The organism is Alkalicoccobacillus gibsonii, assembly GCF_016798245.1.
Classification (GTDB): Bacteria; Bacillota; Bacilli; order Bacillales; family Bacillaceae_D; genus Alkalicoccobacillus; species Alkalicoccobacillus gibsonii.
The window spans coordinates 1-56,633 of sequence record NZ_JAEUZA010000008.1 but is presented as its reverse complement, the minus strand read 5'-3'; the positions used below and the strand labels follow the sequence as shown (position 1 = coordinate 56,633).

The following is a 56,633-nucleotide window of genomic DNA, read 5'->3' as shown; positions in this document are numbered from 1 at the left end:
CATCTAGAGGGTGCGTCTGCATATCCCTATCAAGCTGATTAAGCATGTCTTGAGATAGGAGCTTCTTATCCATAATTAATACCGCTAACAGTCTCGCTACATACTCTCCAGATGACCAAAGTTCCATTGCCAATTCATGATCTTTCTTAATGTCCTTTGCCATCTTGCGTAGGTCGCCAAGCTTCGTCTGATGATTAATCTGAGATAGAATGGTTTCTGCATTTGATGATCGTTTCATTTCAGTGCTGTTTTTGTTATCCATCTAATACAACTCCTTATTTCTATAACTAATCATTCCTTATGACTCTTCATTCTTATTATAACAAGATACATGTTGAATCATAGCTGAATCGAAAAGCAATATCAGAAAAAGCACCGGCACAAGTCCGATGCTTTAGGTTAACAGAGAGAACATTTTTCTCTTCGCGTACTCTAGAAAAACAAGATATAACAAACTATAAACACTTAAAATAATCATAAAATGTACAACTATTTCACCATACGAAAAGACACCTTCTGCACCTGCTGCCATTAGTGCGATATAGATTAGCGCTAGTATCGTGCCGAGTAACAGTGGGATTACAAAGAATGTTGTTACCTCTTTGAAAACCAACTTTTTTACTTCCTCGCTAGTGATTCCAATTCGACGAAGCCGATTAACTCTTTCTACTTCTTTATCTACATTTGAAAACAGCTGAATGTACATCAGAGTAAACGCCCCTATAAAAAACAAGATACTAAAGAAAATCGTAACGAAGAACATCATCCCATTTGAGCTTTGAGTTGCTTCGTAGTCTTTCACTCGTGAGGTCATCTGTGTAAAATCCTCTAGATTGTACTGGTCATGAAGCTCATGTGTGGAGATTCTTGAATCATGATCTTCAAACATTTTATCCAGATGAGTGAGTGCGTCCCCCGACTGTTTCCATTCAGCTATATTGATCAAATTAGCTGTTGCTTCTAACCCTTCTAATTTTATCTTTATCCTCTCAAATTCAGATTGATTCAGAATAAACACTTCACTTAATACGGTGAGTCCATTAAAAACTCTTTCATTGATTATACGTTTAGAAGCGTACTCGTTATGAAGTGGAATGTGCAAGCCTTCATCATATGGAGTATTAATCTCTTCTAAAAGAGAAGTTTCGTTTAACAAATAAAAAAACTGATTGTCCTGTAAGGTAAATTGGTTTGAAGTGATTTGATTAAAGTCTGTAAGTGACATAAACGTGTATCGTTCGATTCCGAAATAAGTCTCTTGAGTATAAGAGAAAAGAGGGATAGAATACTTTTCTTGCACAGTTGCTCCATGTTCGTGCAATATTGACTGGACTTCAGGGAAGGGTATAGTGCTCGTTGTTTCCGTCTGAATGTAGCCAATATCAAAAGGGTTATTTTCAATCACTTTCTTTTCTGTCAGTGAATACTCTGTTGCTACAATTGTACTATACAAAAGAGTAACCATAATCATAACCGTTGTGAGGAAGATGATAAATGTGAGTTGTTTATATTTATAACTTAAATTTGTTAGAAACAGTAGATGGCGATGATAGAACTGTTTGCATTCTTTTAAAAACATTATGATCAGGTTTGTAAATTGATATAAGACTAAATACAAGCCTAAAAAAGTCATCATTGGCCAAAGAAAAAAAGTTCCTTCTGTAATCGTACCGATCGACATAAAGTACAGACCAACAAATGAACTTAGGATGAAGATGGTCCCAATGAGACCTATTCCTACACTTCTCTTTGATCGATTCTCTGATGCCTTGTCTTCTTTCAAATTCTCAACAGTATTCCTATTAACCGTTACATAAAGTGAATGTCCTACTATAATGCTGAAAATGAAAAGAAATGAAATGACCGAAAAGGTTATCATCGTTGCATTTACATGATAGTACATGTCTTCTGTGTTCAGGACTTTTGTTAATAATGAGAAGAATAGTTTTGACGAACCCATCCCTACTACTATTCCAGTGACTAGTGCAATAATGGCTATTGCACCATTTTCAAATACAATTAATCTAAAGATATCCCGTTTGCTCATTCCTATTGTCATGAACAAGCCAAATTCACGATTCCTCTTTTTCATAAACAGTTGATGTGAATAGATCATTAAAAACAGGATGAAAACCATAAGTGTAGCAGCGGGTATGGTTAATTCATGTTGAATCAATCCCAATTGTCTCATTTCTCCGACATAATCATTAAAAAAAATGGCCGTAAACATAAAAAGAAATATAACTGCAAAGCTATGACATACAAGATTGTATATGTACCGCTTGTAGTGATATCTAGTCATTTTCCAAATGATCTGATTAAATGTCATGTTACACCCGCCCTAATTGAGCAAGGTTTTCCATAATGACATTCAAAAATGCTTCTTTACTTCCACCATTTTTAGAAATAAAAGAATGTATGGTGCCATCATTAATAAAGTAGACTTTTTCACAATAGCTCGCTGCAAAAACATCGTGAGTCACCAATAAAATCGTCGTATGTAGCTTTGTCACGATGTGGTCAAAGTACTCCATAATAACGGCTGAAGACTTAGAATCTAAATTCCCTGTTGGTTCATCAGCAAATAGGATCTGCGGATTATTAACTAAAGCACGACTCACGGCCGTTCTTTGTTGCTGACCTCCTGAAATATGGTAGGGATATTTATTTAAAATAGCTTTGATATCAAATAAACTAGCAAGCTCATCTACTCTTGCTTCCATGTATAGGTTGCTTTTCTTCTCAAGTATCATTGGAAGCATGATATTTTCTTTCACTGTTAAACTCTCTAGCAAATTAAAATCTTGAAAGACAAAACCTAGTTGCTTCCTGCGAAATTCAGCTGAAGCATCCGCCTTTAGATTGCTAATTGCTTGTTCTCCAATGATAACCTCGCCCGAAGTTGGCTGATCCATCCCACTTAAGATGTTTAGCAAGGTTGTTTTACCACTTCCAGATGGTCCCATGATAGCTATAGACTCGCCTTTTTGTACTGTAAGAGTAATACCGTTTAATACCTTTATCTCCTCTTCGTCATGCTCATTCTTGTAAGCTTTGAAGATCTGTTTAGCTTCTAAGGTATTCATCTCAAACTCTCCTCTTTTCCCTTTTCTGGAATAGGTCCCTTTAATAACTAATCATACTTTATAATTGAATATTTATTAACAAACAAAATAAAAAAAAATTGGCAAAAGTCCAATGCTTTCGGTTAAACAATTGGTAGGAAAGAAGGTAAAAGTAAGTCATCTTATATAGTAGATTTTAAAAGTCACTTTTAATGAAGTTCGAGGAAATCAAAATACACAACAAAAACCCTCTCTGCTCCAAGGAGCAAAGAGGGTAAACATTGATATAGCAAGTATATTAACGTTTTGAGAACTGAGGTGCGCGACGTGCTGCTTTAAGACCGTATTTTTTACGTTCTTTCATACGTGCGTCACGAGTTAAGAATCCTGCTGATTTAAGAGCTGGACGGTTGTCAGGATCAACTTTAAGAAGTGCACGAGAGATACCGTGACGAATTGCACCAGCTTGACCAGTGAATCCACCGCCGTCTACGTTTACGTGTACATCATATTGTCCTACTACGTCGATCTCGTTAAGTGGTTGCTTAACGATAAGCTTTAGTGTTTCAAGACCAAAATACTCATCTAGAGAACGTCCGTTTACTACGATATTTCCATCACCGGGAACAAGGCGTACACGAGCAGTAGAGTGCTTGCGGCGACCTGTACCATAATATTGTACTTGAGCCAATGTAATACCCTCCTATCGATTAACCGCGAAGTGTGTAAACTTCTGGTTTTTGAGCTTGATGTTTGTGTTCGTTACCTGCGTATACGTGAAGCTTCATACCTTGAGCACGGCCAAGAGTATTTTTCGGAAGCATTCCTTTAACAGCTAGTTCGATCATACGCTCTGGCTTGTTGTTACGCATGTCGTTAGCAGTTGTCTGCTTAAGACCACCTGGGTGGTTTGTGTGGCGGTAGTAGATCTTACCGTTTAGTTTGTTACCTGTTAGTTCAATCTTTGAAGCATTGATTACGATCACGAAATCACCTGTATCGATGTGAGGTGTGAAAGTTGGTTTGTTTTTACCACGTAGAATTGATGCTACTTCAGAAGCCAAACGACCAAGTGTTTGTCCTTCTGCATCAACGATATACCATTTGCGCTCGACTTGACCTGGCTTTGCCATATATGTTGTACGCATGGATTGTCCCTCCTAAGAACGTATTTTTCTTTATTCGTTGTTCATTGAATGTATATTGGTTACTTACCATTCCGTAACCCGGGGCTAGTGGGTCTTAAGAATTACCATTTAACATCATATAATATCTAGCAAGCAAAGTCAATACCATCTTGTAAAAACTCTGCCGGGTGTTTCATGAATTCTGACCCTGTTGAAACAAAGGCTCCGCATACGTTACAGACCATAAATAAAGCCCGTCCGCTGGTGCGGTTTTCCCTGCTGCGCTTCGATCCTCTGCTGCAATGATTCCTTCCATATCAGCCGGACTCCTCTTCCCTGTCCCAACCTCCAGTAACGTCCCTACAGCAATTCGTACCATGTTGTATAGGAAACCATTACCTTCGAGAATAAATTCGAGCTCACGTCCATCCTGGATGATCTCGCATCTTGTCACAGTCCGAACCTTGTCCTGAACGGATGTGTTTGCAGCACAAAATGAACTAAAGTCATAGGTGCCTACGATCAACTGGGCAGCTTCTCGCATCGCTTCAAGATTAAGTGATACAGGTACATACGTAGCACGATTTCTCATAAAAACGTCTTCCTGCGTCACTACCTTGTAACGGTACTGTTTCCCGGTTGTGCTGAATCGTGCATGAAAGGACTGCGTGACGTGCTGACTTGCTGCAATTCGAATATCTGCGGGAAGCAATGGATTCAGAGCCTTTGGCCACCTGTCCTCTGGAATACTCATGGGACTGTCAAAATGAATGACTTGACCCACCGCATGGACGCCTGCATCCGTTCGTCCAGAAGCAACGACCTTAACAGGGGTTCCACGATGAAGCTTTGTAAGAGCACGCTCAAGCTCTTCCTGAACCGTTCGTCCATTTGGTTGCACCTGGTATCCAGCAAAAGAGGTTCCTATATACTCAACCTTACACGCAATTCGTTGCATACGTCCTGCTCCTTACTTCATTAAAATAATTCCAACTGCTGCAAAAAAAGTGAAGCCGAGCGTCCACGTATCTAGCCTTTTCCATGTTAACTCCCTGAGTGATGTTCTCTTCCCTCCAAGCTGATAGCCTCGTGCTTCCATCGCATGAGCCATCGTATCTGCGCGCTTAAACGACTGGATGATAAGTGGCAGAAGTAATGGCTGTAACGCTTTTAGCCTTGATAGAATGGGTCCTGATTTAATGTCAGCTCCCCTTGCCGCTTGTGCTCTTGTCAGCTTATCGGTTTCCTCTGTCAGAATCGGAATATAACGCAAGGCTATTGACATCATCAGCACCATTTCGTGAACAGGGATCTTTAGTCTTGTCAGAGGCGAAAGTAACCATTCTAACCCATCTGTTAGGTCTGTAACCTTTGTAGTTAGGGTCAGAAAAGAGGCAAACATTAACAGCGTCAGTATCCTTAGAGCAACGAAGGCTCCTTTTGCTGCCCCTCCTGAATAGATCCCAATGGCTCCTACCGAAAACCATTCTGTCCCAACACGAGTAAAAATCAAATGAAATAAGAAAAAGAAGCTAATAAGAACGAGAATCGGTTTTATGCTTTTTACATAGTAGTAGAATGGAATACGTGTAAAATAAGCTAGGACTAGGCTAACCCCTGCCATAAAAAGCAAGGTTGGAAACGTTCCTGCTAAAAATAATACGATTGCCAGTGTGAATACACTAATAATCTTTGAGCGTGGATCAAGACGATGAATAAAGGATTCAGTTGGTACATATTGACCAATGATAGAATAAGCCATTAGTCCACACGCCCCCTGTACTCAGCAATATAATCGACAACCTCGCCCCTCGTTTTTAGAAAAGGAACGTCTTGTTTATTCGTAGCCAGTTTAAATTGCTGCATAAACCGAATGGTCTCTGGTAGTTCAAGGCCAATTGACTCTATTGCTGAGGCATGCCCGAACACCTCTTCTGGCTTGCCACTCAAGTAAACCGATCCCTTATTCATCACAACCATATAATCTGCAAAGCGTAGCGCATCCTCCATATGGTGTGTAACCAGTATAGAGGTTAGCTTATGCTTCATGTGGTAGGTATAAAGCATATCTAGGATCCGCTGCCTGCCTTCCGGATCGAGTCCAGCTGCCGGTTCATCTAAAATTAAAACCTTAGGATGCTGTGCGAGGATGGATGCAATTGCAACCCGACGCATTTGACCGCCTGATAGATTCAATGGAGAATGTGTAAGCAACTCAGTAGAAAGACCAACCTGAGGCAGAACCTCTTTTGCCCTGCTTTCTGCCTCTTCTTTTGATACACCAAAGTTCATTGGACCGAATATTAATTCTTTCTCAACTGTCTCTTCAAACAGTTGATGCTCCGGATATTGAAAAAGAAAACCAGTTGCTTCTCTTAATTTGCGGAGAGACCGTTTATCTTTTTTAGATGTTAATCTGTGTTCCCCTACTTGAACTTCGCCTTCTGTTGGATAAAGCAGTCCATTCACATGCTGCACGAGTGTAGATTTACCTGAACCAGTTGGACCCACTATTACAGTAAAACTACCTGAAGGAATCTCTACATTCACCTGACTTAACGCTAGATGCTGAAAAGGGGTTTTGGGCATGTACAAATGATCTACACCTGAAAATTGTATCTGCATAAGTGATCAATCAACTCCTTTTCAGAGTGACAATCTTGCTCGAATGTGATTCCAGCCTTACTAAGCTCTTGTTGCAATTCAACAATAAATGGTCGCTTTAGGCCTGTTGTTTCTAGTAATCGTTCATCATCAAACACCGCATGTGGAACGTTGTCAGCAACAATGCTTCCTTGATGCATGACGATAAACCGATCCGCTTCCAGGACTTCTTCCATATCATGAGTGATCATTAAAATCGTGATGCCTTGGCTCGAGATCTCTTTTAATGCCACCATGACTTCATGTCGTCCTTTAGGGTCAAGCATACTTGTCGCTTCATCTAAAATAATGATGTCTGGTTTGAGGACGAGGATTCCCGCCAGACCGACACGCTGCTTCTGTCCCCCTGAAAGTTGATGAGGCGCCTTATGAAGTAAGTCCTCTAAGCGGAGCAATCGCACATAATGATTCATACGCTGAATCATCTTTTCACGATGGACCGAGTGATTCTCTAAACCAAATGCGAGATCATCCCAAACGGTTGCCCCAATAAATTGGTGATCAGGATTCTGAAACACGTACCCGATCCTTCGTCGCTGAGCTTGTTTATCTGTAGGAGTGAGAGCTTCTCCACCAAGTAAGATGGACCCGCCTGATGATTGGAGTTGTCCATTTAAGATTCGTGCCAAAGTTGATTTTCCAGAACCATTTCGACCAGCAAGTGCCACAAACTCGCCTTCTTCAATCGTGACATTCACACCAGATAGCACATGTTGACTAGCCCCCGGATATTGAAAGTGCAGATCTTGGATATCTAGTAGAACAGCCATCCACCCAGCTCCCTTTTTTGAATACAAAAAAGGGCAATAGAGTCAGAGCAATAATGCTCACAGTCTCTTCTGCCCTTAGTCGCCTCATATAAACGTTACAGGTTATACAAGCTCGATGTATACCATTGGTGCACCGTCTCCACGACGCGGTCCAATTTTAAGAATACGAGTGTATCCACCTTGACGTTCCTCGTAGCGTGGTGCGATATCAGCGAATAACTTTTGGATTGCATCCTGATTCGTTTCTTTATCAGCTACCTCACGACGAACAAATGCAGCTGCCTGACGACGAGCATGCAAGTCTCCACGCTTACCAAGAGTAATCATTTTCTCAACGATTGAACGAAGCTCCTTCGCTTTTGCTTCCGTTGTTTCGATGCGCTCGTTGATAATTAGATCTGTAGCAAGATCACGGAACAATGCTTTACGACCAGCACTATCACGTCCAAGTTTTGCGTATGCCATGTGTATTTCCCTCCCTTAGCCTGCTCGTTGGAGCAGAGTCCTTAACATGAAAAAATCACCTAACAACAGCATATAATCGCCATTGTATCGGTTGCTTATTAAAGATAGAAGCCGTAAAAGAAACGGCCGGGGCTGGCTTATTCTTCGTTACGAAGACCTAAACCTAGCTCACCCAACTTTTCTTGCACTTCTTCTAATGATTTACGACCAAGGTTACGTACCTTCATCATGTCTTCTTCTGTTTTGTGTGTCAGCTCTTGAACCGTGTTAATGCCAGCACGTTTTAAACAGTTATAAGAACGAACAGATAGGTCAAGTTCTTCGATCGTCATCTCAAGTACTTTTTCCTTCTGATCTTCTTCTTTTTCAACCATGATTTCAGCATTTTGCGCTTGATCTGTTAATCCTACAAAAATATTGAGATGTTCATTCAGGATTTTAGCACCAAGAGAAACAGCTTCCTCGGGACGAGTGCTTCCATCTGTCCAAACATCAAGGGTTAGTTTATCATAGTTAGTTACTTGACCTACACGTGTATTTTCAACTTGATAGTTTACACGTGCAACAGGTGTGTAAATAGAGTCGATTGGAAGAACACCAATTGGCTGATCGTCATTCTTGTTTCCTTCAGCCAATACGTACCCACGACCTCGTTTAGCTAATAGACGCATGTGCAGATTTGCACCTTTTGTCAATGTAGCAATATGAAGATCAGGGTTTAGTACTTCAACATCACTATCGTGAGTTAAGTCACCAGCAGTGACAACTCCTTCACCTTGAATATCAATCTCTAATGTCTTCTCTTCTTCAGAGTAGATCTTAAGAGCGAGCTTCTTCAGGTTCAAAATGATTGTTGTAACGTCTTCCACAACGCCTTCAATCGTTGAGAATTCGTGTAACACACCATCAATCTGAACAGCTGTAACCGCTGCTCCTGGTAGAGAAGATAATAGAATGCGGCGCAAAGAGTTACCTAGTGTTGTACCATATCCTCTTTCAAGGGGCTCTACTACAAACTTACCGTATTTTGCGTCTTCACTAACTTCAACCGTTTCAATATTTGGCTTTTCAATTTCGATCATTAAACAAACCCTCCTTCAAAACGTCGAACTCCGGTAGACCGCAAGGATTGCCTAAATGGTTTCCCATAGGCAAATCCAAACTTTCACCTTCAGGTCAATCGGATTGTGATCGTCTCATCCATTATTGACACTTACAGGAAATCTATACAAACGAGTGATTCTGTTACACTCTGCGACGTTTTGGTGGACGGCAGCCGTTGTGTGGAACTGGAGTAACATCTTTGATCATGTTAACTTCAAGTCCAATTGCCTGTAAAGAACGAATTGCTGCTTCACGTCCAGCTCCAGGACCTTTAACAGAAACCTCAATTGTTTTCATTCCATGTTCCATTGCCGTTTTAGCAGCAGCTTCTGCAGCCATTTGAGCAGCGAATGGAGTAGATTTACGAGATCCCTTGAATCCAAGAGCTCCTGAACTAGCCCATGAAATCGCGTTACCTTGCGTATCTGTGATAGTCACAATTGTGTTATTGAATGTAGAGCGGATATGAGCCACACCAGATTCAATATTTTTCTTCTGCCGGCGCTTTGGACGAGTATTCGTTTTCTTAGCCATAGTTATCCTCGACCTCCTTTACTTATTTCTTCTTGTTCGCTACAGTCCGACGTGGACCTTTGCGTGTACGAGCGTTGTTTTTAGAGTTTTGCCCACGTACTGGCAAACTACGACGGTGGCGAATGCCTCGATATGAACCAATTTCAATTAAACGTTTAATGTTTAGTGAAACTTCACGACGAAGATCCCCTTCAACTTGATGAGCTTCTAGAGCTTCACGGATTTTACCAAGCTCTTCTTCCGTTAGATCACGAACTCGAGTATCTTCTGATACGCCAGCTTGTGCTAGAACTTGAGAAGCTTTTGCTTTACCGATTCCGAAAACGTAAGTAAGAGAGATTACTACTCGCTTATCACGCGGAATATCAATACCTGCAACACGTGCCATACGTTCTGCACCTCCTTATAAATTAACCTTGTTTTTGCTTGTGTTTCGGATTTTCGCAAATAACCATTACGACACCTTTGCGTTTAATGACTTTGCATTTTTCGCAAATTGGTTTAACCGATGGACTGACCTTCATAACAGATAACCCCCTCCTGTAAGGAAGCGCACAGCTGTAACATCCGTTACGCCAGTGCTTGTTTGATGTTATTTATACCTATAAGTGATTCGTCCACGTGTCAGATCATATGGAGACAGCTCGATCGTGACCTTATCTCCTGGAAGAATACGAATGAAGTGCATCCGAATCTTACCTGATACGTGAGCGAGGATTTTGTGACCATTCTCAAGTTCTACACGAAACATTGCATTAGGAAGTGGTTCAATAACCGTTCCTTCTACTTCAATAACATCCTCTTTAGCCATGTACTAAGGTTCCTCCCTTCAGTAAATCGTTCTATATCAACTAGCACGTAATTCCTCAAATTGCACGTTTCATCAAAAGAGGTTTTGCTCCTTGAAACAAAAAACCCCTAACATTCCTATAATAACATTAAAGCCTATTAAAATCGACTATTCACTGATAAAATCAAGCTTTTGTCAAAATTTCATAGCCTGTTTCTGTTATTGCAATCGTGTGCTCGTAATGAGCGCACTTTTTGCCATCTACCGTAACAACCGTCCAATTATCTTCAAGTGTTCGAACATATCTCGAACCCGCGTTGATCATCGGTTCAATTGCTAGTACCATACCCTTCTTAAGGCGAGTGCCCTTTCCAGGCGGTCCGTAGTTTGGAATTTGTGGATCTTCATGTAAGTTTTGCCCGACTCCGTGTCCGACATACTCTCTTACAATCTGAAATCCAAGAGGTTCGGCATAATTCTGAATAGCATGCGAGATATCTGAGATTCTAGCACCAGGCTTCGCTTGCTCTAAGCCTTTATACAGTGCAGCCTCTGTAACCTCACAAAGCTTGCTGTCTTCAGCACTAACAGAGCCAACGGCATATGTCCATGCTGAGTCACCATGATATCCATTATAGTAGGCACCAATATCCAGACTGATTATATCGCCATCTTTTAAGACCCGCTCACCGGGAATACCATGTACCAGTTCCTCATTTACTGAAGCACATACACTGCCTTTAAATCCGTTATAGTCCAAAAATGAAGGAGTTGCTCCGTGAGAGCGAATGAATCTCTCAGCAATTTGATCGAGTTCACCTGTAGTGACTCCTGGCTTAATATGTGGCTTGAGCTCTTGATGAGTCAGTGCCACAATTCGACCAGCTTCGCGCATAATTTCTAATTCCCGTTCGGTTTTTAGAATAATCATGCATGGAGTCCCTTTATCAGGGAATCAATCTCTTCAAATACATGGTCAATCTCTTGATCGCCTTGTATCGTTTGAAGATACTCTTTCTCAGTATAGAAGTCAATAAGCGGCTGTGTTTGCGCAATATTTACCTCTAGACGCTTTTTAACGGTTTCTGGTTTGTCGTCTTCCCGTTGGATCAGATCACTACCATCCACATCATCTTTTCCTTCAACCTTTGGTGGGTTAAAAAGAACATGATAGGTGCGGCCAGATGTAGACACTCTACGTCCTGTTAAACGATCCATAAGCAATTGCTCAGGAACGTGAACATATAGTACGTAATCTAACGTACGTCCTTGTTCAGCAAGAATGTTTTCAAGTGCCTCTGCTTGAGCGACTGTTCTTGGGAAACCGTCTAGTAGAAACCCTTTTTTGCAATCATCCTGAGATAATCGCTCGCGTACTATACCGATTGTGACCTCATCTGGTACTAGGTTACCTGCATCCATATAGGACTTAGCTTCCATCCCCAGTTCAGTCTGATCTTTAATCGCAGCTCGGAACATATCTCCCGTCGAAATATGAGGAATCTCATACTTCTTAGAGATCTTTTCTGCCTGAGTCCCTTTACCGGCACCCGGCAGTCCCATTAACATTAGATTCATTACGAGTCCCCTCTCATCCGTTCTCCCGACAACAAGCGAACGGGGTTTAACCCCCGATGCATGTTTACTTAATGAAGCCTCTATATGAGCGTTTGATTAACTGCCCTTCTATTTGTTTCATTGTATCTAGTGCTACACCTACAACAATTAGTAAACCTGTACCGCCAATTTGAATTGCTTCAGGCAGATTCATTATTTGAATGAAAATAACAGGGATAATTGCAACCGCAGCAAGGAACAATGAACCAACAAAAGTCAAACGATATAAGATGCGTGTTAAGTAACTTTGTGTGGTTTTTCCAGGACGAATTCCAGGGATATATCCACCTTGCTTCTTAAGATTTTCTGCCATCTTTTCCGGATTAACCTGAATGAATGTATAGAAGTACGTAAAAGCAATAATTAACACAACGAAAATAATCGCACCATACGGGTTACTAGGAGTAAAGATATCAACTACCGTTCTTGCGATGCCATTATCTGCTCCAAAGAAACCAGCAATGGTTCCAGGGAAGTAGAAAAGAGCTGAAGCAAAGATAACTGGAATAACCCCAGACGCATTTACCTTTAATGGTAAGTGAGTCGATTGGCCACCTGTAGTTGCACGATTATTCACTTGACGTTTTGCATATTGAACAGGAACCTTACGGAGAGCCTGTTGAATATAAATAACTCCTACGATAATCAAAAGAACAGCGATTGCCAGAACAAGAAGTGTGATAATGCTTAGGAATAACCCATCGCCCGCACCCTCGATCTGAGATGTATATAACTGGTTAAGACCATTTGGAATCCCTGCTGCAATACCTGCAAATATAATAATAGAGATTCCATTTCCAACACCATTTGCGGTGATTTGCTCACCCAGCCACATAAGAAAGGCTGTACCTGCTGTTAGAACCACAGCAATAAAGACGTAAGTCATAATGCCCGGGTTCTGGATCAGACCAGGAGCAAGTGAGTTGAATCCGATTGACATCCCTAGTGCTTGAACAAAACCTATAACGATCGTTCCATAACGAGTTACCTGTGCCAGCTTACGGCGGCCCGCTTCACCTTGTTTTGCCCACTCAGTGAATTTAGGTACCACGTCCATTTGTAACAATTGTACAACGATGGATGCTGTAATATATGGCATAATGCCCATTGCAAAGATCGAGAAGTTTCCTAACGCCCCTCCCCCGAAGGTATTCAAAAAGCCAAAGGCATTCGCTTCATCAAAGAAAGTTAATACTTCGCTATTTGAACCTGGGATTGGAATGAAGCTTCCGATACGAAAAATGATGAGCATAAGAAGGGTGAAAATAACCTTACGGCGCAGATCACCCACTCGGAAAATGTTGGAGATCGTCCGGAACATTAAACCACCTCGGTTTTTCCGCCAGCTGCCTCAATCGCTTCAACTGCTGATGCTGAAAACTTGTTTGCTTTCACAGTTAGCTTTTTATCTAGCGTACCATTACCTAGTACTTTAATTCCGTCTTTAACATTCTTAACTGTTTTAGACTCGATAAGAAGTTCAGGTGTAACTTCTGTACCAGCGTCAAAACGATTAAGTACATCAAGACTGATTACAGAGTACTCTTTACGAGTACGGTTAGTAAATCCGCGTTTCGGTAAACGACGGTAAAGTGGATTTTGTCCACCCTCAAATCCTGGACGAACTCCGCCACCAGAACGTGCGTTTTGACCTTTATGGCCTTTACCAGATGTTTTACCATTTCCAGAACCAATTCCTCGGCCCACGCGATTACGAACTTTACGAGAACCTTCTGCAGGCTTCAACTCATGAAGTTTCAATGTCGACACCTCCTCTTTCAAAAATTGCTAATTAAGCTTCGATTTCTTTAACAGTTACCAAGTGACTTACTTTATTAACCATACCACGGATCGCAACGTTATCACGTTGAACAACCGTTTGGTGCATTTTACGTAAGCCTAGCGTGTTAACGGTAACGCGCTGATCTTCAGGGCGACCAATCAAACTACGCGTGAGGGTAATTTCTAATTGCTTAGCCATTTAAATGTCCCTCCTTATCCTAAGAGTTCTTCTACGGATTTGCCACGAAGTTTTGCAACTTCTTCAGCACGTTTTAGGTTTGATAGCCCTTGGATTGTAGCACGTACCATGTTAATTGGGTTGTTAGATCCCAATGATTTAGATAGGATATCGCCTACACCAGCAAGTTCAAGTACCGCACGTACAGGACCACCAGCGATAACTCCAGTACCTTCAGAAGCTGGTTTAAGAAGTACTTTACCTGCTCCGAAATGTCCTAGAATTTGGTGAGGAAGTGTTGTACCTACAACTGGAACCTCGATAAGGTTCTTTTTTGCGTCCTCAACAGCTTTACGGATTGCTTCAGGAACCTCCTGAGCTTTACCCATACCAAAACCAACGTGTCCGTTTTTATCGCCAACTACAACAAGTGCAGCAAAGCGAAAACGACGTCCGCCTTTTACAACTTTCGCTACACGGTTAACAGTAACGACTTTTTCTTCAAGCTCTAACGTATTAGGGTCAATACGACGCATTTATTTTCCCTCCTTATCTGTTTCTTAGAATTTCAGACCAGCTTCACGCGCTGCGTCTGCAAGTGTTTGTACACGTCCGTGATAGATATATCCGCCACGGTCAAAGACGATCGTTTCGTGTCCTTTTTCCACTGCACGTTTTGCTACTAGAGAACCAACTTTTTCAGCTGCTTCTTTGTTCGCACCGTTCTCAAGGCCAAGTTCTTTATCTAGAGAAGAAGCTTGAGCCACTGTCACACCATTTACATCGTCAATTAGTTGAGCGTAAATGTGCTTAGAAGAACGGAAAACGTTAAGACGTGGACGTTCAGGCGTACCAGTGATGGCGCGACGAACGTGAGCGTGTCTTTTCTTACGTGCCTGATTCTTGTTCGGCTTCGTAATCATTAAACGTCATTCCTTTCGCTAGCTAATTAATTATTTACCAGTTTTTCCTTCTTTACGGCGAACATTTTCACCTTCATAGCGAATTCCTTTACCTTTGTAAGGCTCAGGCAGACGAACAGCACGGATGTTAGAAGCGAGTGCTCCAACAGCTTGCTTATCGATCCCTTTTACAACTACTTTTGTGTTAGAAGGAACTTCAACTTCGATACCTTCAGCTGGTACGATCTCAACTGGGTGAGAGTATCCAACGTTAAGAACAAGTTTGTTTCCTGATTTAGAAGCACGGTAACCTACACCTACAAGCTCAAGTCCACGCTCGAAGCCTTTAGTAACACCTTCAACCATGTTATTGATCAAGCTACGTGTAGTTCCGTGAAGAGCACGGTGCTCTTTTTGATCAGACGGACGTTCAACCGTGATCTCTTTTTCTTCAACGTTAATTTTCATGTCCGGGTGCAAATCGCGGCTCAGTTCACCTTTAGGACCTTTTACTTTAATAAAAGTACCTTCTAGTGTAACTGTAACATCACCAGGAACTTCAATTGGTTTTCTACCAACTCGGGACATACATTACACCTCCATTCGATTCAAACACACTCTTACCAAACGTAAGCCAGTACTTCTCCACCGACTTGCTGTTGACGAGCATCTTTGTCTGTCATAATGCCTTTTGATGTTGATACAAGCGCAATTCCAAGTCCGCCAAGTACGCGAGGAAGTTCCTCAGCTTTAGCATAAACACGAAGTCCTGGCTTGCTGATACGTTTAAGGCCTGTGATTACACGCTCGTTAGTCGAACCGTATTTAAGGAAAATACGAATCACACCTTGTTTGCTGTCTTCGATATATTCAAAATCGCGAATGAAACCTTCACGCTTCAAGATATCGGCAATTTCTTTTTTGATTGTTGAAGCAGGCAGCTCAAGCTTCTCATGACGAACTAGGTTCGCGTTACGAATACGAGTAAGCATATCTGCGATAGGATCTGTCATAACCATGTTTAATTACCTCCTTCCCGTTCTAGGTATTACCAGCTTGCTTTTTTAACGCCAGGAATTTGACCTTTATAAGCGAGTTCTTTAAAGCAAATACGGCAAAGTTTAAATTTCTGAATAACTGAATGCGGACGTCCACATCTTTCACAACGTGTATATTCCTGCACTTTGAATTTTGGCTTACGCTTTTGTTTTGCGATCATTGATTTTTTCGCCAATGTGTTCCCTCCTAATCAAGAAGACTTAATTACTTTTGAAACGGCATACCCATTTGAGTTAGCAACTCACGTGCTTCCTCATCTGTTTGAGCTGTCGTTACGATGACGATATCCATTCCGCGCACTTTATCTACTTTATCGTAGTTAATTTCAGGGAAAATTAGTTGTTCTTTAACTCCAAGTGTGTAGTTACCGCGACCGTCAAATGCTTTCTTTGAGATCCCACGGAAGTCACGTACACGTGGAAGAGAAACACTAACTAATTTATCAAGGAAATCATACATGCGTTGGCCGCGAAGTGTAACTTTAGCGCCGATTGGCATACCTTCACGTAGTTTAAAACCAGCGATAGATTTCTTAGCTTTTGTGATAACTGGCTTTTGACCAGCGATCTCAGTTAGTTCTTCAACTGCTTTATCAAGTGCTTTTGCATTTGAAACAGCTTCACCAACACCCATGTTGATGACAATTTTATCAAGCTTCGGAACCGCCATAGTTGAGCTGTATTTGAACTTCTCAACTAGAGATGGAGCGATTTCCTGAGAGTACTTTTCTTTTAAACGACTCATTTAAAGGTCCTCCTTTCAGACGTGTTGATTACTTGTCTAGCGCTTCGCCAGAACGTTTTGCAACCCGTACTTTTTTACCGTTCTCTTCTTTATATCCGATACGTGTGCGCTCTCCTGATTTAGGATCAACGTGCATCACGTTAGATGAGTGAATTGATGCTTCTTGGTTAAGGATGCCGCCTTGTGGATTATCCTGAGATGGCTTCGCGTGTTTCTTAACAAGGTTTACACCTTCAACAAGCACACGGCTCTTCTTAGGAAAAGCTTCAAGAACAACTCCTTGCTTACCTTTGTCTTTACCAGCGATCACGATTACAGTGTCACCTTTTTTGACATGCATGTTTGACATATTTGCACCTCCCTGGGTCTTACATTCAATCGTTACTTATAGAACTTCTGGAGCAAGAGATACGATCTTCATGAATTGGTTGTCACGAAGTTCACGAGCAACTGGTCCAAAGATACGAGTTCCACGTGGGCTCTTATCATCACGTACGATTACAGCTGCGTTCTCATCAAACTTGATGTATGAACCATCAGCACGACGAGCACCTGTTTTAGAACGTACGATTACAGCTTTAACAACTTCACCTTTTTTGACAACGCCACCTGGTGTTGCTTGTTTTACCGAGCAAACAATAACGTCACCGATGTTAGCTGTTTTGCGACCTGATCCACCTAGTACTTTAATGCATAGTACTTCACGAGCACCAGAGTTATCTGCAACCTTTAAACGGGATTCTTGTTGAATCATATGAGTTTACCTCCCTTCAAATCAAGAGCTTTTATTAAATAATAACCGCTTCTTCCACGATTTCTACTAGACGAAAACGTTTGTCCTTTGAAAGCGGACGAGTTTCCATGATTCTAACGATATCACCAGTTTTCGCAGTGTTCTCTTCATCATGGGCTTTCATTTTCTTTGAGTACTTAACACGTTTTCCGTACAAACGGTCTTTCTTGTATGTTTCTACAAGTACCGTAATGGTTTTATCCATTTTGTCGGAAACAACGCGACCTTGATATACTTTACGCTGGTTGCGTTCCATTTAGCAAACCTCCTCTTTAGCCGTTATTAATTCCAAGCTCACGCTCACGCAAAACGGTCTTTGTACGAGCAATGCCTTTACGTACCTCACGGATACGAGAAGGATTGTCTAATTGACCAGTTGCTAGTTGAAAGCGAAGGTTAAATAACTCCTCTTTCAATGTTTGAGTCTGTTTTTCAATCTCAGCAGTGGTTAAATTACGGATATCATTAGCTTTCATTTGCGTCACCACCCAGTTCTTCACGTTTTACAAACTTAGTTTTGAGCGGTAATTTGTGAGAGGCAAGACGAAGAGCTTCACGAGCAACTTCTTCAGATACTCCAGAAATTTCAAACATAACCTTACCCGGTTTCACAACGGCAACCCATCCTTCAGGTGCCCCTTTACCAGAACCCATTCGTACTTCTAAAGGCTTAGCAGTGTATGGTTTAGAAGGGAAGATCTTGATCCAAACCTTACCACCACGTTTCATGTAACGAGTCATTGCGATACGAGCAGCTTCGATTTGACGGTTAGTCACCCAAGAAGCTTCCGTAGCTTGTAGTCCGAACTCACCGAAATGAACTTCAGTACCACCTTTTGCACGTCCACGCATTTTTCCGCGATGTTCGCGACGATATTTAACACGTTTAGGTAATAACATGATTAGTTGCCTCCTTCCTCTTTTTTAGTTCCTTTCGTTGGAAGGACTTCACCACGGTAAATCCAGATTTTCACACCGATTTTACCATAAGTAGTATCTGCTTCAGCTGTACCGTAGTCGATGTCAGCACGAAGAGTATGAAGTGGAACTGTTCCTTCGTTGTAATGCTCAGCACGCGCGATATCTGCTCCACCAAGACGGCCAGATACTTGCGTTTTAATTCCTTTTGCTCCAGAACGCATAGTACGTTGGATTGATTGTTTCATTGCACGACGGAAAGAGATACGGTTCTCAAGTTGACGAGCAATATTTTCAGCAACAAGCTTAGCATCAAGATCAGCTTGCTTGATTTCAAAGATGTTAATGTGAACTCTTTTACCAGTTAGGTCGTTTAGCGCTTTACGAAGAGCTTCAACCTCTGATCCACCTTTACCGATTACCATTCCTGGCTTTGCAGTAGAGATTGTGATGTTCACACGATTAGCAGCACGCTCGATTTCTACTTTAGAAACGGATGCTTCTTTTAAACGAGTTTCGATATAGTCACGGATTTTAATATCTTCGTGAAGTAGGTTTGCATAGTCTTTATCTGCGTACCATTTAGACTCCCAGTCACGAATAACACCAACCCGAAGACCTATCGGATTAATTTTTTGACCCATGCGTTATCCCTCCTTCTTCTCAGTTACAACAATCGTAATATGGCTACTACGTTTGTTAATTTTGCTTGCACGTCCCATCGCACGTGGGCGGAAACGTTTAAGAGTTACACCTTCATCAACAAAGGCTTCACTAATAACAAGATTATTAGGCTCCATCTCGTAATTGTGTTCTGCATTAGCAATAGCTGAATTCAATAGCTTTTCTACTACCGGCGAGGCAGCTTTTGGAGTATGACGTAAAATAGCCACTGCTTCTCCAACATCTTTGCCACGAATCAAGTCTATAACCAAACGCACTTTACGAGGAGCAATACGAATTTGTTTTGCTACAGCTTTAGCTTGCATGGTCTTAAACCTCCTCTCTTCAATCCTTAACGTCTAGTTTTTCTATCGTCAGCAGCGTGACCTTTGTAAGTACGGCTTGGTGCGAATTCGCCAAGCTTGTGTCCTACCATATCCTCGGATACGTATACCGGTACGTGCTTACGACCATCATAAATTGCAAATGTGTGACCGACGAAATCAGGAAAGATCGTTGAACGGCGAGACCATGTCTTGATTACTTTCTTATCGTTAGTCTCATTAAGAGCTTCAACTTTTTTCATCAAGTGATCATCAACAAAAGGTCCCTTTTTTAAACTACGGCTCATGAGATTTCCTCCTTCCGTGATTGGCAACCGGCTCCCTGGTTTGAGAACCGAAGCCATATCGCGTTATTTTTTGCGACGACGTACAATGTACTTGTCAGATGGGTTGTTCTTCTTACGAGTTTTGTATCCAAGAGTTGGTTTACCCCATGGAGACATTGGAGATTTACGTCCGATTGGAGATCTACCTTCACCACCACCGTGTGGGTGATCGTTCGGGTTCATTACAGATCCACGAACCGTAGGACGTTTACCTAACCATCTAGAACGACCGGCTTTACCGATGTTCACAAGTTCATGCTCAAGGTTACCAACTTGACCGATCGTAGCACGGCAAGTAGATAGGATGTAACGAGTTTCACCTGAGTTCAGACGAACAAGTACATATTGACCCTCTTTACCAAGAAGTTGAGCTTCTGCACCAGCAGAACGAACAAGCTGACCACCTTTACCAGGACGAAGCTCGATGTTGTGAATGATAGTACCTACTGGAATATTGCTAAGAGGTAGTGTGTTACCTACTTTGATATCCGCTTCAGCACCTGATTCAACAACAGTTCCGACCTTAAGGCCTTTTGGAGCTAAGATGTAGCGTTTTTCACCATCTGCATAGTGAAGAAGCGCAATGTTAGCAGAACGGTTTGGATCATATTCGATCGTAGCAACGCGTCCTGGAATTCCATCTTTGTTACGTTTGAAATCGATGATACGGTATTGACGTTTGTGTCCGCCACCTTGATGACGTACAGTCAATTTACCTTGGTTGTTACGGCCGCCTTTTTTGTGTAAAGGAGCTAGTAACGACTTTTCCGGCTTATCCGTCGTTAGTTCAGCGAAATCAGAAACTGACATTCCACGACGACCGGCACTGGTTGGTTTATACTTTTTAATAGCCATCTTTAATTCCCTCCTTCTTTGTTAATGTTACCCTTCAAAGAAGTCTAGTTCTTTACTTTCAGGCGTTAATGTAACAATAGCTTTTTTACGGCGAGCCGTGTAGCCAGTGTAACGTCCGAAACGTTTTGACTTCCCTTTGGAGTTAATTGTATTTACGTTAGAAACCTTAACTTCGAAGATTTCCTCTACAGCTGATTTGATTTGAGTTTTGTTCGCACGAACATCAACTTCAAAAGTGTATTTCTTTTCTTCCATCAAATCAGTTGAACGTTCAGTAATGATAGGGCGCTTTAAGATATCACGAGCGTTTGACATTATGCAAGCACCTCCTCTACCTTTTCAACAGCCGCTTTTGTTAGAACTAGCTTGTCGTGCTTAAGCACATCAAGTACGTTAACAGCGTCAGCAGTTAAGACTGTTACATTTTGAAGATTGCGGCTTGAAAGTTCTACGTTCTCGTTGTAGTCAGAAACAACAACAAGAGCTTTTTTCGCAATTGAAAGTCCAGACAGGACAGCTGCCATGTCTTTTGTTTTGATTGCGTCAAATTTAAGATCTTCAAGTACAACAACATCAGAAGCTTGAACTTTGCTTGATAAAGCAGATTTGATCGCTAAGCGACGAACCTTCTTAGGAAGTTTGAAGCTGTAGCTGCGTGGTGTAGGTCCGAAAACAACTCCACCGCCAACCCATTGTGGTGAACGGATAGAACCTTGACGAGCACGTCCTGTACCCTTTTGACGCCATGGTTTACGACCGCCTCCGCGAACTTCGGAACGTCCTTTTGTTTTGTGAGTTCCTTGACGTAGAGATGCTTGTTGCATAACTACTGCGTCGTGTAACACACTCTCATTTGGTTCAATTCCAAAAACGGAATCAGCAAGCTCGATATCGCCAACTTCTGAACCAGTTTGATTAAATACTGTAACTTTCGGCATGATGTGGCCTCCTTTCTTCTATAAATCGATTAGTTAGCTTTAACTCCGGACTGAATTGCTACATAACCTTTTCTTGCTCCAGGAACATTTCCTTTTACTAGTAAAAGATTACGTTCAGCGTCTACTTTTACGATTTCCAAGTTCTGAATCGTAATTGTTTCTCCACCCATACGTCCAGGAAGAAGTTTTCCTTTGAATACACGGTTTGGAGCAACAGGACCCATTGAACCAGGACGACGGTGGTAACGTGAACCATGGGACATCGGTCCGCGAGATTGGTTATGGCGCTTAATTGCACCTTGGAAACCTTTCCCTTTAGATGTTCCAGTTACGTCTACTACATCGCCTTCTGCAAAAGTTGTTACGCTAAGCTCTTGTCCGACTTCATAGTCATCTAGAGTAACGTTACGGATTTCCTTGATGTAGCGCTTAGGAGTCGTTTGAGCTTTTGCTGCATGCGCTTCAGACGGTTTTGTAGTGTTGTTTTTCTTTTGGTCAGCAAATCCAAGTTGAATTGCTTCGTAACCATCAGATTCAACTGTTTTCTTTTGCAGAACCACGTTTGGTTCAGCTTCAATTACTGTTACTGGGATGACTTCGCCATTCTCAGCAAATACCTGAGTCATACCGATTTTTCTACCTAAGATTCCTTTGGTCATCCGTTACACCTCCTATATTAATAAATCATTTTATTGGTTTGCCATTTTATCGAGAGCGGCCAAGCCGCTTGAAAGCAAGTTAACTATTATAGTTTGATTTCGATGTCTACGCCTGACGGTAAGTCTAAACGCATTAACGCATCCACAGTTTGTGGTGTTGGATCAACGATATCAATTAAACGCTTATGTGTACGCATCTCGAATTGCTCACGAGAATCTTTGTACTTATGCACAGCACGAAGAACCGTGTACACTGATCTCTCAGTTGGAAGCGGAATCGGTCCTGATACACTTGCACCCGAACGTTTAGCCGTTTCTACGATTTTCTCTGCTGATTGGTCCAAAACACGGTGATCATAAGCTTTTAAACGAATACGAATCTTTTGCTTTGCCATTATAGCCCCTCCTTTTTCGTCCATTTTTATAAACAGACATACTCCGCGAAAATTTCATACACTCTGCCATGGCAATGGGGCCGGGTGTATCAGCAACCTTCCGCATCATCGATGTCAATGCACTTACACTTTCTTCTCTTCTTCATCCGAACAAGATAAATATAGTTTGGGCACACTTCTACTATTATAAAGACTAAGACCTGTAATTGCAAGGCTTTTTAAAAAGAATTTTGTTGATAGAGCAGGGTTTTTCTGAATCTGCATGATAAAGGATAAAGAATGAGTGATAGGAGTATGCGGTTCAGGCAATCGCTACCGGGAAGGGGGGCACGCTTTCCTAGGGAGGGCGATGAACTAGTCCTGGCTTTGCCAGTTCTATTTCATCCCTGCCCTTTGCTCCCTTAGGAGTCGGCCTCCCCTTCCCGTCCGCTTTGTAAGTGCGTTCGTATTTAATTTGGATTAGAAAATCATATCGTGCAAACCTATCGTTCTTATATAACCTCGTTTTATCAGATCCTACGTATTATAGTAGAGATTCGTTTAGATGTAAATTCGCGTTTCTTCTACTGTAATGATGGTCGAACTAGATTCTTTCCAAACGTATTTTAGAGAAAAGAAAAAGCACCCCTTAGAGGGATGCTTTTATTCTTTAGTGAAATTACTTCTGGATAGAAGCTACAACACCAGATCCAACTGTACGTCCACCTTCACGAATTGAGAAACGAGTTCCTTCTTCGATCGCGATTGGAGAGATAAGCTCAACAGTCATTTCTGTGTTATCACCAGGCATTACCATTTCAACACCTTCTGGAAGGTGTACAACACCCGTTACGTCAGTTGTACGGAAGTAGAACTGAGGACGGTAGTTTGTGAAGAATGGAGTGTGACGTCCACCCTCATCTTTAGAAAGTACATAAACTTCAGAAGTGAAGTTTGTGTGTGGAGTGATTGTACCTGGCTTAGCAAGTACTTGACCACGTTGGATATCATCACGAGATACACCACGTAGTAGTGCTCCAATGTTGTCACCAGCTTCAGCATAGTCAAGAAGCTTACGGAACATCTCAACACCAGTTACAGTTGTTTTCTTAGCTTCTTCAGCAATACCGATGATTTCTACTTCGTCACCAACGTTAAGTTGACCACGCTCTACACGACCAGTAGCAACAGTACCACGACCAGTGATAGAGAATACGTCCTCAACAGGCATCATGAATGGCTTATCAGTGTCACGTGGAGGAGTAGGAATGTACTCATCTACTGCGTTCATAAGCTCGATGATTTTTTCTTCGTAGTCTGCGTCACCTTGAAGGGCTTTAAGTGCAGAACCTTGGATAACTGGAACGTCATCACCAGGGAAGTCATACTCAGAAAGAAGATCACGTACTTCCATTTCTACAAGCTCAAGAAGCTCTTCGTCGTCTACCATGTCACATTTGTTTAAGAATACAACAAGTGCAGGTACACCTACGTTACGAGAAAGAAGGATGTGCTCACGAGTTTGTGGCATTGGACCGTCAGCAGCAGATACTACTAGGATTCCTCCGTCCATTTGTGCAGCACCAGTGATCATGTTTTTAACATAGTCAGCGTGTCCTGGGCAATCTACGTGTGCGTAGTGACGGCTGTCAGTTTCGTATTCAACGTGAGCTGTAGAAATTGTGATTCCACGCTCGCGCTCTTCTGGAGCTCCATCAATAGCGTCATACGCCATTGCTTGACCTTTACCAGAACGCTTAGCAAGTACAGTTGTAATTGCAGCAGTTAATGTCGTTTTACCATGGTCAACGTGTCCAATAGTACCAATATTGGCATGTGTTTTGGAACGATCGAATTTTTCTTTACCCATGATTCATTTCCTCCCTTTAATTGAACAATTCATTTATTTTTTAACAAGAAAGATGGTTCGCCCGGTAAGGGTTGTACATCATCCTTAGCTTACAACAAAAATCTTTCGGAAACAATCGCGAACGATTACTCTCCAGTTTGTTTCTTGATAATTTCAGCTGCGACACTCTTCGGTACTTCTTCATAATGATCAAAGAACATAGAGTACGTACCGCGTCCTTGTGTGCGTGAACGAAGAGATGTTGCATACCCGAACATTTCTGCAAGAGGTACAAACGCTTTAACGGTTTGTGCGTTACCGCGTGCTTCCATTCCTTCAACACGTCCACGACGAGCTGTAACATCACCCATAATGTCACCCATGTACTCTTCAGGTACAACAATCTCTACCTTCATAAGTGGCTCAAGAAGAACCGGGTTACACTTGGTTTTGGCATTTTTCAGAGCCATTGATGCAGCAATCTTAAAGGCCATTTCGTTGGAATCGACATCATGGTAAGAACCATCAAAAAGACGAGCTTTAATGTCGATTACAGGGAAGCCAGCAATCATACCGTTATCAAGTGCTTCTTCAATACCTGCTTGAACCGCTGGTACGTATTCACGAGGAACAACCCCACCAACAATTCCATTCTCAAATTCAAAGCCTGCGCCCTCTTCGTTAGGAGAGAACTCAACCCATACGTGACCGAACTGTCCACGTCCACCAGATTGACGAACGAACTTACCTTCAACCTGAGCAGATTGGCGAATCGTTTCACGATATGAAACTTGAGGTGCACCAACATTCGCTTCTACTTTGAATTCACGTTTCATACGGTCAACAATGATATCAAGGTGAAGCTCACCCATACCACCGATGATTGTTTGACCCGTTTCTTCGTCAGTGTGCGTTTTGAATGTTGGATCTTCTTCTGCAAGCTTAGCTAATGCCATACCCATCTTATCTTGGTCAGCTTTAGACTTAGGCTCAACAGAAAGGTGAATAACTGGTTCTGGGAAGTCCATTGATTCTAAAATAACAAGGTTCTTCTCATCACATAGTGTATCACCAGTAGTCGTATCTTTAAGACCTACAGCAGCAGCAATATCACCAGAGTAAACCGTAGAGATTTCCTCACGTGAGTTTGCGTGCATTTGTAGGATACGTCCTACACGCTCACGCTTGTCTTTTGTAGAGTTCTTAACATAAGAACCAGAATCAAGCGTACCAGAGTAAACACGGAAGAATGTTAGTTTACCAACATAAGGATCCGTCATTACTTTGAAAGCAAGTGCAGAGAACGGTTGATCATCGCCTGGCTCACGAGTAACTTCTTCTTCAGAATCAGGAATGTGACCAGTGATCGCGCGAACATCAAGTGGTGATGGTAGGTAAGCAAGAACAGCATCAAGCATAAGCTGAACACCTTTGTTCTTAAATGCCGAACCACAGATTACAGGATAGAATTCAACGTTACAAGTTCCTTTACGGATTGCAGCTTTAAGCTCGTCCTTAGTAATCTCTTCACCTTCAAGATACTTCATAGTTAATTCTTCATCAAGCTCAGCTACTGCTTCGATTAATGACTCATGAAGTTTCTCTGCTTGTTCTTTATACTCAGCAGGAATTTCAGTTGTTTCCCACTCCTTACCAAGGTCATCTTTGTAGATGTGAGCTTCCATTTCGATTAGGTCAATGATTCCAGTGAAATCATCTTCTGCACCGATTGGTAATTGAATTGGGTGAGCGTTTGCTTGCAAACGATCACGAAGCGTTCCAACAGAGTACATGAAATCTGCACCGGTTTTATCCATCTTATTGACGAATACTACACGAGGAACACCATAAGTAGTTGCTTGACGCCATACAGTTTCTGTTTGCGGTTCAACACCTGATTGTGCATCTAGTACCGCTACAGCCCCATCCAATACGCGAAGTGAACGTTCAACCTCAACTGTGAAGTCTACGTGTCCTGGTGTATCGATGATGTTAATACGATGGCCTTTCCATTGAGCTGTTGTCGCAGCAGACGTGATTGTAATACCACGCTCTTGCTCTTGCGCCATCCAGTCCATTTGAGAAGCACCTTCGTGAGTCTCACCGATTTTATGAACACGCCCTGTGTAAAACAGGATACGCTCAGTTGCAGTTGTTTTACCGGCATCAATATGAGCCATGATTCCGATATTACGCGTATCTTTTAAGGAGAACTCTCTTGCCATAGTGTATTTCTCCTTCCTCAACGGTTAGATGATGTACAAAAAGTCAGGTTAAATCGCTACGCTCTTTAATCCTGCTTTTTGAAACACCTTATTAGTAGTTTTAATCTTACCAGCGATAGTGAGCAAACGCTTTGTTTGCTTCAGCCATCTTGTGCGTGTCTTCGCGTTTCTTAACAGAAGCACCAGTGTTGTTAGCAGCATCAAGAATTTCATTCGCAAGACGCTCTTCCATGGTTTTCTCTCCGCGTAGACGTGCATAGTTTACCAACCAGCGTAATCCTAAAGTTGTACGACGCTCTGGTTTTACTTCAATCGGCACTTGATAGTTTGTACCACCAACACGGCGGGCTTTAACTTCAAGAACTGGCATGATGTTCTTAAGAGCTTGGTCGAAAACTTCCATAGGATCGTTACCGCTGCGCTCCTTCACTGTTTCAAACGCATTATAAAGAATGGTTTGAGCAATTCCTCTCTTTCCGTCAATCATAATACGGTTGATTAGACGAGTAACAAGTTTAGAATTGTAGATCGGATCTGGCAATACGTCACGACGTGGGACTGGACCTTTACGAGGCATAGTCTCCCCTCCTTTCAAATAATCAATAAGTTAAGATATTATTTCTTTTCTTTAGGCTTTTTCGTACCATACTTCGAGCGTCCTTGCATACGGTTTTGTACACCAGCTGTATCAAGTGCGCCACGAACGATGTGATAACGTACCCCTGGTAAGTCTTTCACACGTCCGCCACGAATAAGTACTACACTGTGCTCTTGTAGGTTGTGTCCGATACCAGGAATGTAAGCTGTAACTTCAATTCCATTCGTTAAACGAACACGCGCATACTTACGAAGCGCCGAGTTCGGCTTCTTCGGAGTCATAGTACCCACACGTGTGCAAACACCACGTTTTTGTGGTGAAGATACGTCTGTTTGGGACTTTTTGAAGCTGTTGAATCCTTTGTTAAGCGCTGGAGAATCTGACTTCTTCCCTTTTGCTTCACGGCCTTTACGGATTAACTGATTAATAGTAGGCATGATGATCCCCCTTCCCTCTAAAATAAGACCACTGATCCTGGTGGTTCATGTTTAGGCAAAAGTAATGTTTTTGCCAAACGGAAGTCACCGATCGGCAAAAACATTATATTACTTCCTTAACGCTACAGTGGCTGCGCCGACATCAATTCCACAAGCTTTTCCAAGCTTCTTCATTGAATCGACATATACAATCGGAATGCGCTTTGTCTGAGCAAGTTGCTCAGCCTGAGTGACAATGCGAGTGTCAGCATCACTGGCAATCACCAGTTCACTAACAAGATCATTGTCTAGCGCTTTAAGTGTCTGTTTTATACCAACAAATGGGTTTGAACCCTGTTCTACTTTTTCATAAGACATACGATATCCTCCAAAGCAACAGGTCTTCAGGCACACTTTGATATCTTAACACCCGTGTATATGCGTGTCAACCACCTATAGCATTTTTTTAGTCTTGTGAAATCATTTCCTCAAGCATTGCTTCTGCCTGCTCTTGCTGAGACTGCTGCGTATGCTCAGAATGAATGCTTAAGTTACGGTAACGTTGCATACCTGTTCCTGCTGGAATCAGCTTACCAATGATAACATTCTCTTTAAGACCAAGTAGCTCATCTCGCTTACCTTTGATTGCAGCATCCGTAAGAACACGAGTTGTTTCTTGGAATGATGCAGCAGATAAGAATGAATCGGTCTCAAGTGAAGCTTTGGTAATACCAAGTAGAACCGGACGGCCAGTTGCCGGGTTTTCACCATTAATTAGAACATTTCTGTTCTCATCGTTAAACTTCTGAATTTCAATTAGAGCACCTGGAAGGACTTTTGTATCACCAGAGTCTGTCACACGGATCTTACGAAGCATCTGGCGAACCATTACTTCAACGTGTTTGTCTCCGATTTCTACCCCTTGCATACGGTATACCTTCTGAACTTCTTTAAGAAGATACTCCTGTACTCCGTTCATACCTTTGACCTTCAGAAGCTCCTTAGGATCTACAGAACCTTCAGTGATGCTTTCACCAGCTACTACATGATCTCCTACAGATACTCTGATACGAGCTCCATAAGGGATTGCATATGCTTTTGTTTCAAGCTCACTCTTCACTGTAATCTCACGCTTATCTCCATCTTTAAAGTCGATGATTTCACCATCTACTTCAGAGATAACCGCTTGACCTTTCGGATTACGTGCTTCAAATAGCTCCTGGATACGTGGAAGACCTTGGGTAATATCGTCTCCTGCTACCCCACCTGTGTGGAATGTACGCATTGTAAGCTGTGTTCCTGGCTCACCGATTGATTGGGCAGCGATGATACCAACTGCTTCTCCCACTTCAACGTCGCTTCCTGTTGCCAGGTTACGGCCGTAACACTTCTTACACACACCATGGCGCGTGTTACACGTAAATACGGAACGGATCGTTACAGCTTCAACACCAGCATCTAAGATAGCTTTCGCTGTATCTTCACCGATTAGCTCGTTTTTACCGATAAGAACTTCATTTGATTCTGGATGACGAACCGTTTTGAATGCCACACGACCAACTAGACGATCATATAGACCTTCAATGACTTCGTTTCCTTCTTTAATTGCCGCAACTTCTAGACCGCGATCTGTACCACAATCATCTTCACGAACAATAACATCCTGCGCTACGTCAACTAGACGACGAGTAAGGTAACCTGAGTCAGCTGTTTTAAGGGCTGTATCCGCAAGACCTTTACGCGCTCCGTGTGTAGAGATGAAGTACTCAAGTACCGTAAGACCTTCACGGAAACTTGATTTGATTGGAAGCTCAATGATACGTCCAGATGGATTCGCCATTAGTCCACGCATACCCGCAAGCTGCGTAAAGTTAGAGGCGTTACCACGCGCTCCTGAGTCACTCATCATGAAGATTGGGTTGCTTCGATCAAGTGTACCCATTAGTTTGTTCTGGATTACATCCTTCGCTTCACTCCAGATGGAGATAACACGATCATAACGCTCTTCCTCTGTGATTAAACCACGACGGAATTGCTTAAGAATGCGTTCAACCTTTTCTTCTGCCTCAGCTAGGATGACTTTCTTCTCAGCAAGTACAACGATATCCGCTACCCCTACTGTGATACCCGCTTTAGTAGAATACTTAAATCCAAGATCCTTCATGCGGTCAAGCATTTTAGACGTTTCTGTAATCTTGAATTTCTTGAATACCTCAGCAATGATGTTTCCAAGGAACCCTTTCTTAAACGGAAGAATAACTTCACGCTCAGCAAGTTCTTTTTTCACATCAGTTGTGCTTGGTACGATATATTTAGCTGGTGTTGCTACGGCTAGGTTGTAATCTGTCGGCTCATTCATATACGGGAATGACTCCGGAAGAATTTCGTTAAAGATTAGCTTACCTACTGTAGTTAACATCAGCATGCTTTGTTGCTCTTCTGTGAAGTTTGACTTCCCTAGAGAAGAAACTGGCACAGCTACACGTGTATGAAGATGAACGTATCCATTCTGATAAGCAGTGATGGCTTCGTTCGTATCTTTAAATGTAGAGCCTTGACCTTTTGCGTCCGCGCGCTCAAGAGTTAGATAGTAGTTACCTAGTACCATATCCTGTGACGGCGTAACAACTGGCTTACCATCTTTCGGGTTCAAGATGTTTTGAGCCGCAAGCATAAGTAGACGTGCTTCTGCTTGTGCTTCTGCAGATAAAGGAACGTGAACAGCCATTTGGTCACCATCAAAGTCAGCGTTATATGCTGTACATACAAGTGGGTGAAGCTTAATTGCACGACCTTCTACTAGAATCGGTTCAAACGCTTGAATTCCAAGGCGGTGAAGTGTTGGTGCACGGTTAAGTAGGACTGGATGCTCACGAATTACTTCTTCAAGCACATCCCATACTTCCGGCTGAACACGTTCTACCTTACGTTTTGCACTCTTAATGTTATGTGCAAGACCTTTACTAACAAGCTCTTTCATAACAAACGGCTTAAATAGCTCAAGTGCCATTTCCTTAGGAAGTCCACACTGATACATTTTCAAGTGAGGTCCTACTACGATAACCGAACGACCAGAGTAGTCAACACGTTTACCTAGTAAGTTCTGACGGAAACGACCTTGCTTCCCTTTAAGCATGTGAGAAAGTGATTTTAACGGACGGTTACCAGGACCCGTAACAGGTCTTCCGCGACGGCCGTTATCGATCAACGCATCAACAGCTTCCTGAAGCATACGTTTTTCGTTTTGAACGATGATGTTTGGTGCTCCAAGGTCAAGTAGACGCTTCAAGCGGTTATTACGGTTAATTACACGACGGTATAAGTCATTTAAGTCAGATGTAGCAAAACGGCCACCATCTAGCTGTACCATTGGACGAAGCTCTGGTGGAATAACCGGTAGCACGTCAAGAACCATCCAAGAAGGCTCGTTACCTGAGTGACGGAACGCTTCAAGAACCTCTAAACGCTTGATCGCACGTGTACGACGCTGACCTTGTGCTGTTAATAGCTCTTCTTTAAGAAGGTCTACTTCTTTTTGAAGGTCAATATCAGCTAGTAGCTTACGAATCGCTTCTGCTCCCATTTGTGCAGTGAAACCACGACCGTATTTATCGTAATACGCTCTATATTCTTTCTCAGAAAGAAGCTGTTTCTTTTCAAGAGGCGTATCACCTGGATCTGTAACCACATAAGATGCGAAGTAAATGACTTCTTCTAACGAACGTGGAGACATATCAAGAACAAGTCCCATACGACTCGGAATTCCTTTAAAGTACCAAATGTGTGAAACAGGTGCAGCAAGCTCAATGTGACCCATACGCTCACGACGTACCTTAGCACGTGTTACTTCAACGCCACAACGGTCACAGACAACGCCTTTATAGCGAACACGCTTATACTTCCCACAATGACATTCCCAGTCTTTTGTTGGACCAAAAATACGCTCACAGAACAAACCATCTTTCTCTGGTTTTAATGTACGGTAGTTAATGGTTTCCGGCTTCTTCACTTCACCTCTAGACCAAGAACGGATCTTGTTTGGTGATGCAAGGCCTATTTTCATATACTCGAAGTTATTTACATCTAGCAAGGGGTCAACCTCCCTTTTGATTTCCGTATCTGTACGAATGTCTATCTATTAATCCTGACAATGCAGAAAATGAAAGCAACAGGGAGAGTGGTTACCCGTCCCCCGGTTGCTTCTTATATTCGTTACGCCTTAGCGCTTGGCTCGAAGTTCAAATTCAACTTATCGTTCCCTTGTTCTTCTTCATCATCAAGCTCTCTCATTTCGATTTCTTCTTCGTTACTTGAGAGCATTTTTACATCCATACCAAGTGACTGAAGCTCTTTGATAAGAACTTTAAAGGATTCAGGAACACCTGGTTCAGGTACGTTCTCACCTTTTACAATCGCTTCGTATGTTTTCACACGACCAACTACGTCATCTGATTTCACAGTCAGGATTTCCTGAAGTGTATAAGCAGCACCATATGCCTCAAGTGCCCAAACCTCCATCTCACCAAAACGCTGTCCACCAAATTGTGCTTTACCACCTAGTGGTTGCTGTGTAACAAGTGAGTAAGGTCCAGTTGAACGAGCATGTAGCTTATCATCAACCATGTGAGCAAGTTTGATCATGTACATAATCCCTACAGAGATACGGTTATCAAATGGTTCCCCAGTACGGCCGTCATAAAGGACAGTCTTACCATCACGAGCCATTCCCGCTTCTTCAAGAGTACCCCATACATCTTCCTCACGCGCTCCATCGAATACAGGAGAGGCAACGTGAATACCAAGCTTACGAGCAGCCATACCAAGATGCAGCTCAAGCACTTGTCCGATGTTCATTCGAGATGGTACCCCTAGTGGGTTTAACATGATGTCGATTGGCGTGCCATCAGGAAGGTAAGGCATATCTTCCTCAGGAAGGATACGCGAGATAACCCCTTTGTTACCGTGACGACCGGCCATTTTATCCCCTTCATGAATCTTACGTTTTTGTACAATGTACACACGTACAAGCTGATTCACACCAGGTGGTAATTCGTCTCCATCTTCACGATTGAAGATCTTAACGTCAAGAACAATTCCGTCTCCTCCATGAGGTGCGCGTAATGAAGTATCACGAACTTCACGTGCCTTCTCACCGAAGATCGCATGTAATAGACGTTCTTCAGCAGTCAGTTCTGTTACTCCCTTAGGTGTAACTTTACCAACTAAGATGTCTCCGTCTTTTACTTCTGCACCAGTGCGAATGATTCCACGCTCATCCAGGTTACGTAGTGCATCTTCCCCTACGTTCGGAATGTCACGCGTAATCTCTTCTGGTCCAAGCTTTGTATCACGAGCATCTGATTCATATTCTTCAATATGAATAGATGTATACACATCATCTTTTACAAGACGTTCACTTAGGATAATCGCATCCTCATAGTTGTAACCTTCCCAAGTCATGAACCCAACCATTACGTTACGTCCAAGCGCCATCTCACCTTTTTCCATAGATGGACCATCGGCTAAGATTTCACGCTTATCAACGATATCACCCTCAGAAACGATTGGGCGTTGGTTGTAGCTTGTTCCTTGGTTTGAACGGATAAACTTTTGAAGACGGTATTTATCAAGGTCGCCTTTTACATCTTGGCCGTCTACTTCTTCAATACGACGAACCCAGATTTCTTTTGCAGTTACGCGCTCAACTTCACCGCGATATTTAGAAACCACTGCAGCTCCAGAGTCTCTTGCAGACACATGCTCCATTCCTGTACCAACGATTGGTGACTCAGGTACAAGTAAAGGCACTGCCTGACGTTGCATGTTCGCTCCCATTAGGGCACGGTTGGAGTCATCGTTCTCTAAGAAAGGAATACAAGATGTCGCAGCAGAAACAACCTGCTTCGGAGATACATCCATGTAATCTAACTGTTCACGAGGAACAGCCGTATTTTCTCCTTTGAAACGAGCAATAATATTATCATCTACAAATGAGCCATCTTCAGTAAGCTTCGCATTCGCCTGTGCGACAACGTAGTTATCCTCTTCATCCGCAGTTAAGTAATCGATCTGCGCCGTTACTTTTCCTGTTTCAGGATCCACTCGACGATACGGAGTTTCCATGAAGCCAAATTCATTAACCTTCGCATACGAAGATAATGAGTTAATTAGACCGATGTTTGGTCCCTCTGGCGTTTCAATCGGACACATACGACCGTAGTGAGAGTAGTGAACGTCACGAACTTCAAATCCAGCTCGCTCCCTCGTTAAACCACCTGGTCCTAGTGCTGATAGACGACGTTTATGTGTAAGCTCAGCTAATGGGTTCGTTTGGTCCATGAACTGAGATAACTGTGAACTACCAAAGAACTCTTTAATAGACGCAATCACTGGACGAATATTGATTAGTGCCTGAGGCGTAATCATATTCGGATCTTGGATTGACATTCTCTCACGTACCACACGCTCCATACGGGACAAACCAATACGGAATTGGTTTTGTAGTAACTCCCCTACTGAACGTAAGCGACGGTTACCAAGGTGATCGATATCATCTGTATCGCCAACACCGTGTAATAAGTTAAAGAAGTAGCTGATTGCAGAAATGATATCTGATGGTGCGATATGTTTTACATCGCGCTCAACCATACCGTTTCCGATTACATCAATGACTTGCTCTCCTTCACGATCGCTTGGTGCATAAATTTTCACAGATTGAATTGTAATTTCCTCATCTTCAATCACTCCGCCAGCTACATAGACTTTCTTGAATCCAACGTTGTTCTCGATGTAAGGAATAATGCGGTCAAGCGTACGACGGTCAAGAACCGTACCTTCTTCTGCTAGAATTTCACCTGTTTCAGGGTCTACTAGCGTCTCAGCAAGGCGTTGGTTAAAGAGACGATTTTTTATATGAAGCTTCTTGTTCATCTTGTAGCGTCCAACATTCGCTAGGTCATAGCGCTTCGGATCAAAGAAACGAGAATCAAGTAGACTCTTCGCATTTTCTACCGTCGGCGGCTCACCTGGGCGTAGGCGCTCATAGATTTCAAGCAATGCTTTTTCAGTACTATCTGTGTTATCTTTTTCAAGAGAGTTACGAAGATACTCGTTTTCTCCGAGTAAATCGATCATTTCTTGATCAGAACCAAAACCAAGTGCACGCAAAAGAACCGTCACTGGTATTTTTCTTGTGCGGTCTATCCGAACGTAAACAATATCCTTCGCGTCCGTTTCAAGCTCAAGCCACGCTCCACGGTTAGGAATGACAGTGGCAGTAAACCCTTTTTTTCCGTTTTTGTCGGTTTTTTGACTGTAATATACGCTTGGGGAACGAACCAGTTGCGAAACAATGACTCGCTCTGCTCCATTAATGACAAACGTACCTGTATCTGTCATAAGAGGGAAGTCACCCATGAATACTTCCTGCTCTTTGACTTCACCTGTTTCTTTGTTAATCAAACGAACCTTCACCCGTAGTGGAGCCGCAAACGTTACATCACGTTCCTTAGACTCTTCTACTGGATACTTAGGTTCTCCCAGGCTGTAATCGATAAATTCCAAAACCAAATTCCCTGTGAAATCTTGGATCGGTGAAATGTCCTGGAACATCTCACGTAAACCTACATCAAGAAACCATTGGTAGGAAGCTGTTTGAATCTCAATCAAGTTAGGAAGTTCCAATACCTCATTGATTCTCGCGTAGCTTCTACGCTGGCGGTGACGTCCATACTGAATTAGTTGTCCTGCCAACTGATTCACCCCTTAAATCTCGCGTTATAGTATCTAAAAAGGCTATTCAATCTCTGATAACAGAGAATTAAATGACCATTGTTCAAAAAAACTGACCTCACTTTACAACCCTACTACATTCAGAACAAACTGATTATAGCAGTATAACCAAATTTATCTAGCTGTATTCCTTGTAAAATCGTTCTTTTACATGCTTCAGCTAGAAAAATAGGCAATTGTACGCATTAAATGATAATACCACAAGGTAGTTTGCGAGTCAATTTTTTCTTGCACGGATAATAAAATATCCCTTGTTTTTTTCAACCGTTTCTACTTCGCCAAATAATTGACCTAATTTTTCTAATGTAGAGGGAGCACCTTGCTTCTTTTGAATCACAACCCAAAGCTCTCCCCCACTCTTTAAATGCGCGTGCGCTTGTTCATAGATTGAGAATACTGTTGCTTTTCCTGCACGAATAGGTGGATTGGTTAGAATCGCAGCGTATTCCTCATGCGGAACCTTATCAAACCCATCACTCTCAAAAACCAGAACATTCTCCACTCGATTTTGACGCGCGTTCATTCGCGCTAACGTACACGCTCGTTCATTCACATCGAGTAGGTGTACCGTCCGCTCGGGATCAGCTTTTGCTAGAGTCAATCCAATTGGCCCATACCCACAGCCAACATCAAGTAGATCCCCCTCTACTTCAGGGAATTGAAAATGCTCAATTAGCGTCCTACTTCCAAAATCTACTTCATGTTTTGAAAAAACGCCTCTGTCTGATGTTAATCGCAAGCTAAATCCACGCAGTTCGGTTGACCACGTTTTTTGTTCACTCGGTGTACTCGGTTTATTGGAATAATAGTGTTCAGACATCGGAATCCTCCATTCTTTTACCTATGGACAAAAAAAGACTCGCTATGGCGCGAGCCTTTTCTTATTCAACTAATTACTTAACTTCAACAGAAGCTCCTGCTTCTTCAAGCTTAGCTTTAACTTCGTTAGCTTCGTCTTGAGAAACGCCTTCTTTAATTGGAGCTGGAGCACCATCAACTAGTGCTTTCGCTTCTTTAAGACCAAGACCAGTTACTTCACGAACTGCTTTGATTACGTTGATTTTAGAACCACCAGCTGATTCTAGAACTACGTCAAATTCAGTTTGCTCAGCAGCAGCTTCGCCACCAGCAGCACCAGCAGCAGCTACAGGAGCAGCAGCAGTAACACCGAATTCTTCTTCAATAGCTTTTACTAGATCGTTAAGTTCTAGTACTGTCATTTCTTTGATTGCACCAATGATTTCTTCATGTGTTTTAGTCATTTGTAAATCCTCCTTGTTTTATAGGCTTTCACCTTTGTGGGTTTTGTTACGAGTTAGCAGGCTACTCTATTAAGCGCCTTGCTCTTCCTTTTGCTCTGCAACTGCTTTTGTAGCAAGTGCAAAGTTACGAACTGGTGCTTGAAGCACACTAAGAAGCATAGAAAGAAGACCATCACGAGATGGAAGTTCAGCTAGCGCTTTGATTTGCTCAAGAGACGCTACTTGACCTTCAATCACACCAGCTTTGATTTCTAACGCTTCATGCTTTTTAGCAAAATCGTTAAGAATCTTAGCAGGAGCAACAACATCTTCTTTACTGAATGCAATCGCAGTAGGACCTACAAGCTGCTCATCAAGAGCAGTAAGTTCAGTCTCAGCAGTCGCACGACGTGTCATTGAGTTTTTGTAAACTTTGAACTCAACACCAGCATCACGTAGTTGTTTACGAAGATCTGTTACTTCAGCAACTGAAAGACCACGGTAATCAACAACAACTGTTGATTGGCTCTCGCTAAGCTTAGTAGCGATCTCAGAAACAACCTGTTTCTTAGCATCGATAATTTTACTCATACATACACCTCCTGTTAGTCTGTTACGTTTACACCGCGCATAAGCATATAAAAAGCCCTCATGCAGACATGAGGGCGTATGGATTCCATTAAGAAATCTATCGCTCACCTCGGCAGGATATTAAGCTATATGCCCCTGCTGTCTACGGTATAATCATATAATAAATGTGCAACCACTGTGCACTTGAAGAAGTATACACAATGGCTGCACCATTTGTCAACGTTTATTTAGAAAGAGAAGAAACGTTCACGCGAATTCCAGGACCCATCGTAGATGCAATTGATACATTACGCATGTAAGTACCTTTAGCAGCACTTGGCTTAGCTTTAAGCAACGTGTCGATGATTGTCTTGAAGTTCTCAACTAGTTTGTCATCTTCAAATGACACTTTACCGATTGGAACGTGTACGTTACCGGATTTTTCAACACGGTATTCTACTTTACCAGCTTTGATTTCATTAACAGCTTTTGTTACATCAAATGTAACAGTTCCTGTTTTAGGGTTTGGCATAAGGCCTTTTGGTCCTAGTACACGACCAAGCTTACCAACTTGAGCCATCATGTCAGGAGTTGCAACGATTACGTCAAACTCAAACCAACCTTGGTTGATTTTGTTGATGAAATCTTCTTCTCCAACATAGTCAGCTCCAGCAGCTTCTGCTTCTTTCGCCTTTTCACCTTTAGCAAATACAAGAACACGTTGTGTTTTACCTGTACCATTCGGAAGCACTACTGCTCCACGGATTTGCTGATCCGCTTTTTTCGGGTCTACGCCCAAACGTACAGCTACTTCAACAGACTCGTCAAATTTAGCTGTCGCTGTTTTCTTAACAAGTTCAATTGCCTCTACTGGAGAATACGAAGTATCCTTATCAACCAGCTTTAGGGCTTCTTGATACTTTTTACCTTTTTTAGCCATGATTCTTTTCCTCCTCGATTGTGGTTTTAACGGATAGTCCTCCCACTACAGAAGGTTGCGCCCTGTTTCACAGGTATGAGGAAGAATCCTCAAGTCGCAACCTCCAGTAAACGGAACAATAAGTCTTAGTCTTCGATCGTAATTCCCATGCTGCGAGCTGTTCCTTCAACCATACGCATTGCAGACTCAACGTTTGCAGCGTTAAGATCTGGCATTTTAGTTTCAGCAATCTCGCGCACTTTATCACGCTTAACAGTTGCAACCTTATTACGGTTTGGCTCTCCAGAACCAGACTCGATTCCAGCTGCTTTCTTAAGCAATACCGCTGCAGGCGGAGTTTTTGTGATGAACGTAAACGAACGATCCTCAAAAACTGTAATCTCAACAGGAATAATTAGACCTGCTTGATCAGAAGTACGAGCGTTAAATTCTTTACAGAAACCCATAATATTCACACCTGCTTGACCCAATGCAGGACCAACCGGTGGAGCTGGATTCGCTTTCCCAGCAGGGATTTGCAATTTAACCATTTTAATTACCTTTTTAGCCACGTGACACACCTCCTTAAGTCCGTGATGTGGTTATCCGGATGATTTTCATCCTCCCACTCAAAAAACGGATGCATTCATGCACCCGATGGCTCATGTTATCAAACCATATCAAACATGAAAATTCTATCACCTTCAAAGGGAGATATCAAGTCATTTATTAAATCTTTTCTACTTGATTAAAATCAAGCTCAACAGGCGTCTCGCGTCCAAACATGTTCACATGAACCTTTACCTTTTGTTTTTCCACTTGAATTTCTTCAATTGTTCCAACAAAATTCGCAAATGGACCTTCTTTTACCTTCACAGATTCTTTAATATCAAAATCAATATCTGCTTTCGGTTGTTCCACACCCATTTGTTTAAGAATGCTTTCTACTTCATCCGGTAAAAGAGCTGTCGGCTTAGAACCTGCTCCAGATGATCCAACGAATCCAGTTACCCCTGGTGTATTACGGACCACATACCAAGAGTCATCTGTCATAATGATTTCAACTAGAACGTAACCTGGAAATACTTTACGAGAAACGGTTTTTGTTTTGCCGTTCTTTACTTCTGTTTCTTCTTCAACAGGAACAAGTACTCGAAAGATTTTATCTGTCATATCCATAGATTCCACACGCTTTTCAAGGTTCGCTTTCACCTTGTTTTCATAGCCTGAATACGTGTGTACCACATACCAATTTTTCTCCATTGTAGCTAGGACCAGTTTGTCCTATTCGCCTCCTTTCTAGTACTCATACAAATCATCTACCATCTTACAACTGTGTATTCCTAGAGAAGACGAACTAACTCTGAAATCCCCAAATCAACCACTGCGAAAAAGATCGTCATGATCGCTACCGTCGCAAGAACAACTAACGTGTAACGTGTCAGTTCTTTACGCGTCGGCCACGTGACACGTCTCATTTCTTGAGCTACACTTTGAAAGAAATTAACTACTTTACCGGCCATGGGAACACCTCCAGCACCAATTCATTATGGTCATGATCTTGTCTATCTAAACAACCGCTCATCAATACAAGATTCTCTGTACAAACAAAAAAAGAACCGCTGCATTCATTCAAATGCGGTTAACTTAAAATAGTATAAAAAAGAACCCTTGTTAGATAAGAGTTCAACTAGCATTACACATGCTCTTTGATACTAGCATGTCAAGTATTTTGTGTCAATCTTTGGTTGGTAGAATAATGAGAAAACGGTACAGGTTAAGCCTTGTACCGTCTACGTTTCTAAAGCGTAACTCCCTTAAGCTCTACATACCGTTCAAGCTTTCGTTTTACACGCTGCAATGCATTATCGATTGATTTTACGTGACGGTTGAGATCCACTGAAATTTCTTGATAGGTACGCCCATCGAGATAGAGAAGCAGAACCTGCTGCTCCAGCTCACTCAGAATTTCGCCCATCTTCAGTTCAATACTCTCAAACTCTTCTTGATTAATTAATAGTTCTTCTGGATCCGTTACCCGATTTCCGCATATAACATCAAGTAATGTACGGTCCGATTCTTCGTCATAAAGTGGTTTATCTAGTGATACATACGAATTAAGGGGGATGTGTTTCTGCCTAGTAGCTGTTTTAATTGCTGTAATGATCTGTCGTGTAATACACAGTTCAGCAAATGCTTTAAACGAGGAAAGCTTGTCCCCTCTAAAGTCACGAACAGCCTTGTAAAGACCAATCATTCCCTCTTGAACAATATCTTCATGATCAGCGCCAATCAAAAAATAAGAACGTGACTTCGCACGCACAAAATTCTTATATTTGTTAATTAGATATTCAAGTGCCAGAGTGTTTCCGAGTCTTACTTGATCTACAAGAAAGCTATCGTCAGCCTGTTCAAATCCGTTACCAGGCTTTGTAAAAGTTGGTTCCAGCTGAAGCTCTGCAGTCACAACAATACCCCCTCGGCCTAGGCCACTGACTTAATGTTTAAACGTATTATATAGCACACTTTTCCAGAAGGTCAACCACTCATCTCTCGCCACGACGCCATTTTTCAAAAATTTCGGTCAGCTCGTCACTAAGGTATGCATGTGTCGGTTTTTGTTGTTTTTTCGTCGTTTCGACCATTTTTTTAATTCCTTTTGTTGCCATTTCTGTCTCGATTAAAAGCTCCCTTGCTGACTTTCGCAAGGCACCACTTCCAAAGATAACAGACTGCTCTGCAAAATCAGAGGTAGCTACATGGATAGTTGTATCTACACGCTTAAGCTCCCTGACTAAACGTTCAATTCTTTCATCTGCCGTCTCAAGCTTACGCGTATAGATTACTTCCACCTTATGGTTTTGATAGGTTTTCCCTACCCCCGTCACCATATGAGCATCAAAAATAACAGTCACCTCTGCACCAGAATAGGCTTGGTACTCCGCCATGCTACTAATTAATAGATCTCTTGCTAGCTCTAGATCCTGATCCTTTAATTCCCGAAGCTTTGGCCAGGCACCGATGATATTATAGCCATCAACCAGCAGAATGGTTCTCATTATTATCGACTTCCTAGCGGCGTACGGTTACGATAAACCTCATACATCAGTAAACTCGCAGCAACAGAAGCGTTAAGTGACGTTACACTACCGACCATTGGAATATAAACAAGGAAATCACATTTTTCCTTTACAAGACGGCTCATTCCTTTGCCTTCACTTCCAATGACAAGACCGAGCGGCATATCAAAAGCTGCACTGCGGTAGTCTTCCTTAGCAGAAGCATCTGTTCCTGCAAACCACACCCCTTGTTTCTTAAGCTCGTCCATTGTTCGCGAAATGTTTGTTACCCTGACAACAGGTACATATTCAATCGCTCCAGTGGAGGCCTTCGCAACGGTTTGAGTCAGCCCTACAGCCCGACGCTTCGGAATAATGACTCCGTGCGCGCCACACGCATCTGCTGTACGTAGGATTGATCCTAGATTGTGCGGATCTTCAAGTTCATCAAGGACTAAGAAGAACGGTTGTTCGTCCTTTTCGGCTGCACGCTCAAAAATGTCTTCAATCTCTGCATACTCATATGCAGCAACTGATGCAACAATCCCTTGGTGATTTTCATTCCCTAACAGACTGGCTAGCTTCTTTTTAGGAGCTGTCTGCACGAGAATATTCTTCTCTTTAGCGATCTGAAGAACCTTCGTCATTTGCCCTTTCTGCGAGCCTTCCGCAATCCAAATCTTATGAATCGGGTGACCGGAGCGGAGCGCTTCTATGATCGGGTTCTTTCCTGCAATAAATTCCTCACTCATGATTATGTGCTCCTTTTTCTTGTTTGTTCTCATATTCTCCAAGTGCCATTTCAATAATCTCATCTAACCGTTCTGATTCATTGGTCACATACAAGTAGCCGAGCAATGCTTCAAAGCCAGTTGAGTAACGATACGTCGTTACACTTGTGTTCTTCGGCACTGAGCCTGACTTTGCATTACGACCTCGTTTAATGACCATCATCTCTTGATCTGTGAATACCCCGTTTTCCTCTAAACGATGCACCATTTCCGCTTGTGCTTTTGCAGAGACATAACGAGTTGCTTCTACGTGCAGAGCATGCGGCTTAACCTTTCCCTGTGCCAGCAGGTAATACCGTACATACATATCAAGTACAGCATCACCCATATAGGCAAGGGCTAACCCGTTTAATTGCTTTAAATCTGTTGTTGGCTTTATGATCTTCATGTGCGCGCTTCTCGTTTCCAGCGTACACCTTGTGGGGTATCCTCAAGCAGAATTCCTTGATTCTTTAATTGATCACGAATATCGTCTGCTTCTTGGAAATTACGTGCTGCACGCGCTTGGTTTCGCTTCTCGATTAGTTGATCCACTTCTGCATCTAATAATTCAGCCTCTTCGTGCAGAGACAAACCAAGCACTCCACCAAGCTCATCAAATAAGCTGATGAAAGCTTCTAGAACCGATTTAGACGTTTGTTTTTCGCGGCTATAAATATTCGCTTCCTTCGCTGCATCAAACAGAACCGAAATACCATTGGCACTATTAAAATCATCGTCCATCTCTTGGATAAACCGTGTGCGAAGCTCCGATACTTTATCTAACCATCCGTCCTGCTCACCGTAGTCTGCACAATCATCCAGTCTGTGCTTCATAGTCGACAGCGCCGTTTTAATTCGATCCAGTCCATTTTTAGCTCCTTCAAGTAATTCAGAGCTGAAATTAATTGGGCTGCGGTAGTGAGCCGTCAGCATAAAGAACCGTACGACTTCTGGTGAATGCTGTCGAATGATATCATGTGCCAAAACAAAATTTCCGAGTGATTTTGACATTTTTTCATTGTCGATGTTAATAAACCCATTATGCATCCAATAGTTGGCCATAGGCTTATCTGTCAAGGCTTCCGACTGCGCAATCTCATTTTCATGGTGCGGGAATGACAGATCGCGGCCTCCTGCATGAATATCAATCGTATCGCCTAAATATTTTTTTACCATGGCCGAGCATTCAATGTGCCAGCCTGGTCGTCCGTTGCCCCATGGACTCTCCCAGGAGATCTCTCCTTCTTTTGCTGCCTTCCAGAGGACAAAATCAAGTGGGTCTTCTTTTCGTGAATCCACTTCAATACGAGAACCGCTTTGCAAATCATCAATAGACTGAGACGAAAGCTTCCCGTACTCTTTAAACTTTCTCGTTCGGAAATAAACATCTCCGCCTGATTCATAGGCATAGCCTTTCTGCTCAAGCTTCTCAATAAATTCAACGATATCCGATATGGTTTCTGTTACTCTAGGGTGAATGTCTGCTGGCTTTACACCTAATGCGCAGGTGTCTTGATGATACGCTTCAATGAAACGATTCGCGACATCAAATACATCTTCGCCTAATTCATTAGCCGCACGGATAATTTTGTCATCCACATCTGTAAAGTTTGAAACAAAAAACACTTCATAACCACGATATTCTAGATACCTACGCACCATATCGTAGACAATCGGCGGCCTTGCATTTCCAATATGAATATAATTGTAGACAGTGGGTCCACATACATACATCTTAACCTTGCCCTCTTCCATTGGAATAAAAGGCTCTTTTTTCATTGTTAAGCTGTTTAAAATTTGAATGGCCATACAATCTTCTCCTTAACTTAACTTGATCATTCTTTTAGCTAGCATAAGCAGATACCCTGCCTAGCGTGACGTATTTTTCTGCCGGTAAAGCTCTTCTTTTAACTCCAGCAGTTCTTCTTCTAATTGTTTAAATTTATCAGCAACTGGATCCGGGAGAATGTGATGATCCAGTTCATTATTCACTTTACATCCATTCTTTACGACAATTCGACCTGGTATTCCTACAACCGTTGAGTTTGGAGGAACTTCCTTTAACACAACAGATCCGGCACCAATTCGCGAGTATTCACCTATCGTAAAGGAGCCAAGCACTTTAGCACCACTTGAAATCATCACACCATTTCCGACGGTGGGATGCCTTTTCCCCTTTTCTTTCCCTGTTCCACCAAGTGTAACCCCTTGATAAATCGTGACATTGTCTCCGATCTCACAGGTTTCCCCAATGACTACACCCATACCGTGGTCAATAAACAATCGTTGCCCAATCACTGCAGCTGGGTGAATCTCAATTCCTGTAAAGAATCGGCTGATTTGGGAAAGGAGTTTAGCTAAAAAGCGCAGCTTCCACTTCCAAAGCCCGTGTGCCATTCGATGTGCCCAAATTGCGTGCACGCCAGAATAGGTAAAAACCACTTCCATCCGGCTTCGTGCTGCAGGGTCTTGATGGAATACAACATCTACGTCATTCATCAACGTTCTAAAAATACCCACTACTCACTCCCCCTTACTCAAATGAAAAAAGCCTCTGTACATCAAGGATGTACAGAGGCGCAGGATGCACGGTTCCACTCTGTTTTAGGAATAGACACTAACTCTATTCACTCTTTATAGCTGTAACGGAGCCGTCCCGCTTTTTCCTACTAACAATGAACCTGGTTTTAGAAAAAGTCTCCTGGGTGCATGTTCAACCGAGTCTGTAACACTGCTCTCAGCATATGCAGTGTTCTCTGTATACAAAACTCACGGTTGCCCCTCCCAATCAACAAGTTGTGATTATGAAGTTGTGACTTACGCTAGTGACGCTGCTTGTTTTAGGCGCGCAGCAATGGTTGCTTTTCCAAGTAATTCAATGGTATCAGGCAATTCTGGACCATGAGTTTGGCCAGTGGCCGCTACACGAATTGGCATGAAAAGCTTTTTCCCTTTTTGGCCTGTTGCTTTTTGTGTTGCTTTAATCGCTGCTTTAATGGCTGGAGCAGTATATTCTTCTAGTGCATCAAGTTCTTGAACAAAATGATTCAGAACGTCTGGAACCTGCTCTTCAGTTAATACAGCTTTCGCTTCTTCATTATACTCAATTTCTTCTTTGAAGAATAACTCTGTTAGCGTCACAATTTCAGCACCATAGTGAAGCTGCTCTTTGTATAGACTAATGAGACGTGTTGCCCATTCCTTACGAGTCTCATCCATTTCCTCAGGCAAACGCCCTGCATGGACAAGATGAGGTAGAGCAAGGTCTACGATCTTCTCTAGAGGAGCTGCTTGAATGTATTGATTATTCATCCATGCTAGCTTGTCTGTATCAAATACAGCTGGAGCTTTTGATACACGCTCTAAACTAAATTGATCTGAAAGCTCATCAATCGTGAAGATTTCTTCCTCTCCAACTGGTGACCATCCAAGAAGTGCTAGGAAGTTTACGAGTGCTTCAGGTAAATATCCAAGCTCCTTGTATTGTTCAACAAATTGAATGATTGATTCATCGCGCTTACTCATTTTCTGACGATCTGGATTTAAGATCAACGATGCATGAGCAAAGGTTGGTTTCTCCCAGCCAAACGCTTCATAGACAAGTGCCTGACGTGGTGTATTTGATAAGTGCTCTTCTGCACGGATGACGTGAGAGATCTTCATCAGCTGATCATCAATTACAACCGCAAAGTTGTACATTGGAACGCCGTCATTACGTGCAATAACAAAGTCTCCAATGCCATCTGTTTCAAATGATACGTCTCCACGCACAGCATCTTCAATTTTAACGACTTGATTTTGAGGAACACGGAAACGTACAACAGGCTTAATTCCTTTATCCACGTAAGCTTTACGTTGCTCAGGCGTTAAATCACGATCACGCCCGCTGTACTTTGGTGCCTCACCACGAGCAAGCTGTGCCGCTCGCTCCTCTTCAAGCTCCTCAGATGTCATATAGCAGTAATAAGCTTTTCCTTCGTCAAGAAGCTGCTGTACATAGTCCTTATAGATATCAACGCGCTCCATACTGCTATAAGGTCCATATTCTCCACCGATATCAATACTTTCATCCCAATCCATGCCAAGCCATTTTAAGCTATCAAGTAGCTTTTCTTTTGCTTGTTCCACGTTACGAGCCTGATCTGTATCTTCAATCCGGAGAACAAATTTGCCTCCTTGGTTACGTGCATATAAATAGTTAAATAATGCCGAACGTGCGCCTCCAATATGAAGGTGACCCGTTGGACTTGGCGCAAATCGTACACGTACGTTGCTGCTCATGTGCTAACACCATCCATTTCTAAAATCTAAATAATCGTTACCTATTTCGTCGGCTTCTATTCTACCACCATTAGAACAAACATTCATCTATGCTTGTTCAATTAAGATAACAGCCTGTGAAGCGATTCCTTCGCCGCGACCAGTAAACCCAAGCTTTTCTGTTGTCGTTGCTTTTACGTTCACCTGAGATGGATCTGCTTCAAGCAATTCAGCAATTTGATTTCTCATCGCTTCAATGTGAGGAGCCATCTTTGGCATCTGTGCCATAATGGTACAGTCTACATTACCGAGCTTAAATCCACGCTCTTTAACCATGGACCATACATCCTGTAGTAATACCTTGGAATCCGCATCCTTAAACTCTTCACTTGTATCAGGAAAATGTCTCCCGATATCTCCTTCACCAATAGCCCCAAGTGCTGCATCCGCAATTGTGTGTAGTAATACGTCTGCATCAGAGTGCCCTAGCAACCCTTTTTCATATGGAATTGTAATACCGCCTATAATTAATGGACGTCCTTCAGTTAATTGATGGACATCAAACCCCTGTCCGACTCGAATCATGTTCCATTCTCCTTTTTCGTAAGATCGCTTCCGCCATTAGTAAATCCTCAGGTGTCGTGATCTTTAAATTGCTGTAATCCCCTTCAACCATCACAATCTTCGAACCAACCCATTCCATAATACTTGCGTCATCCGTTGCTACAAAGCCTTCTTCTTCCGCCCGTTTATGACCATCAAGTAACGAGTCGCGCCAAAAAGCCTGCGGAGTCTGGACAGCCCAAAGCTCACTTCTGTCGATTGTCTCAACGATCTGATTTTGACTGACCCGCTTCACGGTGTCCTTCATCCGAACGCCTACGACCGCACCACCGTCTTTGCTCGTCGCATTGACAAGTTCGTGAATAATTGATTCTCTGATAAATGGTCTGGCTCCATCATGAACCATAACAATTTCATCAGGACCCTCAAGTTGTTTTAATCCTTCATAGACGCTTTGCTGGCGCTCCATTCCTCCAACAGCTATGCGTGTAACCTTTTTAATGTTGTAGGCTCGTACAATATCTTGCATAGCCTCTATTTCATATTCATTTGCAACAAGTATAATTTGCTTGCATTGCTCATCCTCTTCAAAAACTTGCAGTGTATACGCGATGAGTGGTGTTTGATTTAATTCGATGAATTGCTTGTTCTTACCAGCTTTCATACGTTTGCCCTGACCTGCAGCCGGGATCACAATACTATACATCATCCTGCCCTCTCCAATTCTCATACATGCATTCGTTTCATTTTAGCATGTCCACCCCAATGTTTACACTCTTTTAACTGGGATTGCCTATTGAATGTAAAAAGAAAAAGCACCATGTTCACGGTGCTTTTTCACTGATCAGGATTAAAGGGCTTTTTCAAAGACCTTTGGTTTTGCAAAAATCATGCGGCCGGCACTCGTCTGCAGGACACTCGTAACAACTACATCAATCTGCTTCCCAATATATTCGCGTCCACCTTCTACAACAATCATCGTTCCATCGTCTAAATAAGCAACTCCCTGATGATGTTCTTTTCCATCCTTTATAACTTGAACATTCATCTTTTCACCCGGCAGAACAACCGGCTTTACTGCATTTGCTAAATCATTTATGTTTAAAACGGCTACACCTTGTAGCTCACATACTTTGTTTAAGTTAAAGTCATTTGTGACAACAACACCATCCGAGATTTTAGCAAGCTTCACCAGCTTACTATCAACCTCCTGAATGTCTTCAAAGTCACCATCATAGATCTCTACCTTAATCGGAAGCTCTTTCTGAATTTTATTCAGAATATCCAACCCACGTCTTCCACGGTTTCGTTTCAATGCATCGGAGGAATCCGCGATATGTTGTAATTCTGCTAATACAAACTCAGGAATGACTAATGTTCCTTCAAGAAAACCGGTCTTACAAATGTCTGCGATACGCCCATCAATGATTACACTTGTATCTAGGATCTTTAAGCGTTTCGCGCCAGGAGTCTCATCCACGCGTTTTTCTTTTCCACCACCACGATTCACTAGAAAAAGCTGAACAAGCTCGTCACGCTTCTTAAAACCAATTTGGAAGCCAAAGTAACCTAGAATGATCGTTACGAAGATCGGGAGAATGTTCTGCACCCCAAGAAACTGGAGCTGCGCAATCTGACTACTAATTAAGTATCCAATCACAAGGCCCAAAATCAATCCAAGCGTACCGGACATAATGTCAGTTAAGGACGCTTTTAAAATCCGCTCTTCCAATACTTTCATCACATTCACAATATAACGAGCTAACCACATCGACACAATATACATGACAACAATTCCAATAACCATACCCGTGAATTCATTCTGCAACCAGGCGGGTATATTGTTAATAGAAAAAAGTTGGATAAGTTCAGGAATATATATAAAGCCTAAAGCCCCGCCTGCTACCATTAGAAAAATCTTTACAATCCAAGTCATCATAACGGTCCACCTCCTTCTAGTTATTATAGACAAGAATAAGGAATCAAAACCTAGTAAACTGGAATTTTACACAAGTCGTCCATAAAACAACATAAGCTTTTTGTCTAAATATGGCGATCGATAAATAACTGCTCTTGAATTCGATTTAAGCCATTTTTAATCATTCTCGCTCTTGCTTCTCCAATCCCGTCCACCTCATCAAGCTTACTTGTATCAGCAGACACAATGTTTGATAGGCTCTCATATTCATTAATGAGATTTTCAATGATCTGTGAAGGCAACCTCGGAATTCGATGAAGCATCCGATACCCTCTTGGTGAGACAACAAACTCACTAAGGTTCACGTTTTTAGGGTAGCCTAGTGCTTTTATAATTGCCGGCTCATCAAGTAAATCCTCTGTTTGAAGATCCGTCAATTCTTTAAGCGTTTTGGATACATCCTGCTTACTATCCTTTACGTAATCTTTCAGTAAGAACATCGCTTCTTTTTCCGTGTCAGATACAAGCTCCTTTAACTGCATCGTAATTAAACGACCTTCATCTCCAAGTTCATTGATGTAGTTTAGGATTTCTCGCTTAATTCTAAGAACCATCTGTACGCGGTGGATAACCTGGGTAATCTCGGACAATGTTACTAACTCTTCGAATTCAAGTGCTCCAAGGTTCGTAATCGATTGTTCGAGAACGGATTTATATTTTTCAAGCGTCTGAATAGCTTGATTTGCTTTCGTTAAGATCACACCAATATCTTTTAAAGAATAGCGGAATTCCCCTTGATAAAGTGTGATTACATTTCGACGCTGCGAAATAGAGATCGTTAATTGATTCGTTTGCTTCGCTACACGTTCTGCTGTACGATGGCGGATCCCTGTTTCATTTGAGGTAATCCCGTTATTAGGCACAAGCTGCGTATTGGCATACAAGATTTTTTTGCCATCGTCACTTAAAATAATGGCGCCATCCATTTTAGCCAATTCATATAAATAAGCCGGTGAGAACGGGCAATTAATATGAAAGCCCCCATCAACAATTTGTTTCATTTCTTCGGTATGACCAAGTACAATCAGTCCACCTGTATTGGCACGGAGAACATTATCGATTCCGGCACGAAGAGGTGTACCTGGTGCAACTAGCTTTAAAAGGTTTTGAATAAATTCATTTTTGTTTTGTTCATCCATTTTTACTACCTCCCAAGAACAACTTCAATGGCACGCTCCAATGTTGGGACGCCTACTACTTCAATACCTGGTGGTACCGTCCACCCACCAAGATTTTTCTCTGGTATTATGACTCGTTTAAAGCCAAGCTTAGCGGCTTCGTTTACGCGTTGGTCAATTCTTGATACGCGTCTGATCTCTCCTGTAAGCCCAACCTCACCAATTGCAGCGTCCATTGATTGAGTCGGCTGGTCCTTAAAGCTTGATGCAATACTTAAGGCAATTGCCAAATCAATAGCAGGCTCATCAAGCTTCACTCCACCCGCTACCTTTAAGTACGCATCTTGCGTTTGTAGAAGGAGCCCTACACGCTTTTCAAGTACCGCCATTAGAAGCGACACTCGGTTGTGGTCAATCCCTGTTGCCATCCGTCTAGGGTTCCCATAACCAGTTGGCGAGATCAGGGCTTGTAATTCCACAAGTACCGGCCGTGTTCCTTCCATTGAAGCGACAACAACTGATCCTGCCGCGCCCTGTGATCGCTCTTCTAGAAAGATCTCTGACGGGTTTAACACTTCCTCTAAGCCCGCTTCTTTCATTTCAAAAATACCCATCTCATTCGTTGAGCCAAAACGGTTTTTAACTGCCCGAAGAATCCGATACGTATGATGCCGCTCTCCTTCAAAGTACAGAACTGAATCAACCATATGCTCAAGTAGCTTTGGTCCGGCAATTGATCCTTGCTTCGTGACGTGGCCTACGATAAAGATTGCAATTCCTTTTGTCTTAGCAATTTTCATAAAGGCTGCTGTACACTCACGCACCTGAGCCACACTTCCTGGAGCCGAGGTAATCTCATCCTGATACACCGTTTGAATGGAATCAATAATGACGAGGGAGGGTTCAACCTCTTCAATCGCATGCTGTATGAATTGAAGGTCTGTTTCAGCTAAAACAAACAATTCCGGCGCAATCATCCCTAGACGGTCTGCACGCAACTTGGTTTGCTTTACTGATTCTTCACCAGAGATATAGAGCACCTTCTCTTTTTTTTCGGCTAGCTTTGCCGATAGCTGAAGTAGCAGTGTTGATTTCCCTATCCCCGGATCTCCCCCAACTAAAACCAACGATCCTGGTACAATGCCTCCACCAAGTACGCGATTGAGTTCTTGGATGGTTGTATCGATCCGTGGTTCACGATCTCCAACAACCTGAGAAAGTGGTTGTGGCTTAGTCGTTGTCGTTGATGAGGTAACATAGCTCCGACTCGACTGCTTTGTCACAGCTTCCATTTCCTCTACCATCGTGTTCCATTCCTGACAGCCAGGGCACTTCCCCATCCACTTTGCCGACTCGTAGCCGCACTCTTGACATACAAACTTTGTTTTTTTCTTGGCCATGCCATTTCCTCCAAAGACGAACTTTTAAAAATAAAGACCGGGAGCCATTCAAACTCCCGGTCTGTTGTTAGACAACGCAAGCAAACGTAGAAACTTACACGTTGCTCGTTTCTTCTTTTGTTTCAACCGTTTCAACAAAGAGCTCGTTATCTTTTACGCCAATGACTGCTTTTTGCCCTTTAGCGATCGTGCCTTTTAATAACTCTTCAGACAAACGATCCTCTACCTGCTTTTGCAGAGCACGACGTAATGGTCTTGCACCGTATTCAGGATCATACCCAAGATCAGTAATCTTATCTTTGGCTTCCTCTGTTAATTCAAAATCAATGCCTTGTTCTTTTAGACGTGTTTTAAGCTGGTCAGCCATTAACGTGATAATTTCACGAATATGCTTCTTTTCAAGCGCATGGAAGACAATGATTTCGTCAATACGGTTAATGAACTCCGGTCTAAAGCTGTTTTTCAGCTCGCCCATCACGCGGTCTTTCATATCTTTGTACTCGCGACCCTCTGTTTCCGTCGTGAAGCCAAGATATTTGTTTCCTTTAAGTGCACTTGCTCCTACGTTTGACGTCATAATTACTGCCGTATTACGGAAGTCTACCGTACGACCTTTTGAATCCGTTAGACGACCATCCTCAAGCACTTGTAGCAGAATGTTAAAGACATCTGGATGTGCCTTCTCAATTTCATCTAGAAGAATAACAGAGTATGGCTTACGGCGAATTTTTTCCGTTAATTGCCCACCCTCTTCATGACCAACATAGCCAGGAGGAGATCCAACTAGACGACTCGTTGAGTGTTTTTCCATGTACTCTGACATATCAATTCGGATTACAGAATCCTCATCACCAAATAGCGTCTCAGCTACAGCGCGAGCAAGCTCTGTTTTACCTACACCCGTTGGTCCAAGGAAAATAAATGATCCAATCGGACGCTTCGGATCCTTAAGTCCTGCTCTCGCACGACGAACGGCTTTAGAGATTGATAGAACAGCTTCTTCCTGACCAACCACACGCTGGTGAAGAATCTCTTCCATTTTTAATAGACGATCCGTTTCTTCCTCTGCAAGTTTTGCAACTGGGATTCCCGTCCAGCTTGCTACAACCTGAGCAATGTCTTCAACAGCCACTTCGGTGTTTTCTTGACCCTGCTTCTTCTTCCAGTTGTTTTTCATTTCATCCAACTGCTCACGTAGACGCTGTTCTGTGTCACGTAAGGAAGCTGCTTTCTCAAATTCTTGGCTTTGAACAGACGCATCTTTTTCTTTACGCGTTTCCTCTAGCTTCTGCTCAAGCTCTTTTAAATCAGGTGGTGCAGTATAAGAACGTAAGCGCACTTTAGAAGCAGCTTCATCAATTAAGTCAATCGCTTTATCTGGTAGGAAGCGATCTGGAATGTAGCGGTCTGAGAGCTTTACAGCTTCTTCAATCGCCGTATCCGTAATCGTCACACGGTGATGCGCTTCATAACGATCACGTAGGCCTTTTAGAATTTGCATTGATTCTTCTAACGTAGGTTCATTGACTTGGATCGGCTGGAAACGACGTTCAAGCGCTGCATCCTTCTCAATGTACTTGCGATACTCGTCAATTGTTGTAGCACCAATGCATTGAAGCTCTCCACGAGCAAGTGATGGTTTCAGAATGTTTGATGCGTCAATGGCACCTTCTGCTCCACCCGCACCAATTAACGTATGAAGCTCATCAATGAAAAGGATGACGTTTCCTGCTTGGCGGATTTCGTCCATCACCTTTTTCAGACGATCTTCAAACTCACCACGATACTTTGTACCAGCAACAACTGTTCCCATATCAAGTGTCATGACACGTTTGTTTCGTAGTGTCTCAGGCACTTCATTTGCGATGATTGCCTGTGCTAAGCCTTCAGCAATTGCCGTTTTACCTACACCAGGCTCTCCAATTAATACAGGGTTGTTCTTCGTACGTCTGCTCAAGACTTGGATCACGCGTTCAATTTCTTTGCTACGTCCAATAACCGGGTCAAGCGACTCTTCACGCGCAATGGCTGTTAAATCACGCGCTAGGCTATCTAAAGTTGGTGTATTTGCATTGGATACAGCTCCACCTTGTTGCTGTGAGCTACCACCCTCGTTACTACCAAGTAGCTGAAGAACTTGCTGACGCGCTTTATTTAAGCTCACACCTAAATTATTAAGGACTCGAGCAGCTACTCCTTCTCCTTCGCGAATTAAGCCAAGAAGAATGTGCTCCGTTCCAACATACGAATGACCAAGCTTACGAGCTTCATCCATAGAAAGCTCAATCACCTTTTTCGCTCTTGGTGTGTAGTGTTTGGTTTTAGAGCCTTCTTGCCCTTTCCCAATAAGTGTTTCAACTTCTTTTTGTAGCTTTTCTGGTCCAAGCCCTAATGCTTGAAGAGCTTTTGCTGCAATTCCTTCTCCTTCACGTATCAACCCAAGAAGGATATGTTCAGTTCCTATATTATTGTGGCCTAAACGGATTGCTTCCTCTTGTGCTAGTGCCAATACCTTTTGAGCTCTCTCTGTAAATCGACCAAACATCATAAATGGCCACCTCCGTTATAATCAGTTCACTGTTCTTGATCCTTCAGTTGAAGTCTTTCACGTATCAAAGCGGCTCGTCGTTCGTCACGTTGATCTGCCGTTAAGATGTCTCCTGCAAATTGTTGTAGAAATCCAACCTGCGTTAAAATCATTAGCTCATTAAGTATGTTCCCTGATACTCCCTCAATCAATCCTAAATCAATTCCGAGCCTAACATCGGATAATCTGCGTGTGGCTTCTTTTGATTCAATAATCCGACTTTGTGATAAGATTCCATAGGAGCGATAGACCCGATCCTCAAGCTTCAATCGTGAGTTCTGCATGAGCATTTGCCGTGCATTACGCTCTCTTTGAATCAATTGTGTGACAACACCGTGAAGATCATCTACAATATCCTGCTCTGACTTTCCTAGTGTGATCTGGTTGGAAATTTGAAAGAGGTTACCTAATGCTTCGCTACCCTCACCATAAATTCCTCTAACAACTAATCCCAATTGATTAATTGCCGGTAAAATTCGGTTAATTTGCTGTGTCATCGCAAGAGCGGGTAAGTGCATCATCACCGACGCTCTCATTCCAGTCCCTACATTTGTTGGACAACTAGTTAAATACCCACGTTTTTCATCATATGCATAGGTCAGGTGTCCCTCAACCCAATCATCCACAGACTGTGCAATCTCTAGACCTTTTTCAAGCTGTGAGCCTGAGAATAAGCATTGTATTCGTAGATGATCCTCTTCATTAACCATAATGCTTAAGGACTCATCCTTATTCAGTAAAACGGCTCCATGCTTTGATTGCTCAGCTAAGTGTGGGCTTATAAGATGTTTCTCGACCAGTACTCGTTTTTCATTTGATTTCATTTCTTCCATGTATAAAGTGTCTAATTCACCAATTTGCTCAGTAGGAGCTGTAGTTAAGGCATTCACTGTAAAATCAGCTACCTCTTTTGATTGATCAAGTGAGGAGATAATAGGGAATGGATATTCCTTCAGATTTCTTGCTAAGCGAATTCTACTGCTAAGCACAATATCTACATCCGCTCCTGTCTCTTTCATCCAAGGACTAATCGCATCTTTTATAAAGCGCTCAAGCGACATCTTATCCCTCCTCAGACTCTCTATTTTTTTGTTCTAATAAACGAATATGGTCTCTTACCTCAGCTGCTTTTTCAAATTCTTCGCTTTCAATGTACTCTTTTATTTTTAGCTTGAGAGCATTGATTTCTTTTTGACGCTTAATTCCGCCACCAATCCGTTTTGGAATCTTACCATGGTGCCTCACATTCCCGCTATGGACTCGTCGCAAAACAGGATCAAGCTTTTCATCAAATGTTTTATAGCAGGAGGCACATCCAAACCTTCCTATCTCAACAAACTGACTGTATGTCATATGACAGCTTTCACACGTCAATTCTTTAGGAGCCGTTTTCTGTTCATTTTCCTGTATAGATGGATGCTCAAAATGCAGTAACCCGGATAACAACTGATGAATGGAAAACGTATTGGTGCCCGGTACATGTTCACCCTTCTCTTTTGCGCACGTTTCACATAGATGAATCTCCATTTTTTCTCCGTTAATGATCTTTGTAAAATGGAGAGTAGCCTGTCTTTGCTGACACTCTTGGCATTTCATGTTAACTATTCACCTCGTTTTCATCTCGCTTATTTATATTTTAAGGTATTAATCATCGCTTTTAAAATATTTGAGCGCAATTGATCTCGGTAAGGTAACTCAACCTTTAAAACTGAACGATCCAGCACACTCATCATAAGATTTGCTTCGCGTTTGACGATGGCTTTCTCTTCATAGAGCCTTAAAACAATGTTCTCTGCTGTTTGCTGGTCTATAACTGGCCCTATCAAGTGCAGCAGCTGATCATATAAGTCGGCCTTTTCGTGTGTCTCGACTTTTATAATCCGAATGTATCCGCCTCCGCCTCTCTTACTCTCAACAATATACCCTTTTTCTAGCGTAAAACGAGTACTAATGACGTAATTAATTTGAGAAGGGACACATTCAAACCGCTTAGCAAGTTCACTTCGTTTAATCTCTACAAGCTCTTTTCCGCTATTTAATAACGTACTCTTTAGATATTCCTCAATGAAATCAGAAATGTTCCGCACTTCATTCCCTCCTCTCTTGTACATTCATTTATATTTATATATATATATGATTACCTAAATCTTGACTTTGACTATATTTGACTAACTTTATTATAAACAGTTTGGTTAAAAAGTTCAAATTCTATGATGAGTTATGTATGGTTACTATTCAGTTTAGCCAGATTAGTACGATCTAGACTTATGAAGGGATAAGTTCTTAGATAGTGATGAGGTTCCTTACACTTCCTGATAAGGGGAATGCGGCTTTATAGCAGGGGTTAATCTTGTTTCTTTATAGTGATGTTTCTTGATAAAAGAAAATTCCTTCTTAATGTAGTTGACTTCTCTCTTCGTATCGAGGGTTGGTTTTTGATTGAACATGCTGGGGGCTTGGTTCTTTTTTCGTTTTGCTTGGTAAAAGGTCCAGAGTTCTTGGTTCTCACACTATTCTTCTTAGTTACCTACTCTTTATAAAACAAAAAAACCTTCCATCCAAAGATGAAAGGTTTTTAATCAGTGCCCGGCAACGTTCTACTCTCGCAGGGGGA

Annotated in this window: 69 protein-coding genes and 2 other annotated features (1 of these 71 running past the window's edge); all 69 genes read right to left on the bottom strand. The window is 42.3% G+C overall.

All coding sequences use genetic code 11. The annotated features are described in order from the left end of the window. Positions 1-262 carry the start of a DNA alkylation repair protein gene (locus tag JNO66_RS19725; protein ID WP_203090919.1) on the bottom strand. The gene continues 407 nt to the left of window position 1, outside the view, so 262 of the gene's 669 nt are visible here — the first part of the coding sequence; it begins with the start codon at positions 260-262; its stop codon lies beyond the left edge, outside the window. 132 nt (positions 263-394) lie between these two features. Then, positions 395-2,329 (bottom strand): FtsX-like permease family protein, encoded by a 1,935-nt coding sequence (locus JNO66_RS19720; RefSeq protein ID WP_203090918.1) that lies wholly within the window; start codon positions 2,327-2,329, stop codon positions 395-397. Between the two features lies 1 nt (position 2,330). After that, the gene (locus JNO66_RS19715) at positions 2,331-3,086 is read right to left on the bottom strand and encodes an ABC transporter ATP-binding protein (RefSeq protein WP_203090917.1); all 756 of its coding nucleotides are present in this window, start codon (positions 3,084-3,086) and stop codon (positions 2,331-2,333) included. 277 nt (positions 3,087-3,363) lie between these two features. After that, complete coding sequence (gene rpsI / locus JNO66_RS19710; protein ID WP_203090916.1) at positions 3,364-3,756, bottom strand: 30S ribosomal protein S9; 393 nt, start codon at positions 3,754-3,756, stop codon at positions 3,364-3,366. 19 nt (positions 3,757-3,775) lie between these two features. Continuing rightward, positions 3,776-4,213, bottom strand: coding sequence for a 50S ribosomal protein L13 (rplM, locus tag JNO66_RS19705; RefSeq protein ID WP_203090915.1), 438 nt, complete (start codon positions 4,211-4,213; stop codon positions 3,776-3,778). A 172-nt stretch (positions 4,214-4,385) separates the two neighbouring features. Beyond that, complete coding sequence (truA, locus tag JNO66_RS19700; RefSeq protein WP_203090914.1) at positions 4,386-5,150, bottom strand: tRNA pseudouridine(38-40) synthase TruA; 765 nt, start codon at positions 5,148-5,150, stop codon at positions 4,386-4,388. A 12-nt stretch (positions 5,151-5,162) separates the two neighbouring features. Further along, on the bottom strand, positions 5,163-5,954 hold the full coding sequence (locus tag JNO66_RS19695; protein ID WP_203090913.1) for an energy-coupling factor transporter transmembrane component T family protein: 792 nt from the start codon (positions 5,952-5,954) through the stop codon (positions 5,163-5,165). Beyond that, entirely contained in the window at positions 5,954-6,817 is an 864-nt protein-coding gene (locus JNO66_RS19690) for an energy-coupling factor transporter ATPase (protein WP_203090912.1), read from the bottom strand. The genes JNO66_RS19695 and JNO66_RS19690 overlap by 1 nt, the downstream gene beginning before the upstream one ends. Continuing rightward, positions 6,793-7,626, bottom strand: coding sequence for an energy-coupling factor transporter ATPase (locus JNO66_RS19685; protein WP_203090911.1), 834 nt, complete (start codon positions 7,624-7,626; stop codon positions 6,793-6,795). Before JNO66_RS19685 ends, JNO66_RS19690 begins: the two co-directional genes overlap by 25 nt. Before the next feature lie 102 nt (positions 7,627-7,728). Further along, a complete protein-coding gene (rplQ, locus tag JNO66_RS19680) occupies positions 7,729-8,091 on the bottom strand; it encodes a 50S ribosomal protein L17 (protein ID WP_203090910.1) in 363 nt (120 codons plus the stop codon). Positions 8,092-8,228: 137 nt separating this feature from the next. Continuing rightward, positions 8,229-9,173, bottom strand: coding sequence for a DNA-directed RNA polymerase subunit alpha (locus JNO66_RS19675; RefSeq protein ID WP_203090909.1), 945 nt, complete (start codon positions 9,171-9,173; stop codon positions 8,229-8,231). 163 nt (positions 9,174-9,336) lie between these two features. Further along, positions 9,337-9,729: a 30S ribosomal protein S11 gene (gene rpsK / locus JNO66_RS19670; protein WP_203090908.1), complete on the bottom strand. Its 393-nt coding sequence runs from the start codon at positions 9,727-9,729 to the stop codon at positions 9,337-9,339. Positions 9,730-9,751: 22 nt separating this feature from the next. After that, entirely contained in the window at positions 9,752-10,117 is a 366-nt protein-coding gene (gene rpsM, locus JNO66_RS19665; protein ID WP_203090907.1) for a 30S ribosomal protein S13, read from the bottom strand. 22 nt (positions 10,118-10,139) lie between these two features. Beyond that, a complete protein-coding gene (gene rpmJ / locus JNO66_RS19660) occupies positions 10,140-10,253 on the bottom strand; it encodes a 50S ribosomal protein L36 (protein WP_143850501.1) in 114 nt (37 codons plus the stop codon). A 68-nt stretch (positions 10,254-10,321) separates the two neighbouring features. Continuing rightward, positions 10,322-10,540 (bottom strand): translation initiation factor IF-1, encoded by a 219-nt coding sequence (gene infA / locus JNO66_RS19655; protein ID WP_035395681.1) that lies wholly within the window; start codon positions 10,538-10,540, stop codon positions 10,322-10,324. Between the two features lie 163 nt (positions 10,541-10,703). Then, entirely contained in the window at positions 10,704-11,450 is a 747-nt protein-coding gene (gene map, locus JNO66_RS19650) for a type I methionyl aminopeptidase (protein ID WP_203090906.1), read from the bottom strand. Beyond that, positions 11,447-12,097 (bottom strand): adenylate kinase, encoded by a 651-nt coding sequence (locus JNO66_RS19645; RefSeq protein WP_203090905.1) that lies wholly within the window; start codon positions 12,095-12,097, stop codon positions 11,447-11,449. Before JNO66_RS19645 ends, map begins: the two co-directional genes overlap by 4 nt. A gap of 64 nt (positions 12,098-12,161) precedes the next feature. Next, positions 12,162-13,457 (bottom strand): preprotein translocase subunit SecY, encoded by a 1,296-nt coding sequence (gene secY / locus JNO66_RS19640; protein WP_203090904.1) that lies wholly within the window; start codon positions 13,455-13,457, stop codon positions 12,162-12,164. Next, positions 13,457-13,897: a 50S ribosomal protein L15 gene (rplO, locus tag JNO66_RS19635; protein WP_203090903.1), complete on the bottom strand. Its 441-nt coding sequence runs from the start codon at positions 13,895-13,897 to the stop codon at positions 13,457-13,459. Before rplO ends, secY begins: the two co-directional genes overlap by 1 nt. A 31-nt stretch (positions 13,898-13,928) precedes the next feature. Then, a complete protein-coding gene (gene rpmD, locus JNO66_RS19630) occupies positions 13,929-14,117 on the bottom strand; it encodes a 50S ribosomal protein L30 (RefSeq protein WP_203090902.1) in 189 nt (62 codons plus the stop codon). Positions 14,118-14,131: 14 nt separating this feature from the next. Further along, positions 14,132-14,632: a 30S ribosomal protein S5 gene (gene rpsE / locus JNO66_RS19625; RefSeq protein WP_203090901.1), complete on the bottom strand. Its 501-nt coding sequence runs from the start codon at positions 14,630-14,632 to the stop codon at positions 14,132-14,134. Positions 14,633-14,656: 24 nt separating this feature from the next. Next, a complete protein-coding gene (gene rplR, locus JNO66_RS19620; protein WP_203090900.1) occupies positions 14,657-15,019 on the bottom strand; it encodes a 50S ribosomal protein L18 in 363 nt (120 codons plus the stop codon). Positions 15,020-15,049: 30 nt separating this feature from the next. Continuing rightward, positions 15,050-15,586 (bottom strand): 50S ribosomal protein L6, encoded by a 537-nt coding sequence (gene rplF, locus JNO66_RS19615; protein WP_203090899.1) that lies wholly within the window; start codon positions 15,584-15,586, stop codon positions 15,050-15,052. Positions 15,587-15,618: 32 nt separating this feature from the next. Further along, positions 15,619-16,017 (bottom strand): 30S ribosomal protein S8, encoded by a 399-nt coding sequence (gene rpsH / locus JNO66_RS19610; protein ID WP_203090898.1) that lies wholly within the window; start codon positions 16,015-16,017, stop codon positions 15,619-15,621. A 29-nt stretch (positions 16,018-16,046) separates the two neighbouring features. Then, positions 16,047-16,232, bottom strand: coding sequence for a type Z 30S ribosomal protein S14 (locus JNO66_RS19605; protein WP_203090897.1), 186 nt, complete (start codon positions 16,230-16,232; stop codon positions 16,047-16,049). Positions 16,233-16,261: 29 nt separating this feature from the next. Next, on the bottom strand, positions 16,262-16,801 hold the full coding sequence (gene rplE, locus JNO66_RS19600) for a 50S ribosomal protein L5 (RefSeq protein WP_203090896.1): 540 nt from the start codon (positions 16,799-16,801) through the stop codon (positions 16,262-16,264). Positions 16,802-16,829: 28 nt separating this feature from the next. Further along, complete coding sequence (rplX, locus tag JNO66_RS19595; protein WP_203090941.1) at positions 16,830-17,141, bottom strand: 50S ribosomal protein L24; 312 nt, start codon at positions 17,139-17,141, stop codon at positions 16,830-16,832. A gap of 45 nt (positions 17,142-17,186) precedes the next feature. After that, positions 17,187-17,555: a 50S ribosomal protein L14 gene (gene rplN / locus JNO66_RS19590; protein ID WP_203090895.1), complete on the bottom strand. Its 369-nt coding sequence runs from the start codon at positions 17,553-17,555 to the stop codon at positions 17,187-17,189. Positions 17,556-17,589: 34 nt separating this feature from the next. Then, positions 17,590-17,850: a 30S ribosomal protein S17 gene (rpsQ, locus tag JNO66_RS19585; RefSeq protein ID WP_203090894.1), complete on the bottom strand. Its 261-nt coding sequence runs from the start codon at positions 17,848-17,850 to the stop codon at positions 17,590-17,592. A gap of 16 nt (positions 17,851-17,866) precedes the next feature. After that, positions 17,867-18,070 carry a 50S ribosomal protein L29 gene (gene rpmC / locus JNO66_RS19580; protein ID WP_203090893.1) on the bottom strand — a complete coding sequence of 68 codons (204 nt, stop codon included), beginning with the start codon at positions 18,068-18,070 and terminating at the stop codon, positions 17,867-17,869. Beyond that, positions 18,060-18,494, bottom strand: a complete 435-nt coding sequence (rplP, locus tag JNO66_RS19575; RefSeq protein WP_203090892.1) for a 50S ribosomal protein L16 — start codon at positions 18,492-18,494, stop codon at positions 18,060-18,062. Before rplP ends, rpmC begins: the two co-directional genes overlap by 11 nt. A 2-nt stretch (positions 18,495-18,496) precedes the next feature. Beyond that, positions 18,497-19,156, bottom strand: coding sequence for a 30S ribosomal protein S3 (rpsC, locus tag JNO66_RS19570; RefSeq protein ID WP_203090891.1), 660 nt, complete (start codon positions 19,154-19,156; stop codon positions 18,497-18,499). A 3-nt stretch (positions 19,157-19,159) separates the two neighbouring features. Continuing rightward, positions 19,160-19,501 carry a 50S ribosomal protein L22 gene (gene rplV / locus JNO66_RS19565; protein WP_143850519.1) on the bottom strand — a complete coding sequence of 114 codons (342 nt, stop codon included), beginning with the start codon at positions 19,499-19,501 and terminating at the stop codon, positions 19,160-19,162. A gap of 26 nt (positions 19,502-19,527) precedes the next feature. After that, positions 19,528-19,806, bottom strand: coding sequence for a 30S ribosomal protein S19 (gene rpsS / locus JNO66_RS19560; RefSeq protein WP_203090890.1), 279 nt, complete (start codon positions 19,804-19,806; stop codon positions 19,528-19,530). A gap of 63 nt (positions 19,807-19,869) precedes the next feature. Beyond that, positions 19,870-20,700, bottom strand: a complete 831-nt coding sequence (rplB, locus tag JNO66_RS19555; RefSeq protein WP_203090889.1) for a 50S ribosomal protein L2 — start codon at positions 20,698-20,700, stop codon at positions 19,870-19,872. A 27-nt stretch (positions 20,701-20,727) separates the two neighbouring features. Further along, positions 20,728-21,015 (bottom strand): 50S ribosomal protein L23, encoded by a 288-nt coding sequence (rplW, locus tag JNO66_RS19550; protein ID WP_203090888.1) that lies wholly within the window; start codon positions 21,013-21,015, stop codon positions 20,728-20,730. Beyond that, positions 21,015-21,638, bottom strand: a complete 624-nt coding sequence (rplD, locus tag JNO66_RS19545; protein WP_203090887.1) for a 50S ribosomal protein L4 — start codon at positions 21,636-21,638, stop codon at positions 21,015-21,017. Before rplD ends, rplW begins: the two co-directional genes overlap by 1 nt. Before the next feature lie 29 nt (positions 21,639-21,667). Continuing rightward, complete coding sequence (rplC, locus tag JNO66_RS19540; RefSeq protein ID WP_203090886.1) at positions 21,668-22,297, bottom strand: 50S ribosomal protein L3; 630 nt, start codon at positions 22,295-22,297, stop codon at positions 21,668-21,670. Positions 22,298-22,383: 86 nt separating this feature from the next. Beyond that, the gene (gene rpsJ, locus JNO66_RS19535; protein ID WP_203090885.1) at positions 22,384-22,692 is read right to left on the bottom strand and encodes a 30S ribosomal protein S10; all 309 of its coding nucleotides are present in this window, start codon (positions 22,690-22,692) and stop codon (positions 22,384-22,386) included. A 658-nt stretch (positions 22,693-23,350) separates the two neighbouring features. After that, positions 23,351-24,541: an elongation factor Tu gene (gene tuf / locus JNO66_RS19530; RefSeq protein ID WP_203090884.1), complete on the bottom strand. Its 1,191-nt coding sequence runs from the start codon at positions 24,539-24,541 to the stop codon at positions 23,351-23,353. Positions 24,542-24,666: 125 nt separating this feature from the next. Beyond that, positions 24,667-26,745 carry an elongation factor G gene (gene fusA, locus JNO66_RS19525; protein WP_203090883.1) on the bottom strand — a complete coding sequence of 693 codons (2,079 nt, stop codon included), beginning with the start codon at positions 26,743-26,745 and terminating at the stop codon, positions 24,667-24,669. A gap of 106 nt (positions 26,746-26,851) precedes the next feature. Next, positions 26,852-27,322 (bottom strand): 30S ribosomal protein S7, encoded by a 471-nt coding sequence (gene rpsG, locus JNO66_RS19520; protein ID WP_203090882.1) that lies wholly within the window; start codon positions 27,320-27,322, stop codon positions 26,852-26,854. A gap of 38 nt (positions 27,323-27,360) precedes the next feature. Next, positions 27,361-27,780 (bottom strand): 30S ribosomal protein S12, encoded by a 420-nt coding sequence (gene rpsL, locus JNO66_RS19515; protein WP_203090881.1) that lies wholly within the window; start codon positions 27,778-27,780, stop codon positions 27,361-27,363. A 108-nt stretch (positions 27,781-27,888) separates the two neighbouring features. Further along, positions 27,889-28,137, bottom strand: coding sequence for a 50S ribosomal protein L7ae-like protein (locus JNO66_RS19510; RefSeq protein ID WP_203090880.1), 249 nt, complete (start codon positions 28,135-28,137; stop codon positions 27,889-27,891). Between the two features lie 88 nt (positions 28,138-28,225). Further along, positions 28,226-31,849 carry a DNA-directed RNA polymerase subunit beta' gene (rpoC, locus tag JNO66_RS19505; RefSeq protein ID WP_203090879.1) on the bottom strand — a complete coding sequence of 1,208 codons (3,624 nt, stop codon included), beginning with the start codon at positions 31,847-31,849 and terminating at the stop codon, positions 28,226-28,228. 122 nt (positions 31,850-31,971) lie between these two features. Beyond that, positions 31,972-35,511 (bottom strand): DNA-directed RNA polymerase subunit beta, encoded by a 3,540-nt coding sequence (gene rpoB / locus JNO66_RS19500; protein ID WP_203090878.1) that lies wholly within the window; start codon positions 35,509-35,511, stop codon positions 31,972-31,974. 256 nt (positions 35,512-35,767) lie between these two features. Next, the gene (locus tag JNO66_RS19495) at positions 35,768-36,370 is read right to left on the bottom strand and encodes a class I SAM-dependent methyltransferase (protein WP_203090877.1); all 603 of its coding nucleotides are present in this window, start codon (positions 36,368-36,370) and stop codon (positions 35,768-35,770) included. Positions 36,371-36,443: 73 nt separating this feature from the next. Then, positions 36,444-36,812: a 50S ribosomal protein L7/L12 gene (gene rplL / locus JNO66_RS19490; RefSeq protein WP_203090876.1), complete on the bottom strand. Its 369-nt coding sequence runs from the start codon at positions 36,810-36,812 to the stop codon at positions 36,444-36,446. 69 nt (positions 36,813-36,881) lie between these two features. After that, positions 36,882-37,382 carry a 50S ribosomal protein L10 gene (gene rplJ, locus JNO66_RS19485; RefSeq protein ID WP_203090875.1) on the bottom strand — a complete coding sequence of 167 codons (501 nt, stop codon included), beginning with the start codon at positions 37,380-37,382 and terminating at the stop codon, positions 36,882-36,884. Positions 37,383-37,421: 39 nt separating this feature from the next. Further along, positions 37,422-37,548: a sequence feature (ribosomal protein L10 leader region), on the bottom strand. A 57-nt stretch (positions 37,549-37,605) separates the two neighbouring features. Further along, positions 37,606-38,301: a 50S ribosomal protein L1 gene (gene rplA / locus JNO66_RS19480; protein WP_203090874.1), complete on the bottom strand. Its 696-nt coding sequence runs from the start codon at positions 38,299-38,301 to the stop codon at positions 37,606-37,608. Positions 38,302-38,426: 125 nt separating this feature from the next. Next, positions 38,427-38,852 (bottom strand): 50S ribosomal protein L11, encoded by a 426-nt coding sequence (gene rplK / locus JNO66_RS19475; protein WP_203090873.1) that lies wholly within the window; start codon positions 38,850-38,852, stop codon positions 38,427-38,429. A 157-nt stretch (positions 38,853-39,009) separates the two neighbouring features. Continuing rightward, positions 39,010-39,543 carry a transcription termination/antitermination protein NusG gene (nusG, locus tag JNO66_RS19470; protein WP_203090872.1) on the bottom strand — a complete coding sequence of 178 codons (534 nt, stop codon included), beginning with the start codon at positions 39,541-39,543 and terminating at the stop codon, positions 39,010-39,012. A gap of 80 nt (positions 39,544-39,623) precedes the next feature. Beyond that, positions 39,624-39,803, bottom strand: a complete 180-nt coding sequence (gene secE / locus JNO66_RS19465; RefSeq protein ID WP_203090871.1) for a preprotein translocase subunit SecE — start codon at positions 39,801-39,803, stop codon at positions 39,624-39,626. A 278-nt stretch (positions 39,804-40,081) separates the two neighbouring features. After that, positions 40,082-40,729: an RNA polymerase sporulation sigma factor SigH gene (gene sigH, locus JNO66_RS19460; protein ID WP_203090940.1), complete on the bottom strand. Its 648-nt coding sequence runs from the start codon at positions 40,727-40,729 to the stop codon at positions 40,082-40,084. A gap of 97 nt (positions 40,730-40,826) precedes the next feature. Further along, positions 40,827-41,339: an NYN domain-containing protein gene (locus tag JNO66_RS19455; RefSeq protein WP_203090870.1), complete on the bottom strand. Its 513-nt coding sequence runs from the start codon at positions 41,337-41,339 to the stop codon at positions 40,827-40,829. 2 nt (positions 41,340-41,341) lie between these two features. Next, positions 41,342-42,091, bottom strand: coding sequence for a 23S rRNA (guanosine(2251)-2'-O)-methyltransferase RlmB (gene rlmB / locus JNO66_RS19450; protein ID WP_203090869.1), 750 nt, complete (start codon positions 42,089-42,091; stop codon positions 41,342-41,344). Beyond that, positions 42,084-42,518 carry a Mini-ribonuclease 3 gene (locus JNO66_RS19445; RefSeq protein ID WP_203090868.1) on the bottom strand — a complete coding sequence of 145 codons (435 nt, stop codon included), beginning with the start codon at positions 42,516-42,518 and terminating at the stop codon, positions 42,084-42,086. The genes rlmB and JNO66_RS19445 overlap by 8 nt, the downstream gene beginning before the upstream one ends. Continuing rightward, on the bottom strand, positions 42,515-43,921 hold the full coding sequence (gene cysS / locus JNO66_RS19440) for a cysteine--tRNA ligase (protein ID WP_203090867.1): 1,407 nt from the start codon (positions 43,919-43,921) through the stop codon (positions 42,515-42,517). Before cysS ends, JNO66_RS19445 begins: the two co-directional genes overlap by 4 nt. A 60-nt stretch (positions 43,922-43,981) precedes the next feature. After that, a complete protein-coding gene (gene cysE / locus JNO66_RS19435) occupies positions 43,982-44,626 on the bottom strand; it encodes a serine O-acetyltransferase (protein WP_203090939.1) in 645 nt (214 codons plus the stop codon). A 56-nt stretch (positions 44,627-44,682) separates the two neighbouring features. Continuing rightward, positions 44,683-44,913: a binding site (T-box leader), on the bottom strand. A 16-nt stretch (positions 44,914-44,929) separates the two neighbouring features. Next, a complete protein-coding gene (gltX, locus tag JNO66_RS19430) occupies positions 44,930-46,393 on the bottom strand; it encodes a glutamate--tRNA ligase (RefSeq protein ID WP_203090866.1) in 1,464 nt (487 codons plus the stop codon). Between the two features lie 87 nt (positions 46,394-46,480). Further along, the gene (gene ispF / locus JNO66_RS19425) at positions 46,481-46,957 is read right to left on the bottom strand and encodes a 2-C-methyl-D-erythritol 2,4-cyclodiphosphate synthase (protein WP_203090865.1); all 477 of its coding nucleotides are present in this window, start codon (positions 46,955-46,957) and stop codon (positions 46,481-46,483) included. Further along, positions 46,932-47,645, bottom strand: a complete 714-nt coding sequence (gene ispD, locus JNO66_RS19420; protein WP_203090864.1) for a 2-C-methyl-D-erythritol 4-phosphate cytidylyltransferase — start codon at positions 47,643-47,645, stop codon at positions 46,932-46,934. Before ispD ends, ispF begins: the two co-directional genes overlap by 26 nt. A gap of 141 nt (positions 47,646-47,786) precedes the next feature. After that, positions 47,787-48,875: a PIN/TRAM domain-containing protein gene (locus tag JNO66_RS19415; RefSeq protein WP_203090863.1), complete on the bottom strand. Its 1,089-nt coding sequence runs from the start codon at positions 48,873-48,875 to the stop codon at positions 47,787-47,789. A gap of 104 nt (positions 48,876-48,979) precedes the next feature. Beyond that, positions 48,980-50,053 (bottom strand): DNA integrity scanning diadenylate cyclase DisA, encoded by a 1,074-nt coding sequence (disA, locus tag JNO66_RS19410; protein WP_203090862.1) that lies wholly within the window; start codon positions 50,051-50,053, stop codon positions 48,980-48,982. A gap of 5 nt (positions 50,054-50,058) precedes the next feature. Further along, positions 50,059-51,432: a DNA repair protein RadA gene (radA, locus tag JNO66_RS19405; RefSeq protein ID WP_203090861.1), complete on the bottom strand. Its 1,374-nt coding sequence runs from the start codon at positions 51,430-51,432 to the stop codon at positions 50,059-50,061. Between the two features lie 94 nt (positions 51,433-51,526). Continuing rightward, positions 51,527-53,980, bottom strand: coding sequence for an ATP-dependent Clp protease ATP-binding subunit (gene clpC, locus JNO66_RS19400; protein ID WP_203090860.1), 2,454 nt, complete (start codon positions 53,978-53,980; stop codon positions 51,527-51,529). Between the two features lie 26 nt (positions 53,981-54,006). Continuing rightward, the gene (locus JNO66_RS19395; protein ID WP_203090859.1) at positions 54,007-55,080 is read right to left on the bottom strand and encodes a protein arginine kinase; all 1,074 of its coding nucleotides are present in this window, start codon (positions 55,078-55,080) and stop codon (positions 54,007-54,009) included. A gap of 1 nt (position 55,081) precedes the next feature. Further along, positions 55,082-55,615, bottom strand: coding sequence for a UvrB/UvrC motif-containing protein (locus tag JNO66_RS19390; RefSeq protein ID WP_203090858.1), 534 nt, complete (start codon positions 55,613-55,615; stop codon positions 55,082-55,084). A gap of 29 nt (positions 55,616-55,644) precedes the next feature. Next, positions 55,645-56,106, bottom strand: a complete 462-nt coding sequence (locus JNO66_RS19385) for a CtsR family transcriptional regulator (RefSeq protein WP_203090857.1) — start codon at positions 56,104-56,106, stop codon at positions 55,645-55,647. Positions 56,107-56,633: the final 527 nt, after the last annotated feature.

Coding starts and splice junctions, on each gene's coding strand:
- gltX (WP_203090866.1), bottom strand. CDS start 46,393: ATGAGCAGCAACGTACGTGTACGATTTGCGCCAAGTCCAACGGGTCAC.
- JNO66_RS19455 (WP_203090870.1), bottom strand. CDS start 41,339: ATGAGAACCATTCTGCTGGTTGATGGCTATAATATCATCGGTGCCTGG.
- rpsS (WP_203090890.1), bottom strand. CDS start 19,806: ATGAGCCGTAGTTTAAAAAAGGGACCTTTTGTTGATGATCACTTGATG.
- radA (WP_203090861.1), bottom strand. CDS start 51,432: ATGGCCAAGAAAAAAACAAAGTTTGTATGTCAAGAGTGCGGCTACGAG.
- rplQ (WP_203090910.1), bottom strand. CDS start 8,091: ATGGCATACGCAAAACTTGGACGTGATAGTGCTGGTCGTAAAGCATTG.
- rpsQ (WP_203090894.1), bottom strand. CDS start 17,850: ATGGAACGCAACCAGCGTAAAGTATATCAAGGTCGCGTTGTTTCCGAC.
- JNO66_RS19695 (WP_203090913.1), bottom strand. CDS start 5,954: ATGGCTTATTCTATCATTGGTCAATATGTACCAACTGAATCCTTTATT.
- JNO66_RS19415 (WP_203090863.1), bottom strand. CDS start 48,875: ATGATGACTTGGATTGTAAAGATTTTTCTAATGGTAGCAGGCGGGGCT.
- rpsE (WP_203090901.1), bottom strand. CDS start 14,632: ATGCGTCGTATTGACCCTAATACGTTAGAGCTTGAAGAAAAAGTCGTT.
- rlmB (WP_203090869.1), bottom strand. CDS start 42,091: ATGAGTGAGGAATTTATTGCAGGAAAGAACCCGATCATAGAAGCGCTC.
- rpsJ (WP_203090885.1), bottom strand. CDS start 22,692: ATGGCAAAGCAAAAGATTCGTATTCGTTTAAAAGCTTATGATCACCGT.
- rplB (WP_203090889.1), bottom strand. CDS start 20,700: ATGGCTATTAAAAAGTATAAACCAACCAGTGCCGGTCGTCGTGGAATG.
- nusG (WP_203090872.1), bottom strand. CDS start 39,543: ATGGAGAAAAATTGGTATGTGGTACACACGTATTCAGGCTATGAAAAC.
- rplF (WP_203090899.1), bottom strand. CDS start 15,586: ATGTCCCGAGTTGGTAGAAAACCAATTGAAGTTCCTGGTGATGTTACA.
- cysS (WP_203090867.1), bottom strand. CDS start 43,921: ATGGCCATTCAAATTTTAAACAGCTTAACAATGAAAAAAGAGCCTTTT.
- disA (WP_203090862.1), bottom strand. CDS start 50,053: ATGGATGAACAAAACAAAAATGAATTTATTCAAAACCTTTTAAAGCTA.
- rpmC (WP_203090893.1), bottom strand. CDS start 18,070: ATGAAAGCTAATGATATCCGTAATTTAACCACTGCTGAGATTGAAAAA.
- rplL (WP_203090876.1), bottom strand. CDS start 36,812: ATGACTAAAACACATGAAGAAATCATTGGTGCAATCAAAGAAATGACA.
- fusA (WP_203090883.1), bottom strand. CDS start 26,745: ATGGCAAGAGAGTTCTCCTTAAAAGATACGCGTAATATCGGAATCATG.
- rpsC (WP_203090891.1), bottom strand. CDS start 19,156: ATGGGTCAAAAAATTAATCCGATAGGTCTTCGGGTTGGTGTTATTCGT.
- rplR (WP_203090900.1), bottom strand. CDS start 15,019: ATGATTACGAAGCCGAACAAGAATCAGGCACGTAAGAAAAGACACGCT.
- truA (WP_203090914.1), bottom strand. CDS start 5,150: ATGCAACGAATTGCGTGTAAGGTTGAGTATATAGGAACCTCTTTTGCT.
- rpsK (WP_203090908.1), bottom strand. CDS start 9,729: ATGGCTAAGAAAACGAATACTCGTCCAAAGCGCCGGCAGAAGAAAAAT.
- rplN (WP_203090895.1), bottom strand. CDS start 17,555: ATGATTCAACAAGAATCCCGTTTAAAGGTTGCAGATAACTCTGGTGCT.
- JNO66_RS19510 (WP_203090880.1), bottom strand. CDS start 28,137: ATGTCTTATGAAAAAGTAGAACAGGGTTCAAACCCATTTGTTGGTATA.
- JNO66_RS19720 (WP_203090918.1), bottom strand. CDS start 2,329: ATGACATTTAATCAGATCATTTGGAAAATGACTAGATATCACTACAAG.
- tuf (WP_203090884.1), bottom strand. CDS start 24,541: ATGGGTAAAGAAAAATTCGATCGTTCCAAAACACATGCCAATATTGGT.
- clpC (WP_203090860.1), bottom strand. CDS start 53,980: ATGATGTTTGGTCGATTTACAGAGAGAGCTCAAAAGGTATTGGCACTA.
- rpsM (WP_203090907.1), bottom strand. CDS start 10,117: ATGGCACGTGTTGCAGGTATTGATATTCCGCGTGATAAGCGAGTAGTA.
- rplC (WP_203090886.1), bottom strand. CDS start 22,297: ATGACCAAAGGAATCTTAGGTAGAAAAATCGGTATGACTCAGGTATTT.
- infA (WP_035395681.1), bottom strand. CDS start 10,540: ATGGCTAAAGAGGATGTTATTGAAGTAGAAGGAACGGTTATTGAACCA.
- JNO66_RS19645 (WP_203090905.1), bottom strand. CDS start 12,097: ATGAATCTAATGTTAATGGGACTGCCGGGTGCCGGTAAAGGGACTCAG.
- rplX (WP_203090941.1), bottom strand. CDS start 17,141: ATGCATGTCAAAAAAGGTGACACTGTAATCGTGATCGCTGGTAAAGAC.
- rpsH (WP_203090898.1), bottom strand. CDS start 16,017: ATGGTTATGACAGATCCTATCGCAGATATGCTTACTCGTATTCGTAAC.
- rplA (WP_203090874.1), bottom strand. CDS start 38,301: ATGGCTAAAAAAGGTAAAAAGTATCAAGAAGCCCTAAAGCTGGTTGAT.
- map (WP_203090906.1), bottom strand. CDS start 11,450: ATGATTATTCTAAAAACCGAACGGGAATTAGAAATTATGCGCGAAGCT.
- rplM (WP_203090915.1), bottom strand. CDS start 4,213: ATGCGTACAACATATATGGCAAAGCCAGGTCAAGTCGAGCGCAAATGG.
- JNO66_RS19715 (WP_203090917.1), bottom strand. CDS start 3,086: ATGAATACCTTAGAAGCTAAACAGATCTTCAAAGCTTACAAGAATGAG.
- rplD (WP_203090887.1), bottom strand. CDS start 21,638: ATGCCGAAAGTTACAGTATTTAATCAAACTGGTTCAGAAGTTGGCGAT.
- rpmD (WP_203090902.1), bottom strand. CDS start 14,117: ATGGCTAAGCAATTAGAAATTACCCTCACGCGTAGTTTGATTGGTCGC.
- JNO66_RS19395 (WP_203090859.1), bottom strand. CDS start 55,080: ATGTCGCTTGAGCGCTTTATAAAAGATGCGATTAGTCCTTGGATGAAA.
- JNO66_RS19685 (WP_203090911.1), bottom strand. CDS start 7,626: ATGGCTGTTCTACTAGATATCCAAGATCTGCACTTTCAATATCCGGGG.
- rplV (WP_143850519.1), bottom strand. CDS start 19,501: ATGCAAGCTAAAGCTGTAGCAAAACAAATTCGTATTGCTCCTCGTAAA.
- rplP (WP_203090892.1), bottom strand. CDS start 18,494: ATGTTATTACCTAAACGTGTTAAATATCGTCGCGAACATCGCGGAAAA.
- rpsG (WP_203090882.1), bottom strand. CDS start 27,322: ATGCCTCGTAAAGGTCCAGTCCCACGTCGTGACGTATTGCCAGATCCG.
- secY (WP_203090904.1), bottom strand. CDS start 13,457: ATGTTCCGGACGATCTCCAACATTTTCCGAGTGGGTGATCTGCGCCGT.
- JNO66_RS19690 (WP_203090912.1), bottom strand. CDS start 6,817: ATGCAGATACAATTTTCAGGTGTAGATCATTTGTACATGCCCAAAACC.
- rplJ (WP_203090875.1), bottom strand. CDS start 37,382: ATGAGTAAAATTATCGATGCTAAGAAACAGGTTGTTTCTGAGATCGCT.
- JNO66_RS19390 (WP_203090858.1), bottom strand. CDS start 55,615: ATGAAATGCCAAGAGTGTCAGCAAAGACAGGCTACTCTCCATTTTACA.
- rplE (WP_203090896.1), bottom strand. CDS start 16,801: ATGAGTCGTTTAAAAGAAAAGTACTCTCAGGAAATCGCTCCATCTCTA.
- JNO66_RS19675 (WP_203090909.1), bottom strand. CDS start 9,173: ATGATCGAAATTGAAAAGCCAAATATTGAAACGGTTGAAGTTAGTGAA.
- rplW (WP_203090888.1), bottom strand. CDS start 21,015: ATGTCAAACGCTCGTGATATCTTAAAGCGCCCTATCATTACTGAACGT.
- rpsL (WP_203090881.1), bottom strand. CDS start 27,780: ATGCCTACTATTAATCAGTTAATCCGTAAAGGCCGTGAAGCAAAAGGG.
- JNO66_RS19445 (WP_203090868.1), bottom strand. CDS start 42,518: ATGAAGATCATAAAGCCAACAACAGATTTAAAGCAATTAAACGGGTTA.
- rpmJ (WP_143850501.1), bottom strand. CDS start 10,253: ATGAAGGTCAGTCCATCGGTTAAACCAATTTGCGAAAAATGCAAAGTC.
- ispD (WP_203090864.1), bottom strand. CDS start 47,645: ATGATGTATAGTATTGTGATCCCGGCTGCAGGTCAGGGCAAACGTATG.
- secE (WP_203090871.1), bottom strand. CDS start 39,803: ATGGCCGGTAAAGTAGTTAATTTCTTTCAAAGTGTAGCTCAAGAAATG.
- JNO66_RS19495 (WP_203090877.1), bottom strand. CDS start 36,370: ATGTCTGAACACTATTATTCCAATAAACCGAGTACACCGAGTGAACAA.
- ispF (WP_203090865.1), bottom strand. CDS start 46,957: ATGATTCGAGTCGGACAGGGGTTTGATGTCCATCAATTAACTGAAGGA.